Raw genomic sequence first — 57,671 nt, forward strand, 5'->3', positions numbered from 1 at the left:
CAAGTTTCAAGTTTCAAGTTTCAAGTTTCAAGTTTCAAGTTTCAAGTTTCAAGTTTCAAGTTTCAAGTTTCAAGTTTCAAGTTTCTCCAAAGTATATTCGGTAATTTTTAGCAAAAAAAACGGGCTAATTTTCATTACCCCGCTTCTTTGTCTTTTGAAGATTAATTTTTTACGATCAACTTAATGTCCCGCTAATCGCATATTTTAAAACCCAGTTCTTTGCAGGGCCTGTGTTATTAGCAAGCTTTAAAAACTTACTGCGCACCCAGCTCAGTGGTTTTATCTCGTTTGAAAAACCAAAGTAACATGCATCCATCATGCTCATCATCAGTAAATTAGCGTGGCGGCGTTTTTTCTCGTAGCGTTTTAATAACGCTTGCTGACCAACATCAGGTTGATCTGCCAAAATATCTGCCAGTGCTACAACATCTTGAAACCCTAGGTTCACACCTTGCCCAGCAAGCGGGTTAATTGTGTGCGCCGAATCACCCACCAAAACTAAACGTCCGTGCGAGTAATCATTGGCATGTTGGCGTGCAAGTGGAAAAACAGCATGCTCAAGTAATTCAAAGCCGCCCGGTAGTTCAGGAAAATGTTCAATGAGTTTTGCTTTAAGTTGCTCATTCGACAACTTTTGCCACTGCTTTAAAACCGCAGCCTCGTGATAACAAATTAAATTAGCATAAGGCGCCTGCATCGGTAGAAACGCCACAGGCCCGGTTGGCGTAAATTGTTGCCACGTTTTTACCTGCTGTGGGGCATCTAATTTGATTAACACGCCCATGCAATGCTGGCCATATTGCCAACCCGTTACACCTAAACCAGCTTTAGTTCGCAATTGTGACTGTCCACCATCTGCAGCAACAACTAAATCAGCGGTATATTGAGTATCGCCATAATGTAAGGTGATTGAATCAGCCGTTTGAGTAATATCCGTAATGGCTGATAACTGCTCTATCACTTCGATGTTGTACTTGGCGAATTGCTGCCAAAGACTTGCTTGAATTAAATTATTTTCGATTAAATGACCTAAATGCGTTTCGCCAATCTCATGGCAATCAAACAATAAATTCTCGCCTTGTTGCTGGTAGGCCTCTAATTGTTGATAAGGTGCGATGCGATTTTGTCTTAGTAATGGCATGGCACCAAGCTCATCAAGTAAATTCTCTGAAAAACGATTAATAGCCGAAATGCGAATATCTACCTTATCTGAGCTTAAAATTTGATCAGCATCGATAAGGTGCTTTTCAATAACGGTGACATCCCTACCCTGCTTGGCCAGTTTTACAGCAGTAGCAGCACCTACCATGCCGCCACCGACAACAATTACCTTATTTTTATTCATTTAATATTCGCTCATTTGGCTATTTAAATACGGGATAAATTGTAACGTAATTCAATATTGCGTGTCAGTGCATTTACCGCTTATGAATTTCAAAACAGTGACTTGTTTGATTTCACACCACAAAGATAAAAACTATACTTGGATCTGTGCGGGTATCCAGCTAAAATACGCGTCCTTTAAGTCGGCATACTTGCCACTTAATCCTGTTTCTAACACATTTTTGTGTCACTACCGAATTGAAAACGAGGCTATATTTCAATGAGTAAAAAGCTGCATATTAAAACCTGGGGTTGTCAGATGAACGAGTACGACTCTCAGAAAATGGCTGATCTACTAGATGCGACTAACGGCTATCAGTTAACTGAAGAAGCTGAAGACGCTGACGTGATCTTACTCAATACCTGTTCAATCCGTGAAAAGGCACAAGAGAAAGTATTCCATCAGCTAGGCCGTTGGAAACTATTAAAAGACGACAAACCAGAGTTAATCATTGGTGTTGGTGGCTGTGTTGCATCGCAAGAAGGTGACTCAATTCGTCAACGTGCGCCGTTTGTTGATGTAATCTTTGGCCCGCAAACATTACACCGCTTACCTGAAATGATTAAGCAAGTGCAAAGTGGCGACAGTAGCTCGGTAGTTGACGTTTCATTCCCTGAGATTGAAAAGTTCGACCGTTTACCTGAGCCAAAAGCGGAAGGCCCAACTGCGTTTGTATCAATTATGGAAGGTTGCTCTAAATACTGTACATTCTGCGTAGTTCCTTATACGCGTGGTGAAGAAGTAAGCCGTCCACTTGATGACGTCTTACTTGAAGTTGCCCAACTTGCAGAGCAAGGTGTTCGCGAAGTAAACCTACTTGGTCAAAACGTAAATGCGTATCGCGGTGAAACTCATGACGGTGAAATTTGTTACTTCTCTGACTTACTACGTTATGTCGCTGCGATTGACGGTATTGACCGTATTCGTTATACCACATCGCACCCAGTAGAGTTTACGCCAGATATCATTGATGCGTATGCAGACGTACCTGAGCTTGTTGATCACTTACACTTACCAGTGCAAAGTGGTTCAGACCGTGTTCTTAACCTTATGAAGCGTGGTCACACTGCACTCGAGTACAAGTCTACAATTCGTAAGTTACGTAAAATTCGCCCTAACCTAAGTATGTCTTCTGACTTTATCATTGGTTTCCCTGGCGAAAGCAAAGCTGACTTTGAAGCAACTATGAACCTTATCAATGATATTGGTTTTGATATGAGCTTTAGCTTCATCTACAGTGCACGCCCTGGTACGCCTGCTGCTGATTTACCAGATGACGTAACAGAGCAAGAGAAAAAAGAACGTTTATACATTCTGCAAAACCGTATCACGCAAATGGCGCAGCAAATCAGCCGCCAAATGTTCGATACCGAACAGCGTATCTTAGTTGAAGGTCCTTCTAAGAAGAACCCAATGGAATTACGTGGCCGTACTGAAAACAACCGAGTGGTTAACTTTGAAGGCCCTCACTCAGTGATCGGTCAATTCGTTGATGTACGTATTACAGAAGCATTGCCAAACTCTTTACGTGGTGAATTAATTCGTACAGAATCAGAAATGAACTTACGCCGTGATGTGGCACCTTCAGCTATTTTAAATAAAGCTGCTGAAGCTGAGGCCGCTACGGCCCCTAACGAAATTGGCGTTGCTACTTTCGTACCTTAGGGTGACACTTGGTGCAGGCACAGCCTGCACCCATCAATAGGAAGCAATTTTGAGTAATCAGTTAAAAACATTAGAGATTTATTTAGAACCCGCCGACAACAAACGCCTTTCATCTTTATGTGGTCCGTTTGACGAAAACATTAAGCAAATTGAACGCCGCCTTGGTGTTGAGATTGCACACCGTGATAATTTCTTCAGAGTAACTGGTAAACTGCACCTTGCAGCAGCGGCTGTTGAGATACTAAAAAACCTCTATATTGAAACTCAACCTATTCGCGGCCTGATTGGCGAGATTGAACCTGAAGCCGTACATTTGGCAATTAGCGAATCAAATGCGCTAGAGCAAGATGAAAACCCAGGTGTATATGGCAAAGACATGGTGATTAAAACTCGCCGTGGCGTTATTAAACCGCGCAATGATAATCAAGGCGTGTATGTTGCAAATATTTTGCACCACGATATTACCTTTGGTATTGGCCCAGCCGGTACAGGTAAAACTTATTTAGCGGTTGCTGCAGCTGTGGATGCCTTAGAGCGTCAAGAAATTCGCCGTATTTTATTAACTCGTCCTGCGGTTGAAGCTGGTGAAAAACTAGGCTTTTTACCAGGTGACTTAAGCCAAAAAATCGACCCGTATTTACGCCCTTTGTACGATGCATTATTTGAAATGCTGGGTTTTGAGCGTGTAGAAAAGTTAATAGAGAAAAACGTGATTGAAGTCGCGCCCCTTGCTTACATGCGTGGTCGTACGCTTAATGACGCGTTTATTATTCTCGATGAAAGCCAAAATACCACAGCAGAACAAATGAAAATGTTCTTAACTCGTATTGGTTTTAATTCAAAAGCGGTGATCACCGGTGATATTACACAGGTCGATTTACCTCGTGGTGCCCGCTCAGGCCTACGTCATGCCATCGAAGTATTAAACGGTGTCGATGAAATTAGCTTTAACTTCTTCCAATCACACGATGTGGTTCGTCACCCAGTTGTTGCCCGTATCGTTGAAGCTTATGAGCGTAACGATGAAGCAGAACGATTAAAGCGCGCTGAAAAGCAACGTGCTAAAGAAGCACAAGCAAACCAACAAGAAGCAAACTCGTGACCGAATTAGATTTACAAATAGCCTGTGAGTTTGACGACTTACCAAGCTTTGAGCAATTCCAGCTATGGGCTGACAAAGCCCTTAGCAACTACCGTGAAGATGCAGAGCTGACTATAGTGATCAGCGATGAAGCACAAAGCCAGCAGCTCAACAATGATTACCGCGGCAAAGATAAACCGACTAATGTCTTATCTTTTCCATTTGAAGCACCACCGGGCATTGAGTTACCTTTAGTAGGTGATTTAATCATTTGCCCGGCTATTGTTTTAGCCGAATCAATTGAGCAAGAAAAAACCTTTCACGACCATTTTGCCCATATGGTTATCCATGGATGCTTGCATTTACTTGGATTTGACCATATAAAGGACGAAGATGCACTTGAAATGGAAAGCATAGAAAAGCAATTACTTGCCGATCTGAACATCGCTGACCCATATCGAGACGATATTTAAATTAACGGAGCAATTAGACGCAATGAGCGACGACAACTCGCAAACTAGCCAGGGTTCTTCTGGCAAAACGTGGCTGGGCCGCATAGCCCAAATGTTGCAAGGGGAACCCCAGAATAGAGAAGAGCTGGTAGAAGTAATTGCCGATGCGCAAGAACGCGACCTTATCGACCCTGAAACCAAAGATATGATTGAAGGGGTGCTAGGTGTATCAGAGCTGAAAGTGCGGGACATCATGATCCCACGCTCGCAAATGGTAACCTTAGAGGTTGATACACCATTAGAAGAGCTATTACCTATGATGGTTGATTCAACACATTCACGTTTTCCTGTGGTATGTGAAGACAAAGACCATGTTGAAGGTATTTTATTAGCAAAAGATTTATTACCACTGATCATCAACAAAGATGAGCAACTGCCTTCTTTACGTGAATATTTGCGTCCTGCAGTTGTAGTGCCTGAAAGTAAACGTGTAGATACGCTGCTTAATGAGTTCCGTCAACAACGTTACCACATGGCGATTGTTATTGATGAGTATGGTGGTGTGTCTGGTCTTGTTACTATCGAAGATATCCTTGAAATCATCGTGGGTGAAATCGAAGACGAGCACGATGAAAGTGAAGATCTACAAGATATTCGCCAAGTTGCAAAGCACGTTTACGCTGTGCAAGCGCTGACTGAAGTTGATGACTTTAACGAGTATTTTAAAACTGGTTACAGCACCTCAGATGCTGACACCATAGGTGGTATTGTTTTACATGCATTTGGTCACATGCCAAGTCGTGGTGAAACAATCGAGGTAGAAGGCTTACAATTTAAAGTCACTAACGCAGATAACCGCCGTATCTTACAATTGCAAGTCACCATTCCAAAGGCTGATGATAACGACAGTGAAGAAACTGCTAACTAACCTAAGTCACCTTGCAAAAGATAAAAAAGCCTGGCTCGCACTTGTTGCGGGCCTCTTTTTAACCTTAAGTTACGCACCCTATAACCTATGGTTTATAACTTTTCTTTCCCTTGGTGCTCTACTCTACTGCATTAACCCTCTCGCAAACGGTAAATTAGCCGCTAAACAAAGTGCTAAATATGGCTTTATATTTGGTTTAGGTTGGTTTGGTGCAGGTATAAGCTGGGTGCATGTATCAATAGCGACCTTTGGTGGCATGCCATTAATCGCATCAATTTCGTTAATGGTGCTGCTTTGTGCTTATTTAGCCCTTTACCCTGCATTAGCTACATGGCTGGCAACACGCCTTGCTACAGGCCCATATAGCTTTATATGTTGGTTCCTCGCCGCTATCGCAACTACAGAATACTTACGTGGCACATTGCTAACAGGCTTTCCGTGGCTGAGCTTTGGTTACACGCAAACAGACAGCCCACTTAATTTTTTAGCCCCGGTAATTGGCGAGTTTGGGATTACGCTTGTATGTATGTTAATTGCGTTTGCTTTATATCGCCTAGCAAATAAAGATGGTAAACCTCTTATCGCCTCTGTAGCCCTATTAGCTGGCTTATATGCGATTGCAAGCAGCAGCCAGCTACACTACCAAGATAAAACCATTAAAACTGTACTGGTGCAGGGTAATATTAAACAGCATCTTCGCTTTGAGCCGTCTGAGTTTTGGACGACGATGAGCAAATACCAAGATATGACTCGCCTACATTGGAATGCTGATTTAATTGTTTGGCCAGAAGCTGCGGTGCCCGAGCTTGAAGCATTATCAACCGAGTATTTAACAAGCATTGATAGTGCTGCAACTTTTAATGACACAGCACTTATTACCGGCATCGTTGATTACCAATACGACACGCGTAACATTTTTAATACCTTAATAGTGCTTGGTAAAAAAGAACACAATGACAGTGAAGGCCACTATCAATATTTAGGTAAAAACCGCTATCAAAAGCATCAGTTATTACCTATTGGTGAATTTGTGCCGTTTCAGGACTTCTTGCGCCCAATTGCGCCACTGTTTGATTTACCTATGTCATCTTTCACTCGCGGCGATGAAGTGCAAAACAATTTACGCGCAAATGGCTTAAATATTTTACCGGCTATTTGCTATGAAATTGCCTTTTCTGAGTTGGTTCGTGGTAATTATCGCAGTGACTCCGACATTTTATTCACGGTGAGTAACGATGCATGGTTCGGTGACTCACATGGCCCGCATCAGCACATGCAAATAGCGCGTATGCGCGCCTTAGAGTTACAGCGCCCGCTAATCCGCGTGACGAATAACGGTATTAGCGCCGTTTACGACCCTATCGCTAAATCACAATTAGCTATGCCACAATTTAAAGCGGATGTACTTGAGGCCAATATCACGTTAATTAAAGGCGATAGCATTTATAGCCAATATGGTAATTGGCCTGTGTGGGCGGTGGTGATATTACTGAGCGCTGTGGGTGTATTTGTAAGGGTTAAGAAATAACAATTAAAAAAGGCTTCATAATGAAGCCTTTTTTTACATTTAAGATTCTATCTTTATCAACTCTACATCAAATATAAGTAGCGAGCCTGCTGGAATGCTGCCGACGCGTTTACGGCCGTAAGCAAGCTGTGGCGGGATATAAAAGGTAAATTTATCTCCTTCGCTCATGAGTTGTAAGCCTTCGGTCCAGCCTGCAATAACTTGGTTTAAACCAAAGCTGATTGGCGAATTTCTTACCACTGAACTGTCAAAAACACTGCCATCTATAAGCGTACCGTGATAGTGAACCTTTACTTTACTGGTTGCACTTGGCTTTGTGTCATTACCTGAACTTTGCTCAATTTTGTATTGCAGCCCAGATGCGGTTTCATGAATATCGTCGGCTTTACTGTTATTCGCTAAAAAGTCCGCGGCGAGTTTTTCATTTTCAAGGGCTTGTAGCTTCGCCTTTTTACTGTTTTTAAAAATTAAAAAACAAAAAATACCAATGATCAGTAAAAGTATTAAATTAATCATTCTGCGTCCTTCTCATCATCATTGTCGCCATTTACGATATCAGCAATATTGGCAAGCCTTGCTAAGGCTAGCGCGTTTATAGAGCCTTCAGGGTAACCTTCTGCGGTCATTTCACCTGCGTCTTTATCCATTAACAAGCTCAGTGCTTGATCAACGGTTTCAACGGCATAAATATTAAAACGTCCTTTTTCAACCGCATCGAGTACTTCGTCATCAAGCACTAAATTAACTTGGTTAGATTTAGGAATAATCACCCCTTGCTCACCGGTTAAGCCACGCATTTTACAAAGCTTGAAGAAGCCTTCTATTTTCTCGTTTACGCCACCAATTGATTGCACATCACCATGCTGGTTAATTGACCCTGTAAGCGCGATAGACTGGCTAATAGGTAAGTTCGTAATGGCCGATATAAGCGCGCACAGCTCTGCTAATGAAGCGCTATCACCGTCGATGTAGCCATAGCTTTGCTCTATTGCGATATTGGCACTGAGCGTTAGGCTAAATTGCTGAGCATACTTATTACCTAAGTAACCGGTTAATAGCATCACCCCTTTTGAGTGAATGGCTTTACCCAGCTCGGCTTCACGTTCAACGTCAATTACGCCATCTGCACCTGCATATACAGTGGCTGTTATGCGTGCAGGTGTACCAAATGAGGTATCGCCAATATGCAGCACAGTTAAGCCATTTACTTTGCCCACTGCGTGACCTTCGGTTGCAATTAAAATTTGCCCCTCTTTGATATCACTCAGCATGGTTTCTGAAATTTGCCCTGTACGGTATTGCTTACCAACAATGGCTTCATCTATGTGATGAGCATCAATCACGGTTTGGCCATCTTGTTTGGCATAAAAACTGGCTTCTGCCACTAATTCCAATACATCAGCAAAACGAGCTGAGAGCTTGTTGTGGTGCTCAGCTTGGCGATAACTAAACTTTAATAACCTCGCCATTGCAGCTTCATTTACGGTGCAATTAAGTGTTTGCTGACAATATTCAGTCACCTTGGTAATGAACTGATATTGCAGTTTATCGCTACTTGGTAAGTAATAGTCAAAGTCAGCAAGGACACGGAATAACTCTGCAAACTCTTCGTCATATTCACCAATGGTGTAATAAAGGTCGCGAGAGCCTAGCAGCACTATTTTTACATCAAGAGGAATAAGCTGCGGACGTAACGTAAAGCTGCTTCCCACAGAGCTGTCTTGATAGGGTAAGTCGTTTTTGATTTGATGCGTTTTTAGAGAAAGCTTAAGGCCATCCCACACTTGTGGGTTCGCCATGACTTTTTCTGCATCCATAATCAAATAGCCACCATTAGCACGGTGCAGTGCACCTGGCTGAATTGAGCGGTAACTGGTGATAAGCGAGCCTTGCGAAGTCGCATATTCAATTTTGCCGAAAATATTGCCAAAAGTCGGATTCGGCTCATACACCACAGGGGCTGCATCGCCCTCTTTGTATTCGACTAGAATATTTGGCGCAAAGAAGTCTGTGAGCATCCCTTTACGGTCAAAGTCTTCTTTGTTTTCGTCGTTTTCATCATCGTCGAGCCATTCAAGTACCGCATCAATGATTTCTTCACGAATATCTTTTAAATAACGTAATACACCAATGTGTGTCGCGTATTTATGCTCAAGGGCTTTAATGAGTGGCTTAGTGGCAAGCTCAGCAGTTGATTTTTTAAGGTTACGTAGCTTTTCAGATGACTCTCTTTTCCAGCGAGGAAGCTCAATTAATGCTTCGATTAACGCATCTTCAAGCTTTTCGATAACCTCATAAAATTCGATACGCAGTGGCTCATCAAGGGCTGAAAATTCACTGTCGCTCAGTTGTTTACCATTCACTAAAGGCGCAAATCCCACAACACCATTTTCTTCAATCAATGCCACACTTTGCTCAAGAGCTGCAATTTCAACAGCAGTAATTGCCGCATCGTAAGTATCTGTAAACTCACGATCGATTGATTTTTTCTTGCGTTGATAACCCGGGTTATCAAAAGCTGCTGGGAATGTATCGAGTACTTCGTCGATAAATGAATCTATATCGTCAGCTAATTGCTTCGATTGACCTGCTTGCATAAATAACGCGATTGGCTCGCGGTGGTCATCATAGTTGTTAACGTACAACCACTCATTAGGCGTTGGGCGGTCTTTTGAATGAGCTGTGAGTTTGTCTTTTACTAAGGTGTAACGACCATGAGCCGCTTCACCCATCACATAAACATTGTAACCCGGTAATTCCATTCCGAGTGAAAAGTCGAGGGCACTTTGTGCACGTTGTTGACCAATAAATGGCAACGCTTCTGGATATGGGTTTTGCATACAAGTCGCAACATGACTTGCGGCAATCTTAGGCGCTAACGCAGAAATAGGTAGAGGGATTAGTTTTTTTGTCATTCTAACTTCTTATTTCCCAGTCTTGACTGGGCATTATAGGTAACGCCCAGCACAAGCTTGCGTCACTGATTAAGGTTGTAATGCCTTACGGCGAAAATAAATACCGCCACATTCAGTACAAGGAGTAATTTGCGTAGCATGGTAAACATCGTAACTATGCTGACAATTTTTACATACTAATGTGCCCATGGCTATCCATTCTCCCTCTTGATAAACACCATTGTGTTGAAAATCTTGGTTTAAGGCTTGCCATTCGAGCTGAGTTTTATCTTCAATGTGCGACAACTCGTACCAAAGCGACTCTTTAAGCTCGAGCCATGCGAGTGAATCATAGTGACTGTCGTTTTCTTTGATGTGGTCGATATCGCGTTGTAAATAGTCACGATACTGATTTAATTTTTCTTGCCCTAAATCTTTAAGTGCCTGCTCTGATTCAACAAATTTCTCCATTGCATCCTTGAGCTCATGATCTTTTACGTCTTTAAGCCAAGCACTCAAATCACTCAGCCAAGATTTATAATCTGCCATCGTTTACTCCTTCAAAAGTGATGAAAAATCAACCGTTATTCTAGTTGAGTATAGGTTAACCTGCCCTGAAAATATATTTCCTTGGAAAATTAACAAAAGCGCCTATTTGCCGCTGTGATTAGCATGTATTTTGGGTTATCCTTATCGACAATTTTTTATTAATTTGCAAGAAGTCTGGAATCGTAGATGCAAGAGCAATATAACCCGCAAGACATTGAGTCAAAAGTACAAGCCTACTGGGAAGAAAACCAAGTATTTAAAGTCACTGAAGATGAGAGCAAAGAAAAGTATTACTGTCTATCTATGTTCCCATACCCAAGCGGCCGACTCCACATGGGTCACGTTCGTAACTACACCATTGGTGACGTAGTATCACGCTTCCAACGCTTGCAAGGCAAAAACGTAATGCAACCTATGGGTTGGGATGCGTTTGGTCTACCAGCTGAAAATGCAGCAATTAAAAACAACACGGCCCCTGCTAAGTGGACTTACGAAAACATCGATTACATGCGTAACCAGTTAAAGCAACTAGGTTTTGGTTACGACTGGGATCGTGAAATCGCAACATGTCACCCAGAATACTACAAGTGGGAACAATGGTTCTTCACTAAGCTTTACGAAAAAGGCTTAGTTTACAAAAAGATGTCAACAGTTAACTGGGATCCAGTTGACCAAACAGTACTTGCTAACGAGCAAGTAATTGATGGTCGTGGTTGGCGTTCAGGTGCGATTGTTGAGCAAAAAGAAATTCCACAATGGTTCATCAAAATCACTGATTACGCACAAGAGCTATTAGATGATTTAGATAAGCTTGATCACTGGCCTGAGCAAGTTAAAACCATGCAGCGCAACTGGATTGGTCGTTCTGAAGGTTTAGAAATCGAATTTAAGCGTGCTGATAACGAAGACACATTCAGTGTTTATACAACGCGTCCAGATACCTTCATGGGTGTGACGTATGTAGCTGTTGCTGCTGGTCACCCGATTGCTCAAGAAGCCGCTAAAAACAGCGATGCTGTAGCAATGTTTGTTGATGAGTGTAAAAACACGAAAATCGCCGAAGCAGACATGGCGACCATGGACAAAAAAGGCATTGCAACAGGCTTTTATGCAATTCACCCATTGACAGGTAAGCAAGTACCAATTTGGGTCGCTAACTTCGTATTAATGGATTACGGCTCAGGCGCTGTTATGGCTGTTCCTGCGCACGACCAACGTGACTACGAGTTCGCATCAGCTTATGGCCTTGAAATTGCTCAAGTTATTGCGCCAGCTGCAGGTTCTGAAGAAACGGTTGATTTAGACAACCAAGCTTACACAGAAAAAGGTGTGTTAGTTAACTCTGGTGAGTTCGATGGTCTTGAGTTTGAAGCAGCGTTTAATGCCGTTGCAGACAAACTAGAAGCGCTGGGTGTAGGTGAGCGTAAAGTTAATTTCCGTCTACGTGACTGGGGTGTTAGCCGTCAGCGTTACTGGGGTTCTCCAATTCCAATGCTTAGCGACGAAAATGGTGATGAGCTTGCAGCAACAGAAGACATGCTACCAGTTCGCTTACCAGAAGACGTAGTTATGAATGGTGTGACTTCACCAATCAAAGCTGATCCTGAGTGGGCTAAAACAACGGTAAATGGCGCGCCTGCATTCCACGAAACTGATACCTTCGATACCTTCATGGAGTCGTCTTGGTACTACGCTCGTTACTGTAGCCCACGTTTTGACGAAGGCATGATCGAGCCAGGTGCTGCAAATTACTGGTTACCAGTAAACCAATACATTGGTGGTATTGAGCATGCGATCTTGCACTTACTTTACTCGCGTTTCTTCCACAAACTATTACGTGACTTTGGTTTAGTAAACTCAGATGAGCCATTTGAGCGCTTATTATGTCAAGGCATGGTACTAGCTGATACTTTCTATCGTAAAGATGAGAAAGGCGGTGATATCTGGATTTCACCAACAGACGTTCAAACTGAAACAGACGACAAAGGTCGTGTTGTTAAAGCGTGGCACAAAGAAGATGGCGAGCCGGTATTCTCTGCGGGCATGAGCAAAATGTCGAAATCGAAAAACAACGGTATCGACCCGCAACAAGTTATTGCCGAGTACGGTGCAGATACTGTTCGTTTATTCATGATGTTCACTGCACCACCAGAGCAAACTCTTGAATGGTCTGATTCAGGTGTTGAAGGTGCAATGCGTTTCTTAAAACGTATTTGGAAATACGCTGTTGATGTAGAAACAGTAGGCTACCAAGCGCTTGATAAATCAGCATTAAACAACGACCAAAAAGTTCTTCGTCGTGAACTTCATAAAGCAATTGCAAAAGTGACTGATGACGTTGAACGTCGTCAAACATTTAACACTGCAATCGCTGCAATCATGGAAATCTCGAACAAGTTACTTAAAGCACCACTTGCTGATAAACAAGATGTGGCAATTGCTAACGAAGCACTTGAAGCATTACTTATCATGCTTGCGCCTATCACACCGCACATGTGTCACCAGTTATGGCAAGACCTTGGCAAAGAAGGCGACATCTTAGATGCAGCATGGCCAACAGTTGATGAGTCAGCACTTGTTGAAGATGAGAAGCTAATCATTGTACAAGTTAACGGTAAGCTACGTGCTAAGTTAATGGTGCCTGCAGATGCAACCAAAGAGCAAGTTGAAGCATTAGCATTTGCTGAAGAAAACGTGACTAAGTTCACTGATGGCGCAACCATCCGCAAAGTGATTTACGTACCTGGCAAACTACTTAACGTGGTTGCTAACTAAGATGGCAGCGCTTCAAGCACTGAAAAACGGACTAGCCCTCGCGCTAGTCTGTTTACTGCTGACAAGTTGTGGCTTTCATTTAAAGAAAGCCTCTAACTTGCCTGACGACTTGAAAGTAATCACCCTTGTTGGTGATGATGAAAAGTCAGCCTTATTCGAATTAGTCGAAAAAGAACTGATTGCGAGTAAAGTTGAGCTTAACCAAGTTGGTAAACACCCTGAGTTAAAGATTCACAGAGATCGTTTAGAGCGTCAAATTTTGTCATTGTTTGATAATGGTCAGGTTGCTGAATATGAACTTGCCTACAGCGTAAGCTATACCCTGAAGCGCCCTGGACAAAAAGCGATTAATCAAAGCTTTGAATTGTATCGTAACTACCAAGACGACCCAGACAATGCCCTTGCAAAAGCAAAAGAGCTTGATTTGCTATTAGGCGAAATTCGTAAGCAAGCGAGTCGTCGTATTGTTCGTGAGTTATCACAACTGTAATGCGTTGTTATGCAAACCAGCTTCCTAGCCAGTTAAAAAAAGGCCTCGCGCCTTTTTACATGGTGTTTGGTGAAGAGCCTTATCAAATTGCTCAGTGCATCATGCAAATTCGCCAAGCAGCTAAACAGCAAGGCTTTGACGAGGTAATCAAATTTACCTTAATGCCGGGTTTTGATTGGCAAGAAATTGTTGCTCAATATCAAAGTATGTCACTGTTCAGCGCTCGTACCTTAATTGAGTTTGATTTAAACGAGCAAAAACCTGGTGCGCAAGGCAGTCAAATCTTTAAGCAGCTCGTTGAGCTTGCTAATCCCGATACTATTTTGGTTTTAAAAGGTGCCAAAGCCAGCCAAGATATTCAACGCAGTGCTTGGTTTAAAGCCCTCGATAAGCAAGGCTTATTTGTTCCTTGTTACCCATTAACAGGTAATCACCTGAGCCGCTGGTTAGATGAGCAATGCTACCGTTTAAACTTAAACCTTCATAACAACGCAAAACAAAGCTTAATTGATGCCACTGAAGGAAATTTACTTGCCTGTCATCAAGAGTTAGAAAAGCTATCTTTGCTTTATGGTAGTGAGCTAATTGACCAACAAGCTGTGATGCAAGGGCTACTAAATCAGTCAAAATTTGATATTTTTGATTTGAGTGATGCTTTATTAAATGGCCACGCCGAACAAGCAGTTAAAGTAATGACTAAACTGGCTGCTGATAACACTGAAGCCATGAGTATTTTTTGGGCCATCAATAAAGAAGCAGCTAACTTACTGGCTATGCAACACGGGCGCTTGAATGGTGCCAATATGGCTGATTTATACAAAAAATATAATATTTGGAAAAACCAACAAGCGGTTGTACAACAGGCCTTAAACCGCTTAAACATCCAAGTACTCGAACAAATTACCAAACAATTAGCCCAGTTTGATGCCGCATATAAACAAGGCAACCTTGTAGCCCCCTACCAAGCATTAATGCAAATATGCTTAGTGTTTTGCCAACCTGTGGCGATACCTTTACCTTGCCACCCGGTCTTTGACTAAGAGTAACAATTCATGATTGCTATTTTTGGTGGCACCTTTGATCCAATTCACTTAGGTCATATTAATATGGCCCAACAGTGTGTTCAGCAGTGCCAACTCGATACCCTTTACTTCATGCCTTGTGCTATTCCTGCTCATAAAGCCAAGCCAGGAATAAGTGATGAGCATCGCATTAATATGCTAAAACTTGCGATTGACGACAATCCGCGTTTTGCTATCGATTACCGCGAACTAAACCGAGAAGGTGCGTCTTATTCTTTGCTGAGTTTAGAAGAGCTTCGTGCAGAAAACCCAGCTGCGCCGATTATGTTTTTAATCGGCATGGACTCATTCAATAGCCTAGATAAGTGGTTTAAATGGCAAGAGATTGTCAAACTTTGTCATATCGTTGTGTACCAGCGCCCGGGGCAGTACTGCCAAGTATCTGGTGAACTTGCAGCTTATAAAGAGAATGCCGTAACAGAGCAACTTAGCCAGCTACAACAAGCCCCTGCAGGTAAGTTATTCTTTTTAAATGGCTTACAAGTTAATGCCGCCTCAAGCGAAATAAGAAAAAAGCTGCATTCAAATGATAATATAGCGGAACTTTTACCTACTACCGTAAGTCAATACATTGCACAGCATCATCTTTACCAAACAGATGAATAAATACTGCCTGCGTGATAAAATAACAAATTAAGATTATTTATTTTTGAGAAAACACTTTGGATTCTAAACAACTACTCGCATTTGCCCTTGATAAAGTCGACGATATGAAAGCCCGTGATGTGGTACAGCTTGATGTTCGTGGTAAGTCTGACATTACTGATTACATGTTAGTGTGCTCAGGTAACTCTAAACGCCATGTACAATCTATTGCTGATCATGTTGCTAAAGAAGCACGCCATGCTGGTGAAGAACCTCTCGGTTACGAAGGCCAAAACGAAGGTGAATGGGTGCTTGTAGACCTAGGTGATGTGGTTGTGCATGTTATGCAAGACCAAACTCGCGACTTCTATGATCTAGAGAAACTTTGGGGCTAACCCTTAGCAAGGACATAGGTAACCATTTTGAAAATACAATTGATTGCTGTTGGCACCAAAATGCCAGCATGGGTTGAAACCGGATTCACAGAATATCAACGTCGCTTCCCGCGTGATATGCCTCTTGAGCTAATTGAAATCCCCGCAGGTAAACGTGGTAAAAATGCGGATATCAAACGTATTTTACAACTTGAAGGCGAAAAGACCCTAGCTGCGATCCCTAAAGGTAACCGCATTGTAACGCTAGAGGTGACCGGTAAACCAATGGATACCCATCAGCTGGCAAAAAGTATGGAAAAGTGGCAGCTTGATGGTCGCGATGTTAGCTTATTGATTGGTGGACCAGAAGGCTTAGCACCTGAGTGTATTGCAGCGTCTGAGCAAAAGTGGTCATTATCAAACCTGACACTACCGCACCCGCTAGTGCGCATCATTGTTGCAGAAAGCCTATACCGAGGCTGGAGCTTGAATAACAACCACCCTTATCATCGCGAGTAGTAAAGCCAATGCGAAAACACAGACCCACGATTCGAGACCACTCGGCTGAAGCAAACTTGTTTGCTCGCCGAGCATTTGTGGGTTTTGTGTTTGTTACACTGTTAATTGGTGTGTTGTTATCTAACCTATACAACATCCAAGTTATCGAACATCAAGATTATCAAACACGTTCGAACGATAACCGCATCAAAGTTATTCCAATTGCCCCTAACCGTGGGCTTATTTACGACAGAAATGGCGTATTACTGGCTGAAAACAAACCAGTTTATAATTTAGAAGTAATACCCGAGGAAGTTGATAACCTTGAAGAGGCACTGAGCGAAGTTGAAAAAGTTATTAAAATAACTGAGCAACAAAAAGCTGACTTTCTAGATGACATTAAGCACAATCGCCGCTTTAAAAGCCAAGTATTAAAAGCCCGTTTAGACGAAACCGAAGTTGCAAAGTTCTCGGTTAATCAGCATAAGTTTCCTGGCTTTAGTATCGAAGCGCGTTTAGCTCGCTATTACCCTTATGGTGATACCCTTACCCATGCCCTAGGTTATGTTGCCAAACTCAACAAAAAAGAACTCACCAAACTGGAAGCAGAAGACCAAGCAACTAACTACCGTGCAACCCACGACATTGGTAAGCTGGGTATCGAAAAGTATTACGAAGAACTCCTTCATGGTGTGGTTGGTTCGCAGCGCGTTGAAGTGAATAACCGTGGCCGAGTTATCCGCACTTTAAGCCTCACGCCACCTGAGCCTGGTCACGACTTAGTACTTACTTTGGATATTGGCCTGCAACAAATTGCTCAACATGCCTTAAAAGATATGCGTGGTGCCATTGTAGTGCTTGATGCTAAAGATGGCGGCGTTTTAGCACTTTACTCCAACCCAAGTTATGACCCGAATTTATTTGTCCATGGTATCAGCAGCACAGATTACAAAAAGTTGTTAAACCCAGACCGACCGCTAATTAACCGGACCACGCAAGGCCGTTATGCACCTGCCTCTACAGTAAAACCTCATATGTCGATCCTTGCTCTTGAAGAAGGACTGGTAACCGAGCAAACACAAATTTGGGATCCGGGATTTTTCCAAATTCCTAACGTGGAGCACAAATGGCGTGACTGGAAACGTTGGGGCCATGGCCATGTTGATGTTTATCGTGCTATTGAAGAATCATGCGATACCTATTTTTACGATGTTGCTTACCGTTTAGGGATCACCAAAATCAGCGACTTTATGACGCAGTTTGGCTTTGGCGAACTTTCTGGAATCGATATTCACGAAGAAACATCCGCCATTATGCCATCGCGAGAATGGAAAGAAGCCCGCTTTAGAGAATCATGGTGGCGCGGCGACACCATTTCAGTGGGTATCGGCCAAGGTTATTGGACCGCAACGCCGATGCAAATAGCTAATGCAACCAACATCTTAGTGAACCGCGGGCTCGATCATCCTCCGCACCTTGTACAAGTCGCTAAAAAAGAAAACGAAGTAACGCAAATTAATAATGATGAAAAGCCACCTGTAGTATTAAAAAATCCTCATCATTGGCAAATTGCGCTAGATGCGATGCACAACACCGTACATAAAGTCACAGGTACTGCTCATAAAGCTTTTAAAGGGTCGAATTACGACCCAGCTGGTAAAACAGGTACTGCTCAGGTTGTGAGTATTGCTCAAGGTGAGCGTTACGACGCTAAATCACTTAAAGAGCGCCAACGTGATAACGCTATCTATGTTGGTTTTGCACCCTATAACGACCCACAAATTGTGGTCTCTGTGGTGGTTGAAAACACCGGTGGTGGTAGTACGGTTGGTGCGCCTATTGCGCGTCAATTAATGGATTACTACTTTTCAGCGAACCCGATTCAAATAGCCCAAAGTGACGCGCCATGATCCCATTAAATAAAAAACGCTCAATTTGGCAGCGCCTACACCTCGATTTACCACTTCTTATTGCCCTTATGACGATGATGGTAGCCAGCCTTGCTATTGTTTACAGCGCTAGCGGCCAAGACTCTGCCATGATGATACGCCACGCAACACGTATGTTTGGCGCTATCTTAGGTATGTTTATACTCGCGCAGTTTTCGCCTAACACATTAAAGAGTATGGTTATTCCGCTCTACTGCGTGGGGCTTTTAATGCTGGTTGGGGTGTTGTTATTCGGGGTTAGTTCAAAAGGTGCACAGCGTTGGCTTGACTTAGGAGTAACCCGCTTCCAGCCGTCAGAGTTAATGAAAATAGCCGTGCCAATGATGGTTGCATGGTATATCGGGCGTAACCATTTACCGCCAAGAATCATTCATTTAATTATTGGCTTTGCGATTGTAATGGTGCCAACCATTTTAATTAAAGAACAACCCGACTTAGGTACCTCTATTTTGATTGCCAGTTCAGGGATATTTGTATTGTTTTTATCTGGACTAAGTTGGCGCCTTATTGGCTTTTTATCTGCTACTGTTGGTTTAGCAGCATGGCCGTTTTGGCATTACGTGATGCTTGATTATCAAAAACAACGAGTACTGACCTTTTTAGATCCTGAAAGCGATCCGCTTGGCTCGGGTTACCACATTATTCAATCTAAAATTGCGATAGGTTCTGGCGGCATTGAAGGTAAAGGCTGGCTGCAAGGGACACAATCACAACTAGAGTTTTTACCTGAGCGTCATACCGATTTTATCTTTTCTGTACTGAGCGAAGAGTTTGGCCTGTTCGGGGTTTGTTTATTACTTTGTATGTACTTGTTTATTATTGGTCGTGGCTTATATATTGCGGTAAACGCACAAGATGCGTTTGGTAAGTTGCTTGCCGGCGCATTAACACTGACCTTCTTTGTTTATGTATTTGTAAATATTGGCATGGTTTCGGGCTTACTGCCTGTAGTAGGTGTTCCGTTACCACTAATAAGCTATGGTGGCACCTCAATGGTGACCTTGATGGCCGGATTTGGCATTATCATGTCTATCGCCACCGATAAAAGGATGCTTTTAAAATAATGACACAACGAGTCAATTACTTACTTATAGCGTTATTTTCTGTGCTGCTAGCAGCATGTAGTTCTTCATCTCAGCAAGGCCGTTATGCTATGGAGCATGATGCAGCCCCGCTTCGAAAACCAACCGAACTTGAAATGCAAGATGCCATAGTCACCCCGGTTATTAAAAGTGCAAGCGCTAGTCGCCCTTACGAAGTCCGTGGTAAACGATACACGCCGATGCTCGATGAAACTGGCTACTCTGAAGAAGGCATTGCTTCGTGGTATGGTCGAAAGTTTCACAATTATCACACCTCAAACGGCGAAGTGTACGATATGTTTGCGATGACAGCAGCTCATAAAACACTGCCGCTACCGAGCTTTGCCAGAGTAACAAATTTAGATAACGGAAAATCAGTAATTGTTCGTGTAAACGACCGTGGCCCATTTCATGATGACCGGATTATCGATTTATCTTATTCTGCGGCCTATAAATTAGGTTATTACCGACAAGGTACAGCCCGTGTTAAGGTTGAGGCTGTTACCCTTGCCAATTCTGCCCCTCGTTTAAGCTACATTCAGGTTGCAGCGGGAAGTACTCTTGCTAATGTTGAAGCCCTCGCGTTTCAACTTCGTCAGCAATATCATGTGCCAACAAACATTGTTGAAAAAGATGGAATCTATCGATTACGTCTTGGTCCAATAAAAGATGCCGCAGAAGCACAAGCAGTTTTAGAAAAGCTAAAACAAAACCAATTTCAGAACGCGTTCTTGCTTTACAGTGAGTAAGACCTTTAGAATAGGTCAACGCAACATGTTTAACTTTAACCATTAATGAGTACGATGAAATCTATAAAATATAAAATCTTAAGTGGCGTTTGTGGCCTTGTTTGCACTGCTAGCGTATTTTCTGCAACAGCCCAAATTATCCCTGCCCCACCTCAAGTTAATGCGAAAGGTTATTTCTTGGTTGATTTCACCACAGGTAAAGTGATTGCCGAAGGCGAAGCAGATACAAAATTAGCACCGGCTAGTTTAACCAAAATGATGACCAGTTATGTAATTGGTACTGAAATCAAAGCAGGTAATATTGCACCAACTGATATGGTTACAGTCAGTGAAAAAGCCTGGGCAAAGAATTTTCCTGAATCATCAAAAATGTTTATCGAAGTAGGTAAGCAGATCAGCGTTGATGACTTAAACCACGGTATCATTATTCAATCAGGTAACGATGCCTGTGTAGCCATGGCTGAACACATTGCTGGTAGCGAAAGCGCATTTGCTGATTTAATGAATGCCCACGCTGAAAAACTTGGCATGACTAACAGCCACTTCGTAAATAGCCATGGTTTAGATACTAACGAACACTTCACGACACCACGTGATATGGCAACTTTAGGTGCTGCACTTATTCGCGATGTACCAGATGAGTACGAAGTATACGCGAAAAAATCATTCACTTTTAACGGCATCAAGCAATACAACCGTAACTCATTGTTATGGGATGAAAGCATGAACGTTGACGGTATTAAAACTGGCCATACATCAGAAGCGGGTTATAGCTTAGTAACTTCTGCAACTAAAGATGACATGCGTTTAATTGCGGTAGTAATGGGCACAGAAAGCGAACGTGCTCGTAAAGTTGAAAGCAAAAAACTATTAAACTACGGTTTCCGCTTTTTTGAAACAATCACGCCATATAAAGCAGGCGACAGCTTTGCTGAGCAACGTATTTGGATGGGTAATAAAGAAAACGTATCGTTAGGTATCTTAGAAGACACACCTATTACGATTCCACGTGGTCAGCGTAAAAACTTAAAAGCGAACTTCGAGCTTGATAAAACATTAGAAGCGCCGCTTGCTAAAGGTACTAAAGTAGGCACGCTATTCTTACAGCTTGAAGGTGAAGAAATTGCACAATATCCACTAGTTACACTAGAAGAAGTGGAAGAAGGCAGCTTCTTTAGCAAGATCTACGATTACCTACGTTTACAAATTCAGTAATCTGGTCATAAAGTTTATAAACGCCTTGCACCGCAAGGCGTTTTTTTTTGTCTGAAAAATGATAGAATGCGCCCCATATCAGTCGCGCTGGGTCGAGTGCGTCGTAATCTAAGTTTGCTTAACGCCAAGAAATGGCAGAGAACACCTCTATTAAGCACACTCACTGTTTGAGGAGTCACCGTCGTGGTTCAACCTGTAAAAAATACTAAGTTTGACGAGTATTTAGATTTCCCATGCCCATTCACATTTAAAATCATGGGCTTAGCTAACGTAAATCTAACAGATCAGATCCTAGAAAAGCTGCAACCAATTGCACCTGGCGATTATGCGCCAAAGGTAAAACCAAGCAGCAAAGGTAATTACGAATCTGTAACGCTTGTAGCAACGGTTACAAGTAAAGAGCACATTGAAGAAATTTATAACGTGATCAGCAACATCGATGACGTACGTCACATGCTATAGGCCGATTACGGAGTAACTCGTGAGCGAAAGAGAATTAATCGTTCGTCAACTAGGTCGTCAGCGTTACATGCCAATTTGGCAAAAAATGCAATCTTTTACCGACACCCGTGATGAGCACACAGCAGATGAAATTTGGCTTGTAGAGCACGAGCCAGTATTTACGCAAGGCCAAGCAGGCAAAGCTGAGCACTTATTAAATACCGGTGATATCGAAGTGATCCAAGTGGATCGTGGTGGTCAAGTGACCTATCACGGACCAGGCCAACAAATGATGTATGTGCTATTCAACTTACGTCGTTTAAACATTGGTGTAAGGGAGCTGGTAACCTGGCTTGAAGAGTGCATTATTGATACGTTAAAAGACTACGACATTGATGCCTACGCGAAAGCGGACGCACCCGGTGTTTACGTTAACGACAGCAAAGTTGCCTCATTAGGCCTTCGCGTTCGCCGCGGTTGCTCTTTCCACGGTTTAGCACTAAATGTAAGTATGGATCTAAGCCCATTCTTACGTATTAATCCATGCGGCTATGCTGGCATGAACATGGTGCAAACAACCGATCTTAACGGTCCGCAAAACCTCGAGCAAGCAGGTGCAGGGCTTGTAAAACACATGATTAAAAAGCTTAATGCTACTGTGGTTAAGCACACTGAAGGGTTTGAAAACGAATGAATAAACCAGTCAAAATGGAACCAGGCGTAAAACTGCGTGATGCAGAAAAAATGGCACTGATCCCAGTTAAAGTTTTACCGACTGAAAAAAACGAAATGTTGCGTAAGCCAGAGTGGCTAAAAATTCGCTTACCAAAATCAACCGAACGTATTGATGGTATTAAACAAGCGATGCGTAAACATGGTTTACACTCAGTGTGTGAAGAGGCTTCGTGCCCTAACCTATCTGAATGTTTCAACCATGGTACTGCGACTTTCATGATCTTAGGTGCTATTTGTACTCGTCGTTGTCCGTTCTGTGATGTTGCTCATGGTCGCCCATTAAAGCCAGACGCAGCTGAGCCAGAAAAGCTGGCGCTGACGATTAAAGACATGAAGCTAAGCTATGTTGTAATCACGTCAGTAGACCGTGATGATTTACGTGATGGTGGTGCACAACACTTTGCTGACTGTATTCGTGAAATTCGTAAGCACAACCCAGAAATAACGATTGAAATTTTAGTACCTGATTTCCGTGGTCGTATGGACAGAGCCCTTGATATCTTAATCGAGACGCCGCCAGATGTATTTAACCACAACCTAGAAACAGCACCGCGTTTATACAAATTAGCGCGTCCAGGTGCTGACTATAAATGGTCACTTGAGCTATTACGTCGCTTTAAAGAAGCACATCCAGATGTGAAAACAAAGTCTGGTTTGATGGTAGGTTTAGGTGAAGAAATTAGCGAAATCGAAGAAGTATTACGTGATTTACGCGAGCATAACGTTGATATGCTAACAGTAGGTCAATACCTACAACCTTCTAAGCACCACTTACCGGTTAAACGCTATGTGCCGCCAGCTGAGTTTGATGCATTAAAAGATTATGCAGACGAAATTGGCTTTACACATGCGGCCTGTGGTCCATTTGTTCGCTCAAGCTACCATGCTGACCAACAAGCAGCTGGTAAAGAAGTGAAGTAATACTTTTACAATTATTTAAAAGCCCGCATTAAGCGGGCTTTTTTATGTTCCAAAATATCAGCGCCCATAACGCGCTAAGAACATTTTTACAGTTTCGCTTATTACTTTGTTATCTGAGTCGCCTTCTTGGCGCTCAAAGCCATACAGCAACGGATAAAAGATAAGCGACTTTAACTGATACACAAACTGTTTCGCTGCAAACTCAACATCATCAATAGTTAAAACCTGTGCTTGCACACCCGCTTCTAAAAACGCCACCAGATCTTGCATACAGCCCATGTTATTACTGGCTAATGATTTTGCTAGATCAGGCTGCTGTAACATCTGCATAAAAGCGACTTTCGCTACTTTTAAAAACTCTTCAGAGGTTAAAAGCGCCACTTCTTGTTCAGCAATGCGTGTTAACTGCTGTGCAATTGGCACAGCGGCATCAAATACAACCGCTTGCTCTTGGCGGACTTTTTCAAACATAAACACTAGAATTGCTTGAAACAACACATCTTTATTTTCAAAGTGATTATATACGGTACGCTTTGAGGCACCCGCTAAGCTTGCAACCTGATCCATACTGGTATGCTCAACACCTTGCTGAAAAAACAATGTCTCAGCAGCATTCAAAATATCTAATCGTTTTCTCTGTGATAATTTCATGGACCCCTCCGATAAGGGTTACTAGTGTAACGCAAAAATAAAAAATGCACTAGATAGTTTACTTTTATAGCAAACCATGAAAAACTACACCGTGTAGTTTACTTATGGTGACGATATGAAATTTCTAAAATGGCTCGCAATCGCCACTCTATGCATCGTGATAGGAGTGTTTATTATGAATAATCAATTAGCCGCTGAAGGCGTGAGTTATAACAGCCACTCTGCGCAATTATCTGATGGCAAGTTCCACAACACTGCTGAGGTAGAAAGACCCAGCTTTAAGAAAACTCTAGGTATCTTCAAACGCTTTATTACAGAAAAGAAAATTGATGCAGAGCCAAAAGGTGAACTGCCTATGCATTCTGTATCCCATGCACAGCTTGAGCGTTTATCTAATGACACAGTGCATTTTGTAAAATTAGGTCACTCCTCTATTTTAGCGAAAGTGTATGGTGAATACTGGCTATTTGATCCGGTATTTTCAGAACGCGCTTCGCCTTTTTCATTCATGGGACCCAAGCGCTTTCAGCCAACACCTATCAGCATTGCAGAGCTACCAAACATTGCTAAAGTGTTTATTTCGCACAACCATTATGATCACTTAGATAAAGCGGCGATTAAACAGCTTGTTGATAAAACAGATTCTTTTTATGTGCCATTAGGAGTCGAAAACGACCTGAAAAAATGGGGCGTTGATGAAAAAAAGGTGCATAGCTTTGATTGGTGGCAAGAGCAAAATATGGCAAATAGCCAAATTGTATTTACCCCAACCCAGCACTTTTCTGGCCGAGGTTTAACAGACGGCAATAAAACTCTTTGGGGCTCTTGGGCTATTAAAGTAAATGACAAGCGCTTTTATTTTAGCGGTGACTCTGGCTACTTTGCTGGCTTTAAAGAAATTGGTAATCGCTACGGGCCGTTTGATATCACCTTTATTGAAACCGGTGCTTACGACAAAGATTGGGCTGACATTCACATGACACCAGAACAATCAGTACTAGCTCACCTCGATTTACAAGGTGATGTGATGGTGCCAGTGCATAATGGTACATTCGATCTCGCCTTTCATGCTTGGTATGACCCACTTAAACGTATCGCTAAAAAAGCAGGACAGGAGCAAGTATCGCTGAGTACTCCGCTAGTTGGAGAGGTATTTAAAATTCAAGATACCGCCATTGATAAAGCGTGGTGGTAAAATTGGCAGGATGAAAGGTGCATTATTACCCTTTCATCCTGAATAATTAGTTATTTGTAGACTCTTTCTGGACAGCCCCCCTTCGCGTCCCATATATTGAAACCCTGTGCAATCAACCAGAAAAACTATGACAACTCACCTTAAGTATGCAAGCTTGGCACTTGCAATTGGTTTATTCGGCTGCTCTGAGCAACCAACAACAAGCACTGATAAACCAAACGCTGAAAGCAATGAAGCCGTAAACATTGCCAATGTACGCTCACATATTAAAACCCTCGCCTCAGATGAATTCTTAGGCCGCGGCCCTTTAACTGAAGGCGAAACGCTCACTATTAACTATTTAGCCGATGAATATAAAAAACTCGGCTTAAGCGGTAGTTTTAATGGTGAGTTTTTACAGCCAGTTACCATGGCAAAACTCACTCCAGATCAAAACATGACCTTACAAGTGGGTGATTTAAGCTTTAATTCTGGCAGTGATTTTACCGCCCGTACCCAACAAATTAACCCTGAGATCAACATTGATGGCTCTGATGTTGTGTTTGTTGGCTACGGTATCAATGCACCTGAATATAATTGGGATGACTTTGCAGATATTGATGTAAAAGACAAAACAATTATCGTGCTTGTTAATGATCCTGGGTTTGCCACGCAAGACGACGCGCTTTTCACCGGTAATGCTATGACCTATTACGGTCGTTGGACTTACAAGTATGAAGAAGGTGCTCGCCAAGGTGCAAAAGCGGTATTTATCGTTCACGAAACTGCTCCTGCAGCTTACCCTTGGAGCGTTGTAGAAAGCTCGAACACGGGTAGTAAATATACCTTAATCGACCAAGATAAAAATGCTTCTGACATCCCTGTAATGGGCTGGATTGATGAGCAAGCGGCAAATGAAATTTTTGCTCAAGCAGGCCTTAATTATCAAACTGAAAAAGCCAACGCACTAAAAGCTGACTTTAAACCTATCGACTTAAAAGCGAAAGCAGCGCTGACACTGAAAAGTGATATCTCTCAAGCGCAATCGCATAATGTTGTTGCAACGCTTAAAGGTAGCGAAACTCCTGATGAGTACATTGTAATTGGTGCGCACTGGGACCACTTTGGCACCAAGCAAACTGATAACGGCGTGAAAATCTACAATGGTGCTGTTGATAACGCATCAGGTAGCGCAGCAACGGTTGAAATAGCCCGTATTCTTACTGAAATGCATAAGAAAAAACCATTTAAACGCTCTATTATCTTTGCCAACTTTACGGCTGAAGAAACAGGGCTTATTGGCTCAGAGCAATTCGCAACTGGCGAGATTGTACCAACCAAGCAAATGGTCGCGCTGCTTAATATTGATGGTATGAACGTGCTAGACGGTGTTGACTACATATTACAATACGGGAAAGGCATGTCTGAAATGGAAGACTACCTTGCAGATGCAGCGAAAGCACAAGGTCGTCATGTAAAAATGGACCCTCGTCCTCAAAATGGTTTGTTCTTCCGCTCTGATCACTTCTCGCTGGCTAAACAAGGCGTTCCTAGCTTACTATTTATGAGTTTAGGTGATACAGATCCTGATTACATCGCGCACAAATATCATAAAGAAGCTGACGACTATTCAGCAGATTGGTCTATGGGTGGTGTTGAGCAAGATATTGAACTGATTGTTGATATTGCTGCCAAACTTGCTGATAACGGCGACTGGCCTAAGTGGAAAGCCGAGTCTGATTTCAAAACTCGTCGCTTACAAGACAAGCAATAACCTTCGCTTAGATACAAAAAACCGAGCTAGTTGAAGTTAGCTCGGTTTATTATTGGTTAGTTTTACTTATTACTCGCTAATTTTAGCCTTAAGTGATTGTGCTTCTTCTTGCACTTCCTCAGGGCCATTGGCAATAACATCTTCAATGGCTTGGAGCGCTGCATCAAAGTCGTCTATTTCGATATATGCCCGAGCTAAGTCCAGTTTTGCTGAGTAACCACCACTTTCGGCATCAACATCAGTTGGGTTATCACCTGCTAGTAAGTCATTAAAATCACTCAGCCCTACATCCATATCAACCTCATCATAAGGTTCATGGTCGAGTGCTTCATCGTCACTTTGTTCAAGTAATGAATCGATATCTACAAACTCATCCGTTGAAGTAGTTTGCTCCTCAGTATCTAATGCCTCTACTTCAGGTGCAACTGGCTGTTCGCTTTCACCCTGTAAGTCTTCATTTAATAGCGCATTAAAATCAACATCGAACTCACTGGCATCAGCAATATCAGCTTCGTCTGGCTCTGCTAGTTCATTTAACAGCGCATCAAAGTCTGTTTGAGTAAGGTCAGCCATAAAATCATCATCGATTTCATCGTCTGACAGCTCACTTAAATCAGCCTCGTCAGCTAAATTAGACTCGATATCAGCTAATGTTTGTTCAGCTTCTACGGCATCATCAAGTTCAATATCGTCCAATTCGAATTCAGGGAACTCCTCTAATTCGTCTTGGCTATCAGCCACATCATCGTCAATTGGCGCTTCGCTCGTTAACTCTGTTGTGCCTTCACTTGGTGATTGATCCGATAAGTCGTCCTCAGGATCAAGAACATCATCTTCTGTAAATTCATTATCAAGCAAGATCTCATCATCAAAATCATCGTCTAGCTGATCAAGCTCATCACCCGTTGCTAATGAATTAGCAAGGTCTTGCTCTGCCTGACTTAACTGTAATGGTGCATCTTCATCTAACTCACCAGAAATGTCTTCATCAGATTCATCCAATTCAAAACCGGCTTCATCTAGCTCAAGCTCTGGATACTCTTCCAACTCCTGGCTAGGAGTCACCGTATCTTGCTGTAATGGCTCTTCGTCGGCGGTTAAATCAAATTCATCAGTTAGGTCTTCATCTGCTAGCGGATCATCGCCTAAATCAATTTCAACTTCTTCTATGTCTTGCTCGGGTTCATCTATTGACCAATCTGGAGCTTCGACATAATCATCTTCTTCACCAATTTCATTCAATAACTCATCGACACTTTTCAGTGACGGATCATCAAACTCGTCGAGACTATCATCTTCATCTAATAGCTCAACGCTATCTTCATTAAACTCTTGATTAAGCGCCTCATCGATATCAACTTCGTCACTATCATCCGCATCATCAACCAACTCTGATGCAATTGATTCAACATTCATGTCATCAACCGCTTGATCAGCATCGGCTAAATCTTCTAGCGACTCTTGTAGATTCTCATCATGCTCTGCACTGTCACTCTGTTCATGACTTAAATCTGATATCTGCGCTTCAGTGTCTTGCTTCAGCTCATTTGTTTGCTGAATAAGCTCTTCAAGCTCATCATCAACGTCAGAGTCCTGCTCATCACTAGAGTCTTCATCAAGTAATGAGTCAATATCTGCTACATCGAGTTCATCGTCTTGCTCAGCATTGTCATCAATATCTGAGCTACTTTCATTTGTTAACTCAGGCTCTTCTGACTCTGCATCAGCCTCATCAAGTAGTGAGTCGATTTCATCAGTATCAAACTCATCGCTTAAATCATCCGTAATAGGCTCTTCGGTAAGCTCTTCAACAGGTTCTTGTTCTGGCTCTTCCTGCGCTTCATCCAATAATGAGTCGATGTCATCGACATCTAAATCATCATCAAGCTCATCCTCGTCAATTAAATCGTCTGCACTAGGTTCTTCAATTGACTCTTCAACCAGCTCTTCAGGCTCTTGCTCTAACTGTGCCTCATCTAGCAATGAATCAATGTCATCAACATCTAGTTCGTCATCAAGCTCGTCTTCGTCGATTAAATCCTCTGCGCTTGGTTCTTCTGTAAGCTCTTCTGGCTGCTCCTCAACAAGCTCTGCTTCAGGCTCTGACTCTGTCTGAGCTTCATCTAATAATGAATCAATGTCATCAACATCTAAGTCATCATTAAGCTCATCTTCGTCGATTAAATCGTCTGCGCTAGGTTCTTCAACGAGCTCTTCAGGCTCTGGCTCTGCTTGTGCTTCATCTAATAATGAATCAATGTCATCAACATCTAAGTCATCACCGAGCTCGTCTTCGTCGATTAAATCGTCTGCGCTAGGTTCTTCTACAAGCTCTTCAGGCTGCTCCTCAACAAGCTCCGCTTGAGGCTCTTGCTCTGCTTGTGCTTCATCTAGTAATGAATCAATGTCATCAACATCGAGAGCATCATCAAGCTCATCTTCATCGATTAAATCGTCTGCGCTAGGTTCTTCTACTGGCGCTTCTTCTTGAACCTCATCTAATAATGAGTCAATGTCATCAACATCTAGCGCATCATCAAGATCATCGTTTTCTAATGCATCGTTAACTTCAGCGGCTGGCTCTTCTGTTTGTGCTTCATCGATTAAGCTGTCGATATCGAAATCATCTTCATCGATGAGTTCATCCGCGCTTGGTTCTTCGGCTGGCGCTTCTTCTTGAGCTTCATCTAATAGCGAGTCAATGTCATCAACATCCAGCGCATCATCAAGATCGTCGTTTTCTAATGCATCGTTAGCTTCAGCGGCTGGCTCGTCTGTTTGCGCCTCATCAATTAAGCTGTCGATATCGAAATCATCTTCATCGATGAGTTCTGCTTCAACGTTAGTTGTTGAGGCATCATTATTTTCATCGAGTAAGTCATCAATATCGTCTAGGTTTACGTCTTGATTAGAATCTGTATTGTTTTGCTCATCAATTAAGCTATCAATGTCAAAGTCATCTTCAGCGTCATCTTCTGCGAGCTCTTCACTAAGCGCTGCCATTTCATCATTAGCGTTATCTAACGAGTCATCTTCATCAGTATCAAATAGGTCATCAATGTCATCTGCACTTAAAATATCACCCGATGAATCTGCTGGAGACTGTTCACTATCTAGGTCTATTTCATCACCTAAACTGTCGTCATCGGTTTGATCGAAATCTTGCTGTAAAAATGCATCTAAATCATTATCGTCAGCGCTATTAGATGAATCATCGCTAAACTCAATATCATCACTTAAAAGCCCTTCTAGCTCATCTTGATTTAAAACACTGTCATCTTCATCGAAACTATCATCAATGCTGTCGTCAAAAATGATGTCATCATCTGGCAGCATGTCTTGGTCTAAGTCGTCATCTAAACGCACACTCAAGTCATCATTGTCTTCGACTGGATCAGGAACTAGTGGATCAGTTTCTATAATTGGTTCTAAATCATCATCAGCATTATAACTTGGGCTTTGAGGTAAAAATTCATCGTCATCGCTGGCATCTGTATCATCATTAGCGCTGTTGCGTTTTTTCAAAAACATCACAACGGCAGCAATGATCAGTAATGCCGGAATAAACATTAATGCACCGAGAACAAATGGGTTGCTCAGTAAACTCGAAAAACTAAACCCACTGTCCTCTTCAATCTTTTTTGCTCTTTGCTGCTCTATGATTTCATTTTGTTTAGTGATCAGTTCTTTTAGCTGCTTTTGAATTTCACTGTCTTGACCAAGCTGATCGCGAACGGTTTCAAGCTCTTTAGAAATACCACTCAGTTGCTTTTTGAGTTTGTTGTTCTCAGCTAAGATTTCTTCAACATTTTCAACCGACGATTTAAACTGCTTTTGAAGCTCGACTAGCTGCGTACCCTGCTCTGTTTTAATGGTGTTGATTTCTTGCTTAAGCTCTTGCTTTGCTTCGTCTACATCAACTTTACGGGCTTGGGTTACTTTCTTTTGCGATTCATTAATTTCAGCAGTAGTCAGGGTGCCGTTTTTCTTTTTCTCCCATAGCTCATCATCTTGTTCAGAACGCGCTTTTGCTAACGTTGGATTGACCGCGCGCATTTCAGCAATTGTTGGGATTTTTAGGTATGCGCCATCACGCATATGATTTAGGTTTTGATCTAAAAATGACGATGGGTTTTTGTCATACAGAGCTTGCATGACCTGATAAATGCTTACAGAGTTGTCAGGGCGAATTTTAGCGGCAATACGCCACAGTGTATCGGTCGGTTTAATTGGACCAATTGAGCGCCCCTGCGCACCATAATCGACACCTTTAGGGCCTTTAAGTGTGGTGCCTTCATCAGAGTATGTCGGTGTTACCACCAATGCAGACGCTAATATGAAGAGTGTTGCTAAACCGCGCATGCTGATCCTTTATGTTTTAAATGTTAACGCAGCAACCTTGGTTGCTTAAACATCAAGTAATTCTTGCAGAATTGATTCTTAATTATGTTTTCTTGCAAGCTCTATTCCAGCTGCAAACTATAACTTAGTTGCCTTGCAATATCTATTGCAACACCTTGATAGTAAATAGCTTAAATATTAGCGGCTGAGAGACTTTTTTATTGTTATCGTTAAGTTTATACGCTTTTACAACGTATGCGGCAATAATTTGGCAGTGAATTCACAAAAAAAGCGGCAAATTGCCGCTTTCTGTCAAATTTAGCTCAGCCTAAATCATCAGATTTATAAATAATTTGCGATAAGCTCTTCAGCAATCTGCACACTATTTGTTGCTGCACCTTTGCGCGTATTATCGCTAACAACCCACATGTTTAAACCATGTGGGTGCGAAATATCAGCACGTAAACGACCCACGTATACAGTATCGTTACCACTTGCATCTGATACTGCTGTTGGGTAATCCGCTAAGTCTTCAATAAACTCTACACCAGGTGCATCGTTTAATAGCTGTTTAACATGTTCGATATCTACTGGCATACGCGTTTCAATATTAATCGCTTCACTGTGACCAAAGAACACGGGAACACGAACACAGGTAGGGTTAACCACAACACTGTTATCACCTAAGATTTTTTGTGTTTCGTTAACCATTTTCATTTCTTCGCGGGTATAACCGTTATCTTCAAAACTGTCTATTTGTGGGATCACGTTAAAAGCAATTTGTTTAGGGAAAACGGCATTATCCATCGGACGCGCATTCATTAAGTTTGCTGTTTGCTTGGCTAGTTCATCAACGGCTTCTTTACCCGCACCCGATACAGCTTGATAAGTTGATACGTTAATGCGGTCAATGCCATAAGCATCATAAATTGGTTTTAACGCCACCAGCATTTGAATCGTTGAGCAGTTAGGGTTTGCAATGATGTTGCGATTTCTGAAATCCGCCAAGCTTGATGCATTCACTTCAGGAATAATGAGTGGCACATCGTAGTCATTACGAAAGTGTGAGGTATTGTCAATTACCACACAGCCTGCGTCCGCCGCAATCGGTGCGTATTTTTCAGAGACACTGCCACCTGCTGAAAATAAACCAATGTGAGCTTGGCTAAAATCAAACTCTTCGACATCGATTACTTCAATGCTCTCACCGCGAAATTGAATCTCTTCGCCGGCACTACGACTGCTTGCGAGTAAAAATAATTGGTCTACCGGAAACTTACGATCTTCCAACGTTTCGATAATCTGACGACCCACTAAACCTGTGGCACCTAATACGGCTACATTAAATTTTTGCGACATGTATTTTCCTCTTTTGAATAAAGCAAATGGCTTTATTCGTTAATTCTAAATCCCAGTGCAGCTAATGCGCCTTCACATGCACTGTTGGCAGCCACCGACAAAGTACTAAACTCGCGTCGTGGCGGGTAATTCTTACGTAAACTATCAAAGCCTTCGCTTGCTAATTTACTGCGTAAAATGCCATCGTCGCGACGCACATCATAAATTAAGTGCACCAAGCGACCTATATCGTCTAGGTTAAAGGTTTCACCAAGCGTGACAGAATGGCTAATTGGCTCTGGTAAAAAATCGTCCAGAGACTTAAGCGCTGCGATGCCTTCAAGCTCACATACTTGCTGATACAGCATTTGTGTACCGCGGGCTTTGCCTTCAAGTGTATGCCCTGCAATATGCACGCTGGCATAACGTACATAATCAAGCAGAGGTGTCAGTATATTGGGTTCGTTTTCCCAAACATCAAGCACACAATCTAATTTTGCGCCTTGCTCAAACAATGCTAGCAATGCTTGGTTATCAATCACATCACCACGGCTTGCATTGATAATCGTCATACCCGGCTTAAGCGTTTTTAGGCGTTTTTCATCGAGCATGTGCAAGGTTTTATGTGGCCCTTGCTTAACTAAAGGCACGTGAAAAGTCACAGTATCAGCTTGAGCTAGTAATGTGTCTAACTCAATATGCTCTGCAAGCTCACCGGCTTCATGTTTTGGTGGATCACATAACAATACATTCATACCAAGCAGGCTTAACTTATCACGTAAACAGCTACCTATACTGCCAACACCCACTATGCCGATGGTTTTACCTTGTAATGAACTGGCATTTTCTTGGCTCAAGGCATACAAGCAGCTAATAACATATTCAGCAACCGCCACGGCATTACAACCTGGTGCGCTGCTAAATGCGATATTTCGCTCAGTAAGTAACTCGGTATCAATGTGATCAACACCTATGGTTGCTGTGCCCACAAATTTTAATTTATCTGCTTGAGTGAGTAAGGCTTTATCTACATTAGTAACTGAACGGGTTAACAAAATATCGACCCCGACTAGCTGCTCGGGTTGAAGATTACGGCCATCAAATCGCTCAACATCACCAAAATCGGCAAAGTACTGCTCAACCAATGGCATATTTTGATCTGCAAGAATTTTCATTTGTGTGTCCGAGAGGCAGAAAGTGGCGCTATTGTAGCGAATTTATCAGTATTCGGATAGGTAACAACTAAGACGATTTTGGGGTTATTTATAACAAATGAAAAAGCCGAGCTATTGCTCGGCTTTAAGCAAATACTGGAGAGGTTTAACCTTTATATTTGCTCATTACTAATGTAGCGTTAGTGCCACCGAAACCGAAGCTGTTAGACATAACTGTATTTAGTTCAACGTCTTTACGCTCAGTTACAATATTTAGACCTGCAGCTTGCTCATCTAGTTCATCAATGTTGATAGATGGAGCAACAAAGTTATGCTCAAGCATTAATAGCGAGAAGATTGCTTCATGAACGCCTGCTGCACCTAAAGCGTGACCTGTCATTGCTTTGGTTGCACTGATCATTGGCGAGTTACCACCAAATACTTCTTGAATAGCGCCAAGCTCTTTCACATCACCAACAGGTGTTGAAGTACCGTGAGTATTTAAGTAATCAATACCGCCTTCAAGATCTTGCATTGCTTGCTTCATACAACGTACAGCGCCTTCACCTGATGGAGCTACCATGTCGTAGCCGTCAGACGTTGCACCGTAACCTGTGATTTCTGCATAAATGTGCGCGCCACGGGCAAGTGCATGCTCAAGTTCTTCAACAACAACGATACCGCCACCACCAGAGATAACGAAACCGTCACGGTTTGCATCGTATGTACGTGATGCTTTCTCTGGTGTTTCATTGTACTTAGTAGACAATGCACCCATTGCATCGAATTCCATTGCTAGCGTCCAGTGAAGCTCTTCACCACCACCTGCAAAGATGACGTCTTGCTTACCTAATTGAATTTGCTCAACCGCATGACCGATACAGTGTGCAGATGTCGCACATGCAGAGCTTAATGAGTAGTTAACACCTTTAATTTTAAATGGTGTTGCAAGACACGCCGAAGTCGTACTCGCCATAGTACGTGGTACCATGTAAGGACCAACACGTTTTACGCCTTTTTCACGTAAAATGTCAGCCGCTTCAACTTGCCATTTAGATGAACCACCACCTGAACCCACTAATAAACCAGTGCGCTCGTTTGAAACTTGATCTTCACTAAGGCCAGCATCTGCAATCGCTTGTGACATTGAGATATAAGCGTATGCAGCAGCATCGCCCATAAAGCGCATTGCTTTACGATCAACAAACTCTTTAACATCAATATCGATTTTGCCAGATACGTTACTACGTAGGTTGTAGTCAGCAAACTCTTGGTTGAACGCGATACCACTACGGCCTTGTTTTAATGATTCTAATACTTCTTCTTTGTTGTTACCGATGCTTGAAACAACACCGATGCCCGTAATAACGGCTCTTCTCATGGGTAATTACCTTAGCTCTATACTAAATTGTGTTCTATTTTACGCTGAAATTACTTTCGAAGTGGTCAGCTTTCTAGCGTACACATGTACTCTGAATGTCTAGCTTATAAATAACGCCAGACTATTTCAAAGAAAACACGTAAAATAATGAAAAAAGTTTGTAGTTAATTAGTTAAACCATGATCAAAAACGCACATATTCATTTTAATCACCTTGGTACCCCTGTCGCCGATCAGTTTGACGATGTTTATTTCTCTAATGACGATGGCTTAGCCGAATCACATTATGTGTTTTATCAACAAAACCATATCCCGCAACGATTACAAAATCATGACCGTAACCACTTTGCGATTGCTGAAACAGGCTTTGGTACGGGGCTTAACTTTTTAAATACATGGCAGCACTTTGCTGCTCACCTTGATAGGCAGCATGCAGAGCAAGAAGTTCAAAATCAACCCGACCATAGTGGTAAAAAAAGTGTTACCCGCTTGCACTTTATCTCTTTTGAAAAATTTCCTATTAAGCGTGATGACCTTGCTCAAGCACTCAAAGCTTGGCCTAGTTTAAGCAAGTATAGTGAGCAACTAATTGCTCAATACCCAATTAATTTAGCCGGCTGTCATCGCCTTGAATTTGCTGGCGGTAAACTAATACTCGACCTTTATTTTGGTGACGTGCAAGACAACATTGATGCCATGAGCTACCCAAGTGAAGGAATTGTCGATGCGTGGTATTTAGATGGCTTTGCACCAAGTAAAAACCCAGATATGTGGCAACAGAGTTTGTTCAACAAGATGCGTGCTATCTCAAGATCAAATGCCACACTCGCCACTTTTACGGCCGCAGGCTTTGTAAGAAGAGGACTCATCGAAGCAGGCTTTAGCATGAGTAAAGCAAAAGGCTATGGTAAAAAGCGCGAAATGCTGATTGGCGAGCTCAATGAGCCTAATGAGCAACAGTCAGGGCCAGCGTATTTTGCACATCAGCAAAGTGAGCTGAGTAATGTGGCTGTTATTGGCGGTGGTATTGCCAGTAGCAGTGTACTGTATTCACTGGCAAAAAGAGGCCTAAAAGCCACGCTTTTTTGCCAAGATGAAGCACTTGCCATGGGCGCATCTCACAATGTACAAGGGGCTGTTTATCCGCATTTGCAAGCGAAGAACTCACCGCACAGTGAAATGTTTGCTCATAGTTTTTTATATGCGATGCGTCTTTACCAACAATTACTTAATGATGGTTTTGACTACCCTCATCAGTGGTGTGGTGTATTACAGCACGCGGTTAAACAAGGTCTAGCTGATAAACATCAAAACCTTGCCGATAAAGAACTTTGGCCAGCTGAATTAATGCGTAATGTAAGCGCTGAAGAAGGCGACGAAATTGCCGGTGTAGAAACGGGCTACTCAGGTGTATTCTTTGCAAAAGGCGGCTGGGTAAATCCACCAGCCCTGGTTACAGCACTCTTTAATGCGGCAAATTCGTTAACTGCCACTACCAATAATAAAATGGACAGTCACTTTAATTGCCATATTGAAAAGCTCGAAAAAACCGCTGACGGCTGGTTACTACACAGCAAAGAGCAAACATTCGGGCCATTTAGCGATGTGATTAATTGTGCAGGTGAACACAGTGACCAGTTTAGCCAAACTCAAGCTCTACCTGTTGTTGGTGTGCGCGGCCAAGTCTCGCATGTGCAAGCAAGCGAGCAGTCAAAACGCTTAAAGACCGTGCTTTGCCATAAGGGCTATTTTACTCCTGAATATCAGGGCCATCATTGCATGGGCGCGACCTTTGAAAAAAACTCAAAAAGCCGTGAAGTTAAAGAGCAAGACAACCACATCAATCGCGAACAACTGTTAAGTTTTTACACAGACAGCGAGTTTGCAACGACCTTAGGTGAGATAACAGCCGCGAAAGCAGCTGTAAGGTGTACCTTCATTGACCATTTACCTATGGCTGGTGAATGGGCTGAACAAAGTGATTATGTAAGCGCGTTTGCTAATCTTCGCTTGGGCAAGCGTTATCAGTACCAAACGTTAACAAAACCTCAGCAAGGCTTGCATGTACTCACAGGCTTTGGTGCAAGAGGCCTGTGCAGTGCCCCCCTTTGTGCTGAACATTTAATTGCTTGTTTAAATAATGAACCAAGACCATTTAGCGAACGTGTGAGTCAGGCTATTCACCCCGCCCGCTTTATTGTTCGTGACCTAATTCGTAATAAAATTTAAGGGGCTAAAAAGCCCCTTTTGATTGTTAATTACTTAATCGCTCAACTAGCTCTACGCGCCGGTTTAACTGACGACCCAAATCGTTTTTATTATTGGCAGCTGGCGCATAAGGGCCTACACCATAACCAATTAAGCGCGACTCTTTAATACCATATTGACTCACGAGCGCTTTAACAACTGCTTTAGCTCGTTTAGATGACAACCCTAAATTATATTCTGGGCTTCCTTTATCATCAGTATGACCAACAACGTACAAGTTTAAGCTGTTATTTTTATTTAAAACATCCGCAATCACTTTTAATGACTCGGCTGACTCAGGTTTAATGTCTGATTTATCATGATCAAAGTAAATGCCATAAATGGCTGCTTTACCTTTTTGCTCTAGTTGCTTTAACACCTGATCCGGATTGGTTTTAACTAAATCTCCTTGTAAAGGCTCTGTTCGAATTATAACAAGTTGCACTCGCGTAGTGCCTTGGTAATTACCCACAAAAAATGCGACAAAGGTTGTTTGATTTTCTATGGTGCTTTTCATTAACTGATAGCGCGGCTGACGATAATAGTTATAAACTTGTTTTACCGACAAGTGATCACCAAGTGCTTGTATTGCATTACGGTCGTCACCACATGCTTGAAGTTCGCAACTAAATACCGTTTCAAAGCCTTCTTTTGTTAAGGCAGACACATAGTTATGAAAAACCTTAAGGGTTGATACTTTTCTAATTTCATAAGTAATACGAGTGATATCACCTGTCACATCTTCAGCAGGTAGCGCTTTGTTTTTACGGTTAAATATTCCTGTTGGTAGTGAAAATTCTTCGTAATCAATTTGCTCGTAGTCTTCAATAAAACTACCAGGATAACGGCTAAGTAATGGATGATCGCTTGAGCCTCTAATATCGTCTTTAGGTGCTTTGGTAACTGGATTTGATTGCTGTTTTGCAAAAGCAGCTGTATTGGCTTGTATCAGACCTGTTTCAAGCTCCTTAATCGCAATTGAGCTACTCATAACACGCGTTTTACTGTTGTACTGGCCAACAAATAACGACACTGCAAACTCAGGCTTTTCACCTTTAGTGGCAAGCAGATAATAAGGCTTACGATGATAATTATAGAGCTGAAAGTAACCGACTTCCTCTGCAAAATCACTGCTGTCACCGCAAGCATCTAGCTGGCAAGAGTAAACAATATTAAAACCATCGCTGAGTAACGCGTGTTTATAGTTTTCAAATACTTTGAGAGTGGCAACATTGTTTATTTCGTACAATGTGTGGTTTACATCGCCAATAAAGTCTGTGTAACTAAATCGCTCTGACGACTTTTTACTGTCATCAAACTGGCTCATTAATTTTGTCTGTTCGCCACTGAGTTTAACCGACTTTTCAACCTCACTATTTGGATAAGGCGATAGCCATTGATTGGCAGATACCGCATTGCAAAATGCTAATGTTATCACCACCAAAAGATTAAAATATATTTTCACTTTAAGTCCTTTTAATTGATTTTGTACCTGATTCAATACTATGCCAAATAATACTTTTTTATTCAAAGTTTGCTTGTACCCCTTTAAAAATAAATCCACACCCCAAGGTCTTTAGTTACACAGCAATTAGAAGGAGTTTGATATGAAAACCTTAATCATTGGCGCAACAGGTCAAATAGGTAAAATGACCACCGAAAAAATGCTGGCAAGCGGTCATGATGTAGTGGCTCTGGTTAGAGACAAAAGCAAACTGACTGCGCTTGAAAGTAATAATTTAACGATTGTAGAGCAAGACCTCGAAAACGATTTTAGTCGTGCCTTCGAAGGGGTTGAACAAGTAATTTTTAGTGCTGGATCTGGTGGTGCAACAGGTGCAGATAAAACCTTACTGATAGATTTATGGGCCGCAGTTAAAGCGATTAATTATGCGGTAGATGCCAAGGTTAAGCACTTTATTATGGTGAGCTCAATCGGTGCTGATGCCCCAGACAACATTGAAAGCAGTATAATACCGTATTTAGTTGCAAAGCACATGGCTGACCAACATTTAATCAATAGCGAATTAAATTACAGTATAGTCAGACCCGGCACGCTATTAGATGATGCAGCAACGGGGCGATTAACCACCACGCGCCCTGCAACGCGCCAAGATGCGGTTATCAACCGTGAAGATGTAGCAAATACCCTGCTATACCTTGCTGAACATACACCGAAAAAACCACAAGTGTTTGAGTTGTTTAATGGTGATAAGTCAATCGATGAGTTATTTCCTGCTAATTAATAGCAAAGCTTATTCCCTGCCACGCAAGTTGCAGGGAAAGCACTGTTAACACTAAACGAAAAATCTTTTTAAATTTATCTGACGAAATGCGGTGCAATAACTTAAGGCCAAGCCAAGTGCCTAAAGCACCGCTCAATATCATGAGCATAACCAGCGGCAACCACTGCCAAAATGCAAACCCCACAGCCCCATATAAAATCGCTTTTAAGGTATGTTGTACTGTCATGCAGCTTGAGAAAGTGGCGGTAAATTTAAGCTTATTATAATTATTTACGTATAAGCAGCTGCCAACTAAAGGCCCACTTGCCCCTACAAACATCGAAATAAACGTGGTCCAAAGCCCTGCGAGAACACGCCATAACTTTGAAGTTTCTCTGAGTTTTGGCGTCACACCCCACAGTAAATAAAGCACAAAGGCAGCGACCACTATTTTCATTAATTCAAGGGGAATTGATGTGACAATCGTTGAGGCAACCAGCGCACCTATGACTCCCCCTAGTGAGAAGTACACAAACATAGCGCCATCAATATGCTTAAACGTAAATAAAAAGCGATTTGCGTTAGAGCCTAACTGCACTAACCCATGGACAGGGATAACCACACTCATAGGAAGCATGGATGCCATGATCACCAACAGCATTAATCCACCACCCGCACCAAAAGCCGCTGAAACCATTGAAGTAAAGCCCGCAACCACAATGAGCATTATAGTGCTGATCGGACTTAATAAATCTCCACCCAAAAACTGCCAACTGATCAAATCCATTGTTACGCTTTAAATAGTGTGTTTGAGCTAACGCTATCATGACTCACCACTATTAGCGATATATTGGAAAATAGTTTCGACTAAAAGACCATATCAACCAAAAGAGAAGTACCCTAAACTCAAAACTGGTCAGACTTGTAGTTTATTTTGTTAAACCTATGAGTTATAACTATGCCCACAACACAATAAAATTGAAGGCACAGCATGACACTGATGAATGTAAGTACACAAGGATCTGTTGCTATCTTAACTATGACAACAGCTGAAAATCGCCATAATCCTGCTTTTGCAGAGGCTTTTTTAACTTGCCTTGACGAAATCGAACGTAACCCTGAACACAAAGCACTGGTGATCACTTCAAGCAGCGAAAAATCATGGAGTTTGGGCATAGATAGCGATTGGCTTATGCCCGCAATAAAAACACAAAAATTTGCTGAAGTAAGTGGCTTTATGCACTCAATGGATGCGGTATTTAAACGCCTATTACTCTTCCCAATGCCAGTAATTGCAGCAATTAATGGCCACGCGTTTGGTAATGGCGCCATTTTATCGTGCGCTTGCGATTTTAGGTTTATGCAAAGCGACCGTGGTTTTTTCTGCTTCCCTGAAGTGGATTTATCAATCCCGTTTTTACCGGGCATGCTCGCCTTCATTAAAAAAGCCATTCCAGACTATCGTTTTAACGAGATGATGCTAACTGGCCGCCGCGTTACCGCAGGCGAACTTGCCACGGATCATGTTATTGAACAAGCTTGCCCAGACAACGAAGCCTTATTTAATACCGCCCTCGAATTTGCCAGCCAGTTCGATAAAAAACGCGCGATTTTCGCCGAGCACAAAAAGCGCCTACACAAACACATCATCGACACCATTGATACCGAAAACAAACCGATTATTGATGCCGTTCAGTTGGTTGTATGATAAATAAAAACCCTTAAGCCAAAACTTAAGGGTTTTCTCTTAATCTTTTACATTAAATTACTCTTATAAGGCCTAAGTGATATTTAGCCTTTATCATGTTGCTTAAGTTTGAGCCTCGAATACGAGACTACTAAAATAGCTAAAGTAAACGTAATAACAACAAAAAAGTAAAAAAGCGAAATATATAACACAGAACTAACTTCTAGATAATCAAGCTCATAAGAGCAGGCCTTTTCATTATATCTTTCGGCTAAAATAACTAGGAATTTGTGCCCATCAATCAATGCTGTATAGTTGCCCACACAAAAAGCTAAATAGCCAATAACAATAGCTATTGGCTCTGTGATTGTACGAGTCGCTTTCTCGTTACCTATAGTAAACCCTGCAACAGCTAGGCTGACGATCCCAAAATAGTTCCATAATTTATCAACTTGAGAGTATTGGGCCTGAAACATTTGGAAAATTTCTACTAAATTAACTGAATTATCCATTTCACCCCCTCTATAAAACGCGAGTTACTTTAAGTTGAATGCTTCCTTGATTATTACGGTACAGAGACCAAACATCATTAGGGAAAGCATAAAAATACCCTGACGATTTAACTTTTAAAGCGTTCGGTTTTTTTTGATACCTAGGAAGCGCAACATATTGATGCGGATGAGGACTGCCATCATGTGGTACTGCTTCTTCTTGATTTGAGTCATTAGCAATGCAACCCACAGCGATAAACCAAGGCATATGCTCTACACGCTTGGTTCCCCAGAAATCTGTAGACCTATTTTCTGTTGCTTGCTTAAATTTGCGCTCTGTCATCCCCCAAATAGACGATGCAAACCTAATAATATCGCCAGCTGTTAACTTGCCATCTTCTGTCCCTAACCAGTCGCAGACATCTTTGCTATCTTGCCAGCATCCTTCAGCTTCAAATATATATTGCTCCCCTTCTTTCATATAAATATAAGTCGGAGTCCAATGCTGTTTTGCAAAGATATTTACTTGTGTAGATTCATTTTTTGCTAATTTTATTGTTGGCCAATATTCAGGATGTTCTATCGGCGAAATTGCTTGTCGTTGAAACACACTTTCATGAAAATGCGCTTGGTTTTCAGCAACAACACAGTCTACATTTCGAGGTCGTGATCTAAACTTAGCAAAAATGCCTTTATAAGAGTTGTGCAATACGCCTGCGGGATTTGGCTTCAATTGTTCAAATATTCCGTCTCTAAAAGCTAACCCAGCTTCGGCTGCTTCTTTTAACATCCATTCAAGTGTTATATCTGATAAGTCAGTATCGCTGTATCCACCACCCACATCAGAATGCACCCCCGGAAACCATTTTTCTTTAACGTCACGATCACTTGCATACTTAGTCCAGCGAGTAACACAAAAGCTACTCCTTTTTTCGTCCATAGCCATTGCATGCCTTGCAATATTTATATGTTCGCCAAGCTTGGTATCGTGGAAACGCCATGAGGCAGGATTATCTAATAAGTTAAAAAGCTCCATATCATTAGGAATACCTAGCGCCCCTACGGTATCCCATACACCGATAAAATGAATTTTTAGAGCAGCTTTGTGATTTAAAAACTGGCTGGGTTTAATAGTTTCAACATCTGATTTATAGTTATCAAAATGCTTATGAACATGCTCCCATTGTTCCTCACTTTTTTTTATTTTGCTAAAATCAAGCAAGCCTTTGTTAAGTAGCCCACCTAAACTTCTTGCTGTAAATGCGCCGCGACTAAAACCAAATATATAAACCTTATCACCATCGCAATAGTTATTTGCCAACCAGTAATAAGCACTACAAATATGGCGCTTAATGCTTTTTCCTAAAGCTCCATCAATAATCGAATCTTTTAACCCGGTTTCTTCGCCGCCAAGCCCAGGGTGGTAATATGTTTTTTGTGGCTCCCCTATGCCATCTTCTTTTGCTAGAGCATGGTAAAGCTTTACAACATTTGTAGGTGCGGGTATGCCGTTATCTTCTTGGCGAGGGTTATTCCACGTTCCATCACAACAAATAATTAAATTAGCCATCAGTACATCCTTGTCTTTAAAAGTTAATATAATCTATCTTTAGATTACAATTGTTAATTGATCAACAATTTGAACTGATAAAGTTAAATACATAGGTGTTATTATTTAGCTTATATAAATAACGTTGGGAGAACTCATCTCTGATGGAGCTGAAAACCGACTCTTCTTTCCGAAAAGCCTCAATTGTTATATCTTACATTTAAAAACAGTAAGTTACATTTAATTCAATAACTTACTGTCTTACCTAATCTAGCTTGATCTTCCCCCATCTTTTGAATATGGACATAAGTTGGACAGTTTATTTACTGTCTTTTCTTGGTGGTGGCATCCTTGGGGCTGGTGATGGCGGTGGCACACTGTTTTTTTGTAATGGTCTTTCTTCTGACATATTAGTAAATCTCCAATTATCTACTTGGTTTCTCTGGCTTCCTCGGTGGTGGTGGTGGTGGTGGTGTTTGTATTCTCCGGTCTTGTTCTTCCATTGCAACTCTCCTTAAATGTATTTATATTTACTGAATTAAACCTGATCTCATTAGTTTTACTCTGTGCTTGGCCTTCAGCTTTATTAGTATTTTTTAGTGTAGCTTTAAAATGAAACCCAATTGATACTATTCCAATTAGTAATAATACTGGAGCTCCATAATGAAAGAGCTTCGTCCAAATATTTACTTTTGTTGAATGAGTAAAATCTACTTTTTCTATCTTAACTTCTTTTATCTTAAAATTATTTGTCTCTGCAATTTCTTCGTATTTGTATAACCGCTTAATTATTTCAACTCTATCAGATAAAATTAGATCAACCTTTTTTCTATTCTTTCCTAATAACCACCCACTAAAGTACATACTAAGAATCACAAAGCCCATAGAAGTAGCAATTAGAAACCACCCAATTACTAGCATTGTCTCATTCTCAGTACCAGCACTACTTTTACCATAGTTGAACAATAATCCAATTGCTACGCTTGATATTGTTAGAACCGCCTTATCTGAAGCCTCTGAATTTTTTAATTCACTTTCATCTATTCCACTTCTGTATTTAGAATAAAAGTCATATTCATCATTACAATCTCTGACCTCTTGGTCGTATCGAACAAAACCCTTGCTCATTTGAAAATCCTTGGCCCTAGTTTTATAGCGTCTTCTAAGTGGCTTGGTGCGAAGTGCACATAAACCATTGTTTGCTCAATCTTTGCATGACCTAATATTTGTTGCAAGACTAAAATATTACCGCCGTTCATCATAAAGTGGCTCGCGAAAGTATGTCGTAAAACATGGCTGCACTGCCCCTTCGGTAAATTGATATCTGTTTTATTTACTGCCCTTTCAAACGCCTTTCGACAATCTGCAAATAATGGCCCTGACTTTTTAGGGATCTCATTAAACAGCTTTTCACTAATTGGTACAGTTCGATTCTTTTTACCCTTTGTATTAATAAAGGTGATGCGGTAGCTATCATCTCAATGTATAACTAGAGAACTTTAAAACTATATTCCTTTAAAAAAGATTAAAATTAGTAAAAATATGCGATATAAAATAAAATACAGTTAAAATATAAAATAAAAAAATGACTTTTATTATCGAAATTAATTTTGACACCCAATATTTACTGAACTAACTTAAAATAGAAGCACAACATACACGAGGATTTATTATGATCAATTATATTTCAGGACATGGTAGTGGTAACCCAGGCACTGGTGGTGGCTCTGGTGGTGGTAGTAAATAAATTAAATATTAAGCCAGCTCTTCGCTGGCTTAATTTTTAGACTTCCAATATAAAGTTGCTATTGGTTTACCTAGCAGGCCTATTGCTGCATTGGCTGACTTTTCTCTAATTTTACTTCTAATTGCTACATGATTACTTGATATATAACCATAGATTAAATTAGCGATAACTTGTGCTGTTGCTTTGGCTTCTATCAATGGAGCTGCGATCAATGGCACTGTGGAACCTAGATAGATTGATGATGTGCAAAGATCTGCTATTTTTCCTATTTTATCAGCATCTAACTTTATTTGCCTTGAGATTTCAGCCCCCAAAGTAGACATATCATCTATGTCATTCTGCGATATCACCTCTTCCTTAGATTTAAGAATAAATGCCCGCATCTCTCTGATAAGGTCATTTTCACGTAAAAACTCAATATATGACGAAGCATCTTCCATTTTTGCAGGGAAAGTTAACGAAACAGGTTTAGAGTAAAAATTATGAAGCTCTGTTGGATCAACACCTAAAAACATTTCAACAGCTCTAACTTTTGGTGCTTCAAGGTAACCTAAATTTGAAAAGAATGACTTAGAGTTGGTTTTAAGATAAGAGCGCTTTGCAATATTCATTGACTCATCTGTAAAAGAGCAAACACCACCACCATTTTCAAAAATTGGCCTGGTCAATAAGTCACAATAGTTTTTCGAAACTCCATAAGCTTCTGATGGAAATTTTTTTGCTATATCAAGTATGATAGTTGCAAGCTCATCCATATCCAGTAAGTTAAAATCATATAAATCTGAACAAAAAGATGACTTGAATGTTTCAATTTTCTCTGTCTGAGTGCCATTAAACTTAGGGAAGTGTTCATTGGCTGCATAACTTAAATCTACACCTTGAAAAACAGAATCAACCATTTCAGTAATAGGTTCTTTTTCTTTTACTCTTCTCACTTCATAATAATCCCTTAATCTACCTGACCGTGGAAACCTTTTTATTTTAAAAAGCTCAAGAAAAAATGAAGGGTATTTTTGGAACGGGTAACAAATAATTGGCAATATAACATTAAGCTTTACTAATTCGAGAAAATTATCAAAATCTATACCATACCAATACAGAAATATTTCTTTATTTTCAGCAGGATATATATTTAAAATTACTTGCTCGAATAATGGAAAATAATTAGAAATGCTTATCTCGTTACTTCTTAAACCGTAAGTTTCTGAAAACTTGAATTCTGGATAAAGCTTTTTGATATCTTCACTTTTCTCAATTTTATTTTCTAGCGAAAGCTCTTTAGATATATAACTTTCATCTTCTTCTAATTCTCTAAAATCCATTTAATTCTCCTATTAACTTTATATTCCCTGTTTAAATTCAAGATAAAATTACTAATAATTCTGATGTCAAAATAATAAGTTACAGCACAAGCGGGCAGATTTATTAATATACAGATAAATTCGACTGTAGCAAACTAATTGATGTTAACTTTATTATCACAATGTTTTTTGAAATATAGTGGAAGGATAAGAGACGTTAATAGAAATGTTATTTTGACTATACTAAAGCATGACATCACAAATAAACGGCAATAAAAAAGGCTGCTCTGAGAGCAGCCTTTTTCATATTTGGTGGAGCTGGGGGGATTTGAACCCCCGTCCGAAAAGCCTCGATTGTTATAGGTAACTAATAAAAACAATGAGTTACTTTAGTATCAAGTAGTTAACCTCTAATGTTATCTTATACAATCTAATGCAAACTATTATTTGTGGTCACTGACTGGTCAATAAAACTTACAGCCTAAACACATAATTTTGACGTTTTTCGTCAAAAAAACCTATTTAGCTTGTTAATTTAGGTAAACCTCTCTATCATCCGTATTGTTTCAATTCGTAGATATGAGGTTATCACCAAATGATTTTAGAATATGGCTTAAAGAACTTTTTTGGGTTCAAGGAAGGTTGTATTGTTAGCTTTAGAGTTCCAAAAAAAGTATCTAAAAAAGGTGTCGCTGATTTTCTGTGCGTAAAAGGCAAAAATGCCTCAGGTAAGACAAATTTGTTGAAGGCTTTATCATTCATAAGTGACTTTTGTACTGACTCTTTTCAAGATTACAAACCTAAAGATTATATAAGAGTAGAGCCTTTTTTTAGAAATCAAAATCCTATTGAGTTCTACATTGAATTCATATGGAACAATTGTGAATACAGCTACGAGCTATCTTTAACTGATACCGAAGTTCTCAGTGAAGTTCTTTATAGGAAAAATAATAGAAAAGTAAAAATAATAGAACGACAAAAAAATGAATTTACTCATCTTATTTCGGAGTTTTCTGAACTCGCGTCAATGAAATTACGAACTAACGCTTCTTTTATCAGTTCTTTTAAACAATATGACTTAGATTTGATGGACTCGTTGTCAGATGTTTACTGTTTTTTTGACTCTATCACCTATAACGTTAATTACGGTGGCCTAGTAGAGCATTTTCCTGATATAAACCAAATATCTAAAGTTTTGTATCACAATGAAGAAATGTTTAATTTTACAAAAGATATCATTGTTGCAAGTGATACCGGTGTTAGTGATATTGTAATACGACAAAAAGATGATCAAGAAACTGGGAGAGTTATTTATACCCCTCTTTTCATACATGAAGTGAGTGGTGAATTATATCCATTACCAATATTTGCAGTATCAAGTGGTACAAAATCGCTATTCACTCAATTAGGTAAGTATCAAAATGCTTTAAAACTTGGTGGGGTTTTATGTATCGATGAATTTGATATTAATCTTCATCCTCATATTTTACCTAAATTAATAGGTCTTTTTGATTGCCCAGAAAATAATCCAAAGAATGCCCAACTAATTTTCACAACTCACAATTCTGAAATTATGGAATATATGGGGAAATATAGAACTTACCTTGTTGAAAAAGAAAACAATGAATGTTTTGCATACCGATTAGATGAAATACCGAGTGATATATTACGAAATGATCGCGCAATTTTACCAGCATATAATAGCGGTAAATTGGGTGGAGTTCCTGTTCTATGAGCTTCAAAAATCACAGAAAACAAAGTTTCCTAGATCGATTCCCTACAGCTAGCCTTGATAGCCCTGAAGATAAAATAGCTAGTTTGTGCAAATTTAACTTTTCATATTTTACTCACGACCAACCTGCTGGCCAAAACTTTTCCGATTGGACTGAAGTACAGTTACAAAAGCTACTTGATAAGTTAGTTAATTATTCAAAAAAGCCCTTAGTACAATGGGAGAAAGAAAAAATAGGACAAGGAAAAAACCACGTCTTAGAGGTTTATGGTTCTTTTCCAAAAAAATCTGACTTTACTCAACCCAAGCATATTCCTCACCAAGCTAAGTGGGCTAGATTTAGGTTAGAAGGTTCTGTTAGGTTAATAGGATTTGTTATTCCAGATGATTTTAACAAAAAGGAGCAAAACAAATCCTCCTATAATTTCTGTTCGAACACTTTTTATATTGTTTTTCTAGATAAGGACCATAATTTTTACAAATAATCGCTAGTTTATTTTTGGACCTAATCTGATTGCGTCTCCTAAATGACTTGGTGCAAAGTGCGCGTAAACCATAGTTTGCTCAATCTTTGCATGACCAAGTATCTGTTGTAACACTAAAACATTACCTCCGTTCATCATAAAGTGACTCGCGAAAGTATGCCTTAAAACATGGCTACACTGCCCCTTAGGTAAATTAATATCTGTTTTATTTACCGCCCTTTCAAACGCCTTTCTAAAAACAGCAAATAGTGGCCCAGACTTTTTAGGGATCTCATTAAAAAGCTACTCACTTATTGGTACAGTTCGGTTCTTTTTACCCTTGGTATTAATAAAGATGATGCGGTAGCCATCCAATATAGAGAACTAATAGTTAAAGGTTACAATGAAATTAATTCACACTATATTCAAAGCTAGAAATACTATCTAATTTTACAACCTTCAAAGAGCTAGTTTCTTTGTTCCAAAGAAATAAATACTTATCAGTGACATCAATATACGTGTAATTTGAAACCTCTCCATCGATTTTAAGCTGTTGGCTCTTATTTTTTCTTATCTCAGCTATTTTATATCCCATCGGATAAGAATTAAAAACTAGAACTAAATTTAAAGATAGTATGAAAAATCTATAGAGTGCGAATGGAAACTTTTTCCTGAAAAAAGGTAAATTCATAAGAATAAAAGTCACCCCAAAAGGTAACAACATAGTTATTGTCATGAATTCTATGCAATCATTAATGAATAAGACAACTAGCAGAGTGAGGAAAGCCAAAAATAAACCTGACCAAATTCTAATTTTTTTGTACTCAACCTCTGGAGTGCTTTCATCCTCTTTTTGAGGAAAGGTCATCTCAATAATAGCTAAGGGCACATAAATTATGAGAACAAGAACGACAAATGTAGATATTGGGTATAGACCATACTTTAAAACATCAGCAAGGGTAATGTAGTTTAATATATTTACATTAAACGCTCCCCAGAAACCAAATAAATATAAAAGTGACAACGTCATTCCAATAAATGATGCCGCTAAAGTTATTTTTTGGATTTTTTCCATTTGCTCATCATTGAAAAAATTGTTGTAGCATTACTATACAAGCAATTTAGAAACAAAAAAGCCAGTTAAAGCTTAACGCTCTAACTGGCTGTTTTATATCACTTTAAAGTGGTGGAGCTGGGGGGATTTGAACCCCCGTCCGAAAAGCCTCGACCTTTGGTACTACATGCTTAGTATCGTCTTTTAGTTAACCTTATACAGCTCGGACGAACACGATCTGCAAAGGCGAGGCCGCTTAGTTTTAGCCCTTCAACCCCGGCCAGGGTTTCCGTAGCGAGTCCGTGTAGGGTGACACTTCAGAACCGGGTCCACAGACATACACCGGAGAAGTGCTAGCGGGCTATTATGCCGCTAGAGCGTAGTTATCGTCGTTTGCGATTACTTTAAATTGCGGCTTTTTTACGAGGCCAACCGCACCTCGACATGCACCTCGGGCGTCTTGAATTCCGTCGAATCCTAATCAGCCCCTGAATTTGGTATCTCATTCAGAGTGTTCGTGCAGTATAACTGAGTAGCCTGTTCATACTCAAGGCATTAATCGGGAAATTTTTGCTAAGTGCCTTTGACTGCTGAAATTTCAAGCAAGAAAAATCAGTTTTTATACATATTTTCACATTTTAATCATACAAATCCTTAACATAGTACAAAAGTTGTGCTGAAATAGGAAACGTTGTTACCCTTCTCCAAAAATAACCTGTAACAACACATAACTATAATAACAGGCAGTTTTTTACAGGGCTTTTCAGATGTCGATGTTTTCATTCGATGAACAAAGCGGCTATGTCTCTTTGTGTGAGCATCCTCGTGATGCGGGTTTTCCTACTACGAGTTCTCAATTAATTGAATTACTTGAGCAGTCGCCTTATGCCAACTACGAATATATTGATGCCAATATAGGTAAGCTGTTCATCCCTAGCAGCCAATATCAAAGCCAATCGTTAGTGGTTGCTAAAGCCGTTGATGCTCAGCTTGAAGTAAAAGTCGATGCTAAAAACATGGTGGTTGAAGCAAGCCTAACAACAGCCCGTGGCGGTAAAATTGTTAGCATGGATATGGCGCAAGAGGTGCTTGCAGAGGCGGGAGTGATTAAAGGCATTAGTTTACGTGCCCTTGATACTTTTTTAGGCCAACAATTTAAGCAACCACCCGGCGCCCATTACAGCGCAATTGTTGCCCATGGCAGAATGCCTAAAGAAGGCACTGATGCTAAATTCGTGCGCTTATGCTCAACAGCACAAGACCGCGTTCTTAGCCCGCAAGCGACCTCAGGCGGTAAAGTCGACATGCGTAATTTAGGTGCCATTATTACCGTTAAACCCGGCACGCCATTAATGCAACGAGTGCCTGCAACACCTGGTGAAGATGGCTTTACGGTGTTTGGTGATGTGATGCCAGCTAAGTCCGGTAAAGACTTACCTCTTGAGCCATTTGAAGGAACGCGTATCGATCCAAACAATAGCAATATGTTAATTGCCGATGCTAAAGGCGTGCCTGTTGCCCTACCCCGCGGTATGCGCGTGGACGATGTATTGTGCTTTCATCATGTTGATGTAAGTACGGGCCATGTCGAATTTGATGGCAGTGTCATTATCAGTGGTGATGTAAAAGATGGAATGCGCGTCAAAGCAACGGGTGATATCACTGTATTAGGCTTTGTTGAATCAGCCACAATTGAAAGTAAAAGTGAAGTCACCGTGATGCTTGGGGCTGTTGGCAGAAAGCGTGAAAACGTTGAAAACTTTACCTGTAACATCACGGCTTCGCGCACTATCTCTGTTGGTTATGCTCAGTACTGCCATATAAAAACAGACCAAGATTTATTCATTGAACGCCAGGCTTTGCATTGTGATTTAAGCGCTCGTCGCCTTATTCGCGTTGGCAAAGCCAATAATCCGCGAGGCAAAATTATTGGTGGCAATATTTTAGATGCGATGCGAATCGAAACCGGTGAGCTTGGTGCGCCGTCAGGCACTAAAACACGGGTTTTCATTGCTCAGTACTGGCATGATTTACGCCAAAAGCAGCAGCAAATTAATGACTTTGAAAAACTATTAATGACGAAAGCAGCAGCTTTACAGCAAGCACGCAAAAAGGCCAATAAAATACCCGACCCAGCTCAACGTGCGCATTATATTAAAAAGATCACTGCCAGCGAACAGCAAATTAAAATTAAAACAGCCAGCACGAAGAAAAAGAAACACTTAGTGAAAATTAAGATTGCGCGCTTATTAGCAACAAGCCGCTTAAAAGTGAATGAATTAATGCATCCTGGGGTGGAGCTTAAGATAGCGCAAGAGAGTAAACAGTTTTCACGTATTTACCCTCCTAACATGGTACGATTTTTTGAAGGCAAAATTACTCAGTCGTTTTAACGGCTGAGTCTTGCTCCTCTTCTGTCGCTTCAGTTTCAGGCAATGGCCAACCGCCGAGTTGTTGCCAGCGATTAACGATTAAACAAAACAGTTCTGCTGTGCGCTCAGTATCATATAATGCTGAGTGAGCTTGTTTATTATCAAACTCAATCCCTGCCGCCCTACACGCTTTAGCTAATACTGTTTGCCCTAGTGCAAGGCCTGCCAATGATGTGGTATCAAAGCTAACAAATGGATGAAATGGCGTGCGCTTAATTTTACAACGCTCAATGGCGGCATTTAAAAAGCCGTGATCAAACGCTGCATTGTGTGCTACTACCACTGAACGCTGACAACCCGCTGCTTTTTGTGCCTTGCGCACGACTTTACAAATTTCTTTAATCGCTTCTTCTTCAGGCACCGCACCACGCAGCGCAGAAAAAGGATCAATACCATTAAACTCAATGGCCGCTTGTTCAATATTCGCGCCTTCAAATGGCTCAACATGAAAATGCACAGTATGATCAATACTTAACACGCCGTCGTCATCCATTTTCAGTACAGATGCAGCAATTTCTAATAACGCATCGGTCTCTTTATTAAAACCTGCGGTTTCAACATCAATCACAACAGGAAAAAAGCCACGAAAGCGTTTTGCGAAAAGAGTTTGTTCAGTATTTTCCATAGTCTTCTTGGTTTGCCAGTGTAAGCTGGCTATTATGTCAAAAACCACGGCTACTCTGCTAGAGTAAATAGTGTGAAATCGCAGATTCTTACTGAGTTTTTAGGCACATTACTTGCTTTATATTAATCAGCTAGCCCTGTGTTTAGTATGCTGAAGCAATTAAACACAAAAATTGCCAATTATTTGGCATTGATGATTTGTTGGAGAATTACCGTGATGAAGCTTTCATTACTTCCTTTAAGCCTAGGCCTATTAACCTCAGTTGCAAGTATAAATGCGCATGCAGCCATGCGTGAGTATACCGCTAATGCTGATATGTCGAACTGGCAAATGGTTAAAACATCTCGTTTAGAATGCCAATTAAATCATGAAGTTCCTTACTATGGTGAAGCAATTTTCAGCACCACTGCCAGTAAAAATAAAGACGTAAACTTTAACCTTGATATGGTCGTACGCCCAGACAGCTACAGTATTGCTGGTCTAAAAGCCGTACCACCTAGTTGGCGTGCAGGTATGCCTGCTCGCGACTTAGCAAACATGAAGCTATTACGTAAGTTTGACGGCGAGCTTGGTAACAAAACTGCTTGGGAAATGCTCACCGAACTAGAAAAAGGTTACCAACCGACATTTTATTACCAAGACTGGCAAAACAGTGCCGATAAAATTGCCGTTGGTTTATCGAGTGTCAACTTTAAGCAAGCCTATTGGGCGTTTTTACAGTGCCGAGATGCAATGCTGCCATACAGCTTTGAAGATATTTCGTTCACAGTGATGAACTATGAGCCTAATACCAGCAAACTGACTAAATCATCACAAAAACGCTTAGATAAAATTGGCGAATACTTAAAGTACGACACCAACATCGAATCTATTTCAATATCTTCTTACACCGACAGCTACGGTGGTCGCTGGAACAACCTCGAATTATCAAAAAAACGCGCTAAAGCGATTAAGGATTACATTGTTAGCTTAGGGGTCGATGAAAGCAAAGTAGATACCGATGGTTACGGTGAAAAGCGCCATGTTGCTAGCAACGACAACATTTTAGACCGAAACAAAAACCGTCGTTTAGTCATTCAAATTGCAAAAATGTAGCCGCCGAAGCGGCTACTAGCTTTAACTCATTTCTACCGACTTCACACGTTTAAAGCGCTTTAGCCACTTATCGCCAAACTGAAAAAATGCGAGGCTAATCATAATGATGGTCGCGCCAACAATCAGAGCTTGGTCAATGGGCTCATCATTAAGCAAACCACCAATCGCAATTGCAAAACTTGGTGTGATCAAGGTTGTTAATGCGACCGTGCTTGCGTTCAACTTCTGCAATACATGAAAATACGCCAGCGCACCAATTAGTGAGCCAAACACGCCTAAGTAAACAATTGAGTACAGTGATTTTGCACTCCACATCTGGCTATTAAGTTGGCCATCTACCAGCAACCAAGTAATAAAAAACAGCGGGGTTACAAAAACCAACGCGCCAAATGTGGTAGCCATTGGATGAATAGCAATTCTTACCCGTTTGATCATCACACCGCTCAAACTAAAAAAGCACACTGCCATAAATACATATAACAGGCCACTAAGCTGCTCTACTCCCCCTTGAATATGGCGTTGGCTTACTAAAAATAAACCAATTAAGGCACAGCCAAGTGCGCCAAGCTTAATGGTGCTGAACTTAGGTTCGCTCAAAATCTTTTGCGCAAGTAAGCCCGATAAAATTGGTGCAAGGCCAAACATTAATGATATTAACCCAGATGGCACTGTTTTAGCGGCCATGTAACTTAATAACATACCGCCAAAAATACCTATGCTTGAATAGCCATAAAGGAATAAAGCACGGCGATGCCAGGGCACTCGGATATTGGCAACAGCAACGACAAACGAAGCCAACACCAGCCCCACCAGCATGCGTAAAAACACAGCCAGGGTTGGTGCTACCGTTTCACTACTCCAAACAATACCCAGTGGTGTTGTTGACCAAATCACCACCATTAAAAAATATGAGGCTTTAACAGGCACTAGCTTATTCCTTTAAAAAGGCGAAAAAGCGGAAGAAAATTTAAAAGGGAAATAACCAACCGCTTAGAACGCGGTTAGTAAAACTTACTTAATTAACCGCAGCAAATAACAGACCATACGACTGATGAGGTCAGGCGCATACAATTGTTTGTTGGTCGTTGGTTTAGCTGCATCATGGTATTTAATAAAGTAAGTTGAAGAAGCTAAAGAATCTGCCTAAATGGTGATTTTGTCAATACGAATACTCATGCTATTTGGCAAAAAGTTTTTTGCTGATTTCAACAGCCTGTTTGCACATGTAAATCATAGGTTACATTTAATTTCTTTGATTTATAACAAAACTATTTAAGTTTTGTTAAACAAGTTATATCTTGCTTGCCTCTCACGAAGTTTAAGGGGCAAAAAGTGCTTAAAAATAAAACAATAGGTAGCATGTTAATTGTTGCTGGCACCACCATAGGTGCAGGGATGCTGGCATTGCCTATCGCCTCCGCAGGGCTTGGTTTCACAACAGCGTTATCACTTATCTTACTTACATGGGTTTTAATGACCTACACAGCATTACTGATGCTAGAGCTACATCAATATGCCGACAGAGATGCAACCCTCAATACGTTAGCTAAGTCATGGTTAGGTAAACGTGGGCAATGGGTCGCTAACTTTTCAGTGATGTTTTTGTTTTACGCATTATGCGCTGCGTATATCGCAGGTGGTGGTGCGCAATTACAAGAAAAGCTCAACAATGGTTTATCGCTTTCTTTAGCGCCGCAAGTTGGCTCAGTTATTCTGGCTGTTGTGATTGGTACTGTGGTGACACTCGGTACCAGCAAAGTCGATAAGCTTAACCGCGTACTGTTCACTATTAAAGTATGCGTACTAGCCAGCTTATTTTATATGCTGACACCTTATGTTCATGGCCAACACTTACTTGAAATGCCAATTGAACAAGGTCTGATTTTATCTGCAATCCCAGTGGTGTTTACCTCGTTTGGTTTTCATGGCTCTATTCCATCGATTGTGAAATACGTGGGTTTAGATATCAAAACACTTCGTAAAGTAATGGTGGCAGGTGCAGCATTGCCTTTAGTAATTTACATTTTTTGGCAATTACTTAGCCAAGGTATGATGAGTCAAAGTGATTTACTACAAAGCCAAGGGTTACCCGGTTTTGTAAGCAGTGTTGCTAGCATTGCTCACAGCCCACACGTTGCCACTGCTGTGAACATTTTTGCTGATTTAGCATTAGCCACGTCTTTCTTAGGGGTGAGTTTAGGCTTGTTCGACTTTTTTGCTGATGCATTTAAAAAAGGTGATGGTAGTAAAGATCGTATCAAAACAGCCTTGATCACCTTTATTCCACCGCTAGGCTTTGCGCTATTCTATCCACAAGGGTTTATTATGGCACTTGGCTACGCCGCCATTGCGCTGGTTATTTTAGCGGTGTTTTTACCGGTTGCTATGGTCTATAAGCAACGAAGCAGCAAACCTGATGCGGGTTACCAAGTTAAAGGCGGTAACATTGGTTTAGCACTGGCCGCCCTGTTTGGTGTGCTTATTATTAGTGCTCAAGGTTTACAAATGGCAGGGCTTATTCCAGCGATTGGTTAAAAGCCCATCAAAAAAAGCACCCGAGGGTGCTTTTTTTGTACCTGTGTTTAAGGTGTAATGCCAATTCGCTTAATTAAATAGTCTATTTTGAGGCAAGAAAACCTTGTTGATAACAAGGCAAAAATTTCGTTATTTAGTTGTTCTAAATGAGAAATTTTTAACGCAGGTAGCGACAGGTTTAATCCCTCAAAATGATTAAGTATTATTGCGGATTGGTATAATTAAAACACCATCGCCTTACCTCGGCCAGATGCTTCAGAAGCTGCATCTAATTTACCGTCTTTATTGATGATCACATGCATATCACCAAAATGGCGTTCATCAAGTGTATAACCCATCTTCTCAAGCGCTTTAACAACCTTTGGTTCAAGACCTGTGTGGTATCTAATCACATTTTTAGGCCATAACTGGTGATGGAAGCGTGGGCTGTCTACCACTTGCTCTGCAGTCATATCAAATTCAACCGCATTTAAAATAGACTCATACACAGAGCTAATAATCGTGGTACCACCCGGAGAGCCAGTTACCATTTTAACTTTATTATCCTGAAGTAGAATGGTCGGTGTCATTGAGCTCAACATGCGTTTATGAGGTTGGATTTCGTTAGCTTTGCCACCAATTGCCCCAAATACATTCATCACACCTGGCTTGGCACTAAAGTCATCCATTTCATCATTCAAAATGAACCCTGCGCCTGATACAACCACGCCACTGCCAAAGCTTAAGTTGATGGTCGTGGTATTCGCAACGGCATTGCCCCACTTATCTAGAATAGAAAAATGCGTTGTTTGCTCACTTTCGTGTAATCCCGGTTTGATGTTCTCAGTTGTCGAAATGGCATCTGGGCGAATTGTACTTGCACGATTACTAAGATAATCATCTGCAAGTAGAGCTGTTTTTGGCACCTCATAAAAATCTGGGTCACCTAAATATTCAGCTCTGTCGGCAAATACGCGTTTACCTACTTCAGCCAAAATATGAACATAGGTGGTCGAGTTGTGCTCAAGCGTTCCTTTTGGCTTTGCCAAGTCGTACATTTTTAGCCATTGTAAAATAGCAATACCGCCTGAACTTGGCGGTGGCGATGTGAGCACTTCGTAACCGCGCCAATTACCTTTAATCGGTGTACGCGATTTAGCTTGATAAGCTTTTAAGTCTTGCTCAGTAATAATGCCGCCGTGCTGCTTCATAAATGACGCTATGATCTTTGCTGTCTCACCTTCGTAGAAACCAGCTTTACCTTGATCACGAATTCGTTTCAGTGTGGCGGCAAGTTCCGGCTGCTTAAATACCTTATT

The 57,671-nt window shown here is 41.1% G+C and carries 47 protein-coding genes, 1 other RNA gene and 2 pseudogenes (1 of these 50 running past the window's edge); 28 read left to right on the forward strand and 22 right to left on the reverse strand.

What is annotated here, in order from left to right; translation table 11 throughout:
* Positions 1-175: 175 nt before the first annotated feature.
* Positions 176-1,345 (reverse strand): FAD-dependent oxidoreductase, encoded by a 1,170-nt coding sequence (locus ISP07_RS01175; protein ID WP_209326537.1) that lies wholly within the window; start codon positions 1,343-1,345, stop codon positions 176-178.
* 258 nt (positions 1,346-1,603) lie between these two features.
* Here ISP07_RS01175 and miaB point away from each other — a divergent pair, with 258 nt between their 5' ends.
* Genes miaB through lnt form a run of 5 tightly spaced genes read left to right on the forward strand, consistent with a single transcriptional unit; the run spans position 1,604 to position 7,038 of the window.
* The gene (miaB, locus tag ISP07_RS01180) at positions 1,604-3,049 is read left to right on the forward strand and encodes a tRNA (N6-isopentenyl adenosine(37)-C2)-methylthiotransferase MiaB (RefSeq protein ID WP_054551657.1); all 1,446 of its coding nucleotides are present in this window, start codon (positions 1,604-1,606) and stop codon (positions 3,047-3,049) included.
* A 49-nt stretch (positions 3,050-3,098) separates the two neighbouring features.
* Positions 3,099-4,151 (forward strand): PhoH family protein, encoded by a 1,053-nt coding sequence (locus tag ISP07_RS01185; protein ID WP_054551658.1) that lies wholly within the window; start codon positions 3,099-3,101, stop codon positions 4,149-4,151.
* On the forward strand, positions 4,148-4,603 hold the full coding sequence (ybeY, locus tag ISP07_RS01190) for an rRNA maturation RNase YbeY (RefSeq protein WP_054551659.1): 456 nt from the start codon (positions 4,148-4,150) through the stop codon (positions 4,601-4,603). The genes ISP07_RS01185 and ybeY overlap by 4 nt, the downstream gene beginning before the upstream one ends.
* A 22-nt stretch (positions 4,604-4,625) precedes the next feature.
* Positions 4,626-5,510, forward strand: coding sequence for a CNNM family magnesium/cobalt transport protein CorC (corC, locus tag ISP07_RS01195; RefSeq protein WP_054551660.1), 885 nt, complete (start codon positions 4,626-4,628; stop codon positions 5,508-5,510).
* Positions 5,491-7,038 carry an apolipoprotein N-acyltransferase gene (lnt, locus tag ISP07_RS01200; protein WP_209326538.1) on the forward strand — a complete coding sequence of 516 codons (1,548 nt, stop codon included), beginning with the start codon at positions 5,491-5,493 and terminating at the stop codon, positions 7,036-7,038. Before corC ends, lnt begins: the two co-directional genes overlap by 20 nt.
* Positions 7,039-7,077: 39 nt before the next feature.
* Here lnt and ISP07_RS01205 read toward each other — a convergent pair whose 3' ends face one another.
* The 3 genes from ISP07_RS01205 to ISP07_RS01215 form a co-directional block, all read right to left on the reverse strand.
* A complete protein-coding gene (locus tag ISP07_RS01205; RefSeq protein ID WP_209326539.1) occupies positions 7,078-7,554 on the reverse strand; it encodes an FKBP-type peptidyl-prolyl cis-trans isomerase in 477 nt (158 codons plus the stop codon).
* Positions 7,551-9,953, reverse strand: a complete 2,403-nt coding sequence (locus tag ISP07_RS01210; RefSeq protein WP_062564353.1) for a Lon protease family protein — start codon at positions 9,951-9,953, stop codon at positions 7,551-7,553. Before ISP07_RS01210 ends, ISP07_RS01205 begins: the two co-directional genes overlap by 4 nt.
* 69 nt (positions 9,954-10,022) lie before the next feature.
* Positions 10,023-10,481 carry a zinc ribbon-containing protein gene (locus ISP07_RS01215; protein WP_054551664.1) on the reverse strand — a complete coding sequence of 153 codons (459 nt, stop codon included), beginning with the start codon at positions 10,479-10,481 and terminating at the stop codon, positions 10,023-10,025.
* 186 nt (positions 10,482-10,667) lie between these two features.
* Here ISP07_RS01215 and leuS point away from each other — a divergent pair, with 186 nt between their 5' ends.
* The 13 genes from leuS (at position 10,668) to lipA (ending at position 23,377) form a co-directional block, all read left to right on the forward strand.
* A complete protein-coding gene (gene leuS / locus ISP07_RS01220; RefSeq protein WP_209326540.1) occupies positions 10,668-13,256 on the forward strand; it encodes a leucine--tRNA ligase in 2,589 nt (862 codons plus the stop codon).
* A gap of 1 nt (position 13,257) precedes the next feature.
* The gene (gene lptE, locus ISP07_RS01225; RefSeq protein ID WP_062564351.1) at positions 13,258-13,746 is read left to right on the forward strand and encodes an LPS assembly lipoprotein LptE; all 489 of its coding nucleotides are present in this window, start codon (positions 13,258-13,260) and stop codon (positions 13,744-13,746) included.
* Positions 13,746-14,786 (forward strand): DNA polymerase III subunit delta, encoded by a 1,041-nt coding sequence (gene holA / locus ISP07_RS01230; RefSeq protein WP_209326541.1) that lies wholly within the window; start codon positions 13,746-13,748, stop codon positions 14,784-14,786. The genes lptE and holA overlap by 1 nt, the downstream gene beginning before the upstream one ends.
* Positions 14,787-14,798: 12 nt before the next feature.
* A complete protein-coding gene (gene nadD, locus ISP07_RS01235; RefSeq protein ID WP_209326542.1) occupies positions 14,799-15,434 on the forward strand; it encodes a nicotinate-nucleotide adenylyltransferase in 636 nt (211 codons plus the stop codon).
* Positions 15,435-15,490: 56 nt separating this feature from the next.
* Positions 15,491-15,808, forward strand: a complete 318-nt coding sequence (gene rsfS, locus ISP07_RS01240) for a ribosome silencing factor (RefSeq protein WP_054551669.1) — start codon at positions 15,491-15,493, stop codon at positions 15,806-15,808.
* Between the two features lie 27 nt (positions 15,809-15,835).
* Positions 15,836-16,306, forward strand: a complete 471-nt coding sequence (gene rlmH, locus ISP07_RS01245; RefSeq protein WP_036967350.1) for a 23S rRNA (pseudouridine(1915)-N(3))-methyltransferase RlmH — start codon at positions 15,836-15,838, stop codon at positions 16,304-16,306.
* Positions 16,307-16,314: 8 nt separating this feature from the next.
* On the forward strand, positions 16,315-18,195 hold the full coding sequence (gene mrdA / locus ISP07_RS01250; protein WP_209326543.1) for a penicillin-binding protein 2: 1,881 nt from the start codon (positions 16,315-16,317) through the stop codon (positions 18,193-18,195).
* Positions 18,192-19,298, forward strand: coding sequence for a rod shape-determining protein RodA (gene rodA, locus ISP07_RS01255; RefSeq protein WP_054551671.1), 1,107 nt, complete (start codon positions 18,192-18,194; stop codon positions 19,296-19,298). Before mrdA ends, rodA begins: the two co-directional genes overlap by 4 nt.
* On the forward strand, positions 19,298-20,065 hold the full coding sequence (locus ISP07_RS01260; RefSeq protein WP_209326544.1) for a septal ring lytic transglycosylase RlpA family protein: 768 nt from the start codon (positions 19,298-19,300) through the stop codon (positions 20,063-20,065). Before rodA ends, ISP07_RS01260 begins: the two co-directional genes overlap by 1 nt.
* Positions 20,066-20,119: 54 nt before the next feature.
* A complete protein-coding gene (locus tag ISP07_RS01265; protein WP_054551673.1) occupies positions 20,120-21,280 on the forward strand; it encodes a serine hydrolase in 1,161 nt (386 codons plus the stop codon).
* Positions 21,281-21,463: 183 nt separating this feature from the next.
* Positions 21,464-21,742, forward strand: a complete 279-nt coding sequence (gene ybeD / locus ISP07_RS01270; RefSeq protein WP_054551674.1) for a DUF493 family protein YbeD — start codon at positions 21,464-21,466, stop codon at positions 21,740-21,742.
* A 19-nt stretch (positions 21,743-21,761) separates the two neighbouring features.
* Complete coding sequence (gene lipB, locus ISP07_RS01275; protein WP_082389180.1) at positions 21,762-22,415, forward strand: lipoyl(octanoyl) transferase LipB; 654 nt, start codon at positions 21,762-21,764, stop codon at positions 22,413-22,415.
* Positions 22,412-23,377, forward strand: coding sequence for a lipoyl synthase (gene lipA, locus ISP07_RS01280; RefSeq protein WP_054551675.1), 966 nt, complete (start codon positions 22,412-22,414; stop codon positions 23,375-23,377). The genes lipB and lipA overlap by 4 nt, the downstream gene beginning before the upstream one ends.
* A 57-nt stretch (positions 23,378-23,434) precedes the next feature.
* Here the strand turns inward: lipA and ISP07_RS01285 are convergent, their stop codons facing one another.
* Entirely contained in the window at positions 23,435-24,028 is a 594-nt protein-coding gene (locus ISP07_RS01285; RefSeq protein WP_062564346.1) for a TetR/AcrR family transcriptional regulator, read from the reverse strand.
* 175 nt (positions 24,029-24,203) lie between these two features.
* On the opposite strand from ISP07_RS01285, the gene ISP07_RS01290 reads away from it, so the two are divergent.
* Positions 24,204-25,223, forward strand: coding sequence for an MBL fold metallo-hydrolase (locus tag ISP07_RS01290; protein ID WP_228290471.1), 1,020 nt, complete (start codon positions 24,204-24,206; stop codon positions 25,221-25,223).
* A gap of 127 nt (positions 25,224-25,350) precedes the next feature.
* The gene (locus ISP07_RS01295) at positions 25,351-26,976 is read left to right on the forward strand and encodes a M28 family metallopeptidase (protein WP_209326546.1); all 1,626 of its coding nucleotides are present in this window, start codon (positions 25,351-25,353) and stop codon (positions 26,974-26,976) included.
* A gap of 69 nt (positions 26,977-27,045) precedes the next feature.
* Here the strand turns inward: ISP07_RS01295 and ISP07_RS01300 are convergent, their stop codons facing one another.
* From ISP07_RS01300 to fabB, 4 genes are all read right to left on the reverse strand, one after another.
* Positions 27,046-31,338, reverse strand: a complete 4,293-nt coding sequence (locus tag ISP07_RS01300; RefSeq protein WP_209326547.1) for a FimV/HubP family polar landmark protein — start codon at positions 31,336-31,338, stop codon at positions 27,046-27,048.
* Positions 31,339-31,659: 321 nt separating this feature from the next.
* Positions 31,660-32,676, reverse strand: coding sequence for an aspartate-semialdehyde dehydrogenase (locus ISP07_RS01305; protein WP_054551679.1), 1,017 nt, complete (start codon positions 32,674-32,676; stop codon positions 31,660-31,662).
* A gap of 32 nt (positions 32,677-32,708) precedes the next feature.
* A complete protein-coding gene (locus ISP07_RS01310; RefSeq protein WP_209326548.1) occupies positions 32,709-33,830 on the reverse strand; it encodes a 4-phosphoerythronate dehydrogenase in 1,122 nt (373 codons plus the stop codon).
* A 145-nt stretch (positions 33,831-33,975) separates the two neighbouring features.
* Complete coding sequence (gene fabB / locus ISP07_RS01315; protein WP_187490087.1) at positions 33,976-35,190, reverse strand: beta-ketoacyl-ACP synthase I; 1,215 nt, start codon at positions 35,188-35,190, stop codon at positions 33,976-33,978.
* 179 nt (positions 35,191-35,369) lie between these two features.
* Between fabB and mnmC the strand changes: the two genes are divergently transcribed.
* Entirely contained in the window at positions 35,370-37,418 is a 2,049-nt protein-coding gene (mnmC, locus tag ISP07_RS01320; protein ID WP_209326549.1) for a bifunctional tRNA (5-methylaminomethyl-2-thiouridine)(34)-methyltransferase MnmD/FAD-dependent 5-carboxymethylaminomethyl-2-thiouridine(34) oxidoreductase MnmC, read from the forward strand.
* A gap of 25 nt (positions 37,419-37,443) precedes the next feature.
* Here mnmC and ISP07_RS01325 read toward each other — a convergent pair whose 3' ends face one another.
* Complete coding sequence (locus tag ISP07_RS01325) at positions 37,444-38,901, reverse strand: OmpA family protein (protein ID WP_209326550.1); 1,458 nt, start codon at positions 38,899-38,901, stop codon at positions 37,444-37,446.
* Positions 38,902-39,043: 142 nt separating this feature from the next.
* Between ISP07_RS01325 and ISP07_RS01330 the strand changes: the two genes are divergently transcribed.
* Positions 39,044-39,682, forward strand: a complete 639-nt coding sequence (locus tag ISP07_RS01330) for an SDR family oxidoreductase (RefSeq protein WP_209326551.1) — start codon at positions 39,044-39,046, stop codon at positions 39,680-39,682.
* Here ISP07_RS01330 and ISP07_RS01335 read toward each other — a convergent pair.
* Positions 39,675-40,448 (reverse strand): sulfite exporter TauE/SafE family protein, encoded by a 774-nt coding sequence (locus ISP07_RS01335; protein WP_209326552.1) that lies wholly within the window; start codon positions 40,446-40,448, stop codon positions 39,675-39,677. The two genes, ISP07_RS01330 and ISP07_RS01335, sit on opposite strands and share 8 nt — an antisense overlap.
* 204 nt (positions 40,449-40,652) lie before the next feature.
* Between ISP07_RS01335 and ISP07_RS01340 the strand changes: the two genes are divergently transcribed.
* Entirely contained in the window at positions 40,653-41,369 is a 717-nt protein-coding gene (locus tag ISP07_RS01340) for an enoyl-CoA hydratase/isomerase family protein (protein ID WP_209326553.1), read from the forward strand.
* 83 nt (positions 41,370-41,452) lie between these two features.
* On the opposite strand, the gene ISP07_RS01345 is transcribed toward ISP07_RS01340, so the two are convergent.
* The 5 genes and pseudogenes from ISP07_RS01345 to ISP07_RS01365 form a co-directional block, all read right to left on the reverse strand.
* Entirely contained in the window at positions 41,453-41,860 is a 408-nt protein-coding gene (locus ISP07_RS01345) for a hypothetical protein (protein ID WP_209326554.1), read from the reverse strand.
* A gap of 10 nt (positions 41,861-41,870) precedes the next feature.
* Positions 41,871-43,409 carry a DUF2235 domain-containing protein gene (locus ISP07_RS01350; RefSeq protein WP_209326555.1) on the reverse strand — a complete coding sequence of 513 codons (1,539 nt, stop codon included), beginning with the start codon at positions 43,407-43,409 and terminating at the stop codon, positions 41,871-41,873.
* A gap of 408 nt (positions 43,410-43,817) precedes the next feature.
* Positions 43,818-44,516, reverse strand: coding sequence for a hypothetical protein (locus ISP07_RS01355; protein WP_209326556.1), 699 nt, complete (start codon positions 44,514-44,516; stop codon positions 43,818-43,820).
* Positions 44,513-44,857: pseudogene (locus tag ISP07_RS01360) on the reverse strand (tyrosine-type recombinase/integrase); the annotation flags it as partial. The pseudogene ISP07_RS01360 and the gene ISP07_RS01355, both read right to left, overlap by 4 nt.
* A 307-nt stretch (positions 44,858-45,164) precedes the next feature.
* Positions 45,165-46,457, reverse strand: a complete 1,293-nt coding sequence (locus ISP07_RS01365) for a hypothetical protein (RefSeq protein WP_209326557.1) — start codon at positions 46,455-46,457, stop codon at positions 45,165-45,167.
* Positions 46,458-47,031: 574 nt separating this feature from the next.
* Between ISP07_RS01365 and ISP07_RS01370 the strand changes: the two genes are divergently transcribed.
* Both ISP07_RS01370 and ISP07_RS01375 read left to right on the forward strand, forming a co-directional pair.
* Positions 47,032-48,171 (forward strand): AAA family ATPase, encoded by a 1,140-nt coding sequence (locus tag ISP07_RS01370; protein ID WP_209326558.1) that lies wholly within the window; start codon positions 47,032-47,034, stop codon positions 48,169-48,171.
* Positions 48,168-48,653, forward strand: a complete 486-nt coding sequence (locus ISP07_RS01375) for a hypothetical protein (RefSeq protein ID WP_209326559.1) — start codon at positions 48,168-48,170, stop codon at positions 48,651-48,653. Before ISP07_RS01370 ends, ISP07_RS01375 begins: the two co-directional genes overlap by 4 nt.
* 3 nt (positions 48,654-48,656) lie before the next feature.
* On the opposite strand, the pseudogene ISP07_RS01380 reads toward ISP07_RS01375, so the two are convergent.
* The 3 genes and pseudogenes from ISP07_RS01380 to ssrA all read right to left on the reverse strand — a co-directional run.
* Positions 48,657-48,998: pseudogene (locus tag ISP07_RS01380) on the reverse strand (tyrosine-type recombinase/integrase); the annotation flags it as partial.
* A gap of 43 nt (positions 48,999-49,041) precedes the next feature.
* Positions 49,042-49,707, reverse strand: a complete 666-nt coding sequence (locus tag ISP07_RS01385; RefSeq protein ID WP_209326560.1) for a hypothetical protein — start codon at positions 49,705-49,707, stop codon at positions 49,042-49,044.
* Positions 49,708-49,816: 109 nt separating this feature from the next.
* Positions 49,817-50,175: a transfer-messenger RNA gene (gene ssrA / locus ISP07_RS01390) on the reverse strand.
* A 278-nt stretch (positions 50,176-50,453) separates the two neighbouring features.
* On the opposite strand from ssrA, the gene ISP07_RS01395 reads away from it, so the two are divergent.
* Positions 50,454-52,079 carry a FapA family protein gene (locus tag ISP07_RS01395; RefSeq protein WP_138601596.1) on the forward strand — a complete coding sequence of 542 codons (1,626 nt, stop codon included), beginning with the start codon at positions 50,454-50,456 and terminating at the stop codon, positions 52,077-52,079.
* Here the strand turns inward: ISP07_RS01395 and rnt are convergent.
* Positions 52,063-52,743: a ribonuclease T gene (rnt, locus tag ISP07_RS01400; protein ID WP_138601594.1), complete on the reverse strand. Its 681-nt coding sequence runs from the start codon at positions 52,741-52,743 to the stop codon at positions 52,063-52,065. The genes ISP07_RS01395 and rnt overlap by 17 nt on opposite strands.
* A gap of 216 nt (positions 52,744-52,959) precedes the next feature.
* Between rnt and ISP07_RS01405 the strand changes: the two genes are divergently transcribed.
* Positions 52,960-53,838 (forward strand): flagellar protein MotY, encoded by an 879-nt coding sequence (locus ISP07_RS01405; protein WP_209326707.1) that lies wholly within the window; start codon positions 52,960-52,962, stop codon positions 53,836-53,838.
* Positions 53,839-53,859: 21 nt separating this feature from the next.
* Here the strand turns inward: ISP07_RS01405 and ISP07_RS01410 are convergent, their stop codons facing one another.
* Positions 53,860-54,765 carry a DMT family transporter gene (locus tag ISP07_RS01410; protein WP_138601592.1) on the reverse strand — a complete coding sequence of 302 codons (906 nt, stop codon included), beginning with the start codon at positions 54,763-54,765 and terminating at the stop codon, positions 53,860-53,862.
* 405 nt (positions 54,766-55,170) lie between these two features.
* Here ISP07_RS01410 and ISP07_RS01415 point away from each other — a divergent pair, with 405 nt between their 5' ends.
* Positions 55,171-56,373 carry an aromatic amino acid transport family protein gene (locus tag ISP07_RS01415; protein ID WP_082389182.1) on the forward strand — a complete coding sequence of 401 codons (1,203 nt, stop codon included), beginning with the start codon at positions 55,171-55,173 and terminating at the stop codon, positions 56,371-56,373.
* A gap of 221 nt (positions 56,374-56,594) precedes the next feature.
* Here the strand turns inward: ISP07_RS01415 and ggt are convergent, their stop codons facing one another.
* Positions 56,595-57,671: the 3' portion of a gamma-glutamyltransferase gene (gene ggt / locus ISP07_RS01420; protein WP_138601590.1), read on the reverse strand. The gene runs 582 nt beyond the window's last position; the window shows 1,077 of its 1,659 coding nt (coding positions 583-1,659); its start codon lies beyond the right edge, outside the window — the gene reads right to left on this strand; the stop codon is at positions 56,595-56,597.

The organism is Pseudoalteromonas sp. PA2MD11 (assembly GCF_017808125.1).
Taxonomy (GTDB): Bacteria; Pseudomonadota; Gammaproteobacteria; order Enterobacterales; family Alteromonadaceae; genus Pseudoalteromonas; species Pseudoalteromonas simplex.

What these genes read in the sequence shown, in the direction of transcription:
- ISP07_RS01175 (WP_209326537.1), bottom strand. Translation starts at nt 1,345, where the DNA reads ATGAATAAAAATAAGGTAATTGTTGTCGGTGGCGGCATGGTAGGTGCT.
- miaB (WP_054551657.1), top strand. Translation starts at nt 1,604, where the DNA reads ATGAGTAAAAAGCTGCATATTAAAACCTGGGGTTGTCAGATGAACGAG.
- corC (WP_054551660.1), top strand. Translation starts at nt 4,626, where the DNA reads ATGAGCGACGACAACTCGCAAACTAGCCAGGGTTCTTCTGGCAAAACG.
- ISP07_RS01205 (WP_209326539.1), bottom strand. Translation starts at nt 7,554, where the DNA reads ATGATTAATTTAATACTTTTACTGATCATTGGTATTTTTTGTTTTTTA.
- ISP07_RS01210 (WP_062564353.1), bottom strand. Translation starts at nt 9,953, where the DNA reads ATGACAAAAAAACTAATCCCTCTACCTATTTCTGCGTTAGCGCCTAAG.
- ISP07_RS01215 (WP_054551664.1), bottom strand. Translation starts at nt 10,481, where the DNA reads ATGGCAGATTATAAATCTTGGCTGAGTGATTTGAGTGCTTGGCTTAAA.
- leuS (WP_209326540.1), top strand. Translation starts at nt 10,668, where the DNA reads ATGCAAGAGCAATATAACCCGCAAGACATTGAGTCAAAAGTACAAGCC.
- lptE (WP_062564351.1), top strand. Translation starts at nt 13,258, where the DNA reads ATGGCAGCGCTTCAAGCACTGAAAAACGGACTAGCCCTCGCGCTAGTC.
- holA (WP_209326541.1), top strand. Translation starts at nt 13,746, where the DNA reads ATGCGTTGTTATGCAAACCAGCTTCCTAGCCAGTTAAAAAAAGGCCTC.
- nadD (WP_209326542.1), top strand. Translation starts at nt 14,799, where the DNA reads ATGATTGCTATTTTTGGTGGCACCTTTGATCCAATTCACTTAGGTCAT.
- mrdA (WP_209326543.1), top strand. Translation starts at nt 16,315, where the DNA reads ATGCGAAAACACAGACCCACGATTCGAGACCACTCGGCTGAAGCAAAC.
- rodA (WP_054551671.1), top strand. Translation starts at nt 18,192, where the DNA reads ATGATCCCATTAAATAAAAAACGCTCAATTTGGCAGCGCCTACACCTC.
- ISP07_RS01260 (WP_209326544.1), top strand. Translation starts at nt 19,298, where the DNA reads ATGACACAACGAGTCAATTACTTACTTATAGCGTTATTTTCTGTGCTG.
- ISP07_RS01265 (WP_054551673.1), top strand. Translation starts at nt 20,120, where the DNA reads ATGAAATCTATAAAATATAAAATCTTAAGTGGCGTTTGTGGCCTTGTT.
- lipA (WP_054551675.1), top strand. Translation starts at nt 22,412, where the DNA reads ATGAATAAACCAGTCAAAATGGAACCAGGCGTAAAACTGCGTGATGCA.
- ISP07_RS01285 (WP_062564346.1), bottom strand. Translation starts at nt 24,028, where the DNA reads ATGAAATTATCACAGAGAAAACGATTAGATATTTTGAATGCTGCTGAG.
- ISP07_RS01290 (WP_228290471.1), top strand. Translation starts at nt 24,204, where the DNA reads ATGAATAATCAATTAGCCGCTGAAGGCGTGAGTTATAACAGCCACTCT.
- ISP07_RS01295 (WP_209326546.1), top strand. Translation starts at nt 25,351, where the DNA reads ATGACAACTCACCTTAAGTATGCAAGCTTGGCACTTGCAATTGGTTTA.
- ISP07_RS01300 (WP_209326547.1), bottom strand. Translation starts at nt 31,338, where the DNA reads ATGCGCGGTTTAGCAACACTCTTCATATTAGCGTCTGCATTGGTGGTA.
- ISP07_RS01305 (WP_054551679.1), bottom strand. Translation starts at nt 32,676, where the DNA reads ATGTCGCAAAAATTTAATGTAGCCGTATTAGGTGCCACAGGTTTAGTG.
- ISP07_RS01310 (WP_209326548.1), bottom strand. Translation starts at nt 33,830, where the DNA reads ATGAAAATTCTTGCAGATCAAAATATGCCATTGGTTGAGCAGTACTTT.
- fabB (WP_187490087.1), bottom strand. Translation starts at nt 35,190, where the DNA reads ATGAGAAGAGCCGTTATTACGGGCATCGGTGTTGTTTCAAGCATCGGT.
- mnmC (WP_209326549.1), top strand. Translation starts at nt 35,370, where the DNA reads ATGATCAAAAACGCACATATTCATTTTAATCACCTTGGTACCCCTGTC.
- ISP07_RS01330 (WP_209326551.1), top strand. Translation starts at nt 39,044, where the DNA reads ATGAAAACCTTAATCATTGGCGCAACAGGTCAAATAGGTAAAATGACC.
- ISP07_RS01335 (WP_209326552.1), bottom strand. Translation starts at nt 40,448, where the DNA reads ATGGATTTGATCAGTTGGCAGTTTTTGGGTGGAGATTTATTAAGTCCG.
- ISP07_RS01340 (WP_209326553.1), top strand. Translation starts at nt 40,653, where the DNA reads ATGACACTGATGAATGTAAGTACACAAGGATCTGTTGCTATCTTAACT.
- ISP07_RS01345 (WP_209326554.1), bottom strand. Translation starts at nt 41,860, where the DNA reads ATGGATAATTCAGTTAATTTAGTAGAAATTTTCCAAATGTTTCAGGCC.
- ISP07_RS01350 (WP_209326555.1), bottom strand. Translation starts at nt 43,409, where the DNA reads ATGGCTAATTTAATTATTTGTTGTGATGGAACGTGGAATAACCCTCGC.
- ISP07_RS01355 (WP_209326556.1), bottom strand. Translation starts at nt 44,516, where the DNA reads ATGAGCAAGGGTTTTGTTCGATACGACCAAGAGGTCAGAGATTGTAAT.
- ISP07_RS01365 (WP_209326557.1), bottom strand. Translation starts at nt 46,457, where the DNA reads ATGGATTTTAGAGAATTAGAAGAAGATGAAAGTTATATATCTAAAGAG.
- ISP07_RS01370 (WP_209326558.1), top strand. Translation starts at nt 47,032, where the DNA reads ATGATTTTAGAATATGGCTTAAAGAACTTTTTTGGGTTCAAGGAAGGT.
- ISP07_RS01375 (WP_209326559.1), top strand. Translation starts at nt 48,168, where the DNA reads ATGAGCTTCAAAAATCACAGAAAACAAAGTTTCCTAGATCGATTCCCT.
- ISP07_RS01385 (WP_209326560.1), bottom strand. Translation starts at nt 49,707, where the DNA reads ATGGAAAAAATCCAAAAAATAACTTTAGCGGCATCATTTATTGGAATG.
- ISP07_RS01395 (WP_138601596.1), top strand. Translation starts at nt 50,454, where the DNA reads ATGTCGATGTTTTCATTCGATGAACAAAGCGGCTATGTCTCTTTGTGT.
- rnt (WP_138601594.1), bottom strand. Translation starts at nt 52,743, where the DNA reads ATGGAAAATACTGAACAAACTCTTTTCGCAAAACGCTTTCGTGGCTTT.
- ISP07_RS01405 (WP_209326707.1), top strand. Translation starts at nt 52,960, where the DNA reads ATGAAGCTTTCATTACTTCCTTTAAGCCTAGGCCTATTAACCTCAGTT.